Here is a 56,450-nt window from a genome sequence, read left to right as displayed (position 1 = left end):
TCGAGTCCTGTTCGGGGAGCCACTTGCTTCCATAGCTCAGTAGGTAGAGTGCATCCATGGTAAGGATGAGGTCACCGGTTCGATCCCGGTTGGAAGCTCCAGATTCGACTTGTTGAAATGGACATGCAGCATGATATTGTGGCCCGTTGGTCAAGGGGTTAAGACACCTCCCTTTCACGGAGGTAACAGGGGTTCGAATCCCCTACGGGTCACCACTTACTTAAAATGCTTCAGGGGATGAGAACCACCACGGTTCGTTGGAGCATCAACTTCGTAAGCTTAGACTTCGCAGTCTCGAACGAAGTGAGAGTATCCCCTACGGGTCACCACTTACTTTATCTTTAATCCAGATATGGAGGCTTAGCTCAGCTGGGAGAGCGCCTGCCTTACAAGCAGAGGGTCGGGGGTTCGATCCCCTCAGCCTCCACCATATAACTTAAGATTCCAACGGGAATCAATAAGTTGCAAGAATGTTCATCGATTTTGGGGATTAGCCAAGCGGTAAGGCAACGGACTTTGACTCCGTCATGCATAGGTTCGAATCCTATATCCCCAGCCACTTCATTCCCTAATAATGAAGTTAAGCTTGAAGGTAATCCGGTTATTTAACGGAGGCTCCTGAATGCGAGCCATTAGCTCAGTTGGTAGAGCACCTGACTTTTAATCAGGGTGTCGAAGGTTCGAGTCCTTCATGGCTCACCAGTGTTTTATCTTGTGCGCGTGTGGCGGAATTGGCAGACGCACTAGACTTAGGATCTAGCGTCTTTGACGTGGGGGTTCAAGTCCCTCCACGCGCACCATTTATTGCGGACGTGGCTCAGCGGTAGAGCATCGCCTTGCCAAGGCGAGGGTCGCGGGTTCGATTCCCGTCGTCCGCTCCATTATGCGCCCTTAGCTCAGCTGGATAGAGCGTTTGACTACGAATCAAAAGGTCGGGAGTTCGAATCTCTCAGGGCGTGCCATTCTTTACAAAAGTTTAATATCGGGATGTAGCTCAGCTTGGTAGAGCACCTGGTTTGGGACCAGGGGGTCGCATGTTCAAATCGTGTCATCCCGATTGTTACATCTGCGGGTGTAGTTCAATGGTAGAACTCCAGCCTTCCAAGCTGGTAGCGTGGGTTCGATTCCCATCACCCGCTCCATACATAAGCAGGACATCACCTTGTGTGATGTTTTTTTACATATTCACACGACTGTCCTGCGAAGAGTTAATGTGATAAAGAAACGGAGTCGTATCGATCGTTTGTATTACGAAAGCCATGATGACGGTAGGTGTCATGAGCTTGAGTTTTGTCAATTTGGCTAATTTTTTCGCCTGTAAAATGCAGATTTTCATGCACTTTTATTGTATGATATTAGGAAGGCATTAAGTCCTAGAGATAAACTGCTGAAACGGGTTGAGATGGGAGGAGTAGCATGACTGAACTTACTGTAACGGCAAAGAGCAATTCCAACAATCTGCTGCGGCGAGATGTACGGTTTCTCGGCAACATTCTCGGAGAAGTTCTTGTCCATCAAGGGGGCAATGAGCTTTTAGAAATAGTTGAGAAAATTCGCGAAACGAGTAAATCGTTGCGATCCGTATTCCTGCCAGAATTGTTTGCAGATTTCAAAAGGATCATCAGCACACTAGAACCCGACATTCGCCATCAGGTGATTCGCGCGTTTGCCATTTATTTTCAATTGGTTAACATTGCTGAGCAAAATCATCGCATACGCCGTAAACGTGATTACGAGCGTTCTGCAGGGGAGAGCGTTCAACCTGGATCCATTGAAAGTGCGGTTCAGGATCTGAAGGAACGTAATATTCCGTTTGAAGAAGTTCAAGAGATTCTGGGAAGCATGTCCCTTGAACTGGTGATGACAGCTCATCCGACAGAAGCGATGCGTCGGGCTATTCTGGACATCCATAAACGGATTGCAGACGATGTCATGCAATTGGACAACCCGACATTGACGTTCCGTGAGCGAGAGCAGCTTCGGGAGAAACTCCTGAATGAAGTGATCACCCTGTGGCAAACCGACGAGCTTCGTGACCGTAAGCCAACGGTTCTTGATGAGGTCAGAAACGGGATGTATTATTTTCACGAGACTCTGTTTCACATTCTGCCAGAAGTTTATCAAGAACTGGAGCGCTGCCTAAGCAAATATTATCCGGGTCATCATTGGCACGTTCCAACCTATTTACGTTTCGGCTCGTGGATTGGTGGCGATCGGGACGGAAATCCGTCAGTGACGGCGGACATCACATGGAAAACGCTTGAAATGCAGCGGAAGCTTGCGATACGTGAATATCAGCGGATTCTACGCGAATTCATGAAATACCTCAGCTTTAGCTCCTCTATTGTGAGTGTATCGGATGAATTGCTTCAATCCATTGAAAAAGACCGCGAGCATGTGACACTGAGGAAGATGGAAATTTGGCACAATGAGAAAGAGCCTTATCGTGTAAAACTGGTCTATATGTTAGCTAAAATGAATCATATTCTGGATGAGGATATGACAGGCAGCGAGCGTTACCAGTCGCCAGAGGAATTTATCGAGGACTTGAATATCATTGATCGAAGCTTACGTTTCCATTTTGCTGACTATGTAGCGGATACCTATATTCAGAAGCTAATCCGCCAGGCGGAGCTGTTTGGATTCCATACTGCAACGCTGGATATCAGACAGCACAGTAAAGAGCATGAGAATGCCATGACTGAAATTCTTCGTAAAATGAATGTGACGCAGGATTATTCGAAATTAAGTGAAGATGAGAAGATTGAACTCCTCAATAAATTGCTTAATGATCCTCGCCCTTTAACTACCCCATATCAAGAATACAGCGACAGTACAGAAGAATGTCTTGAAGTATTCAGAACGGTATTCCGCGCACAGCAGGAGTTTGGCGTGAAGTGTATTTCAAGTTATTTGATCAGTATGTCAGAGGGTGCAAGTGATATTCTGGAAGTGATGGTATTTGCCAAAGAGGTAGGACTCTTCCGCAAGGACAATGATGGCTCTGTTGTGGCTACACTGCAGGCTGCCCCGTTGTTTGAAACCATTGAAGATCTTCATGCAGCTCCTGAAATTATGAACAAAATCCTGAGTCTGCCGATTTATCGTGAAGCCATTACGGCGATGAACGAACTACAGGAGATCATGCTGGGCTACTCCGATAGTAATAAGGATGGCGGAGCCATTACAGCAAACTGGGAGCTTCAGGTAGCACTTAAGAAAATTACAGACGTAGGCAATAAATACGGAATTAGAGTGAAATACTTCCACGGTAGAGGCGGATCGCTTGGCCGCGGAGGCATGCCACTAAATCGCAGTATTTTAGCCCAACCAGCATCTACGATTGCAGGCGGTATCAAAATCACGGAGCAGGGCGAGGTTATTTCCTCACGTTACTCTTTGAAAGGTATTGCTTATCGCAGCCTGGAACAGGCAACTTCTGCGCTTATCACAGCCTCTCTTCATGCTCGCTATCCTGAAAAGGAATCGATCGAAAAGGATTGGGAAGAGATCGCAGCCAACATCTCTGCGGTATCACAGAAGAAATATCAGGATCTGATATTCCGTGATCCGGATTTCCTTAGCTTCTTCAAGGAATCCACGCCGCTTCCTGAGGTGGGAGAGCTTAATATCGGCTCCCGGCCATCCAAGCGTAAAAATAGTGACCGTTTTGAGGACCTCAGAGCAATTCCTTGGGTGTTTGCTTGGACTCAGAGCCGTTACCTGCTTCCAGCATGGTATGCAGCTGGTACGGGCTTACAGAGCTTCTACCAAGGCAATGAAGAGAATCTAAAGGTGCTCCAGAAGATGTATGAGAGTTATCCGTTCTTCACGTCATTGATCAACACGCTGCAGATGGCACTTGCTAAAGCAGATCTGATCATCGCTAAGGAATATTCCCTCATGACGAAGGATAATACCGCCCGTGAGCGAATCTTCGGAATGATTCAGGATGAATTCAAACTGACGAAAGAGCTAGTTCTCAAAATTACAGGACAACAGGATATTCTGGATAACCAGCCAGTCTTGCAGGAATCGATTCGACTCCGCAACCCTTATGTCGACCCGCTCAGCTATTTGCAGGTGCAATTGCTCAATGAGCTGCGGGAACTCAGAGAACAGGAGCAGGACGATCCGGATCTGCTGCGGGAAGTACTGCTGACCATCAACGGCATTGCCGCAGGGCTTCGCAATACCGGCTGATACCTTGCAAATGCCATGAGGTTTTGAAGGGCTAGTAATTAGGCGGGGCTCCCTAATGGGGTCCCGCTTTTTTATCGATCAGGCCGCTTGTTACCTTCGGAGGATAGAGATGGGAATATCCGCTTAAGGAGATTACCCGGAAACCGGGATTCTTTTTGAATTATTGTTGATTTTTAGAAACAGTTGAATTACCATTTGAATGATGCTTATTTTTACGTTACCCATCAGACCATTCTGGGGGAATTATGGTGGACAATTTAGATGTAAGACTGGCAAAGCTGGCTCGAAAAGGGGACCAGAGAGCATTTGCCGAAATTGTAGAACTGTACAAAGACAAAATTTTTCATTTGGCTTACCGGATGCTGAGCAATCGGCATGAAGCTGAAGATGTTGTGCAAGAAACATTTTTACGCGTCTATAAGAATCTTGACCGATACGATGAGAATCAGAAATTCTCTACGTGGATATACCGAATCGGTACGAATCTTAGCATTGATCGGCTGCGCAAACGTAAGCCTTCTTTCTCGCTGGACGCGGACCTGAACGAAAGTGAAGGCATGGACGGCTACTCCCTCATACCGAGTGATAACCGTACACCAGAAAGCGAAATGCTGTTGTCCGAGACGCAGCGCATTATTCACCAGGCGATAGACGGGCTTCCCGCCAAGTACAAGACCATTATGATTCTAAGATACATACAGGATCTATCACTGCAGGAGATCAGCGATATTGTGGACTTGCCGGTAACAACGATTAAAACACGAGTACATCGTGGACGTGAATTTTTACGAAAAAAACTGGAGTTTAAATTGTGAGGGGGAAATCGCCTATCGTCGTTCTCTGAGGAAGAGAGATCGCCTTGAATGGCGCTTTTTTCTTGCGATGGTAGGAAAATTACGTTTTCGTAACTTTTTTTGATAATTCCTCAAATAATTGAAACATCCTTGATTCCGGCGCGTATGAACAATTAAAGCAAGTCTTATGCCTCTACGGGGGGATAGACCCAGCAAAGAGATTGAACGAAAGGATTGGCTCACAAATGGATTGCAAATTTGCCATCTCTTTGATGCATGATTATCTGGATAATGACTTGTCCGACCCGCAGCAGTTGGAATTGCAGAAGCATTTGCTGGATTGTGCTGACTGTCGGAATTACTTCGAAAAGCTGGAGCATACCGATATGCTTCTTTATTCCCTAACTCATCATGCAACCAAGCCATCAGATGATTTAACAGAACGTATTATGGGCATGCTTCCGAAACCCAAGAAACAAAAAGTCTGGGTCCAATGGGTTAAGAATCACCCGGCACTTACGGCTGCTGCTCTGTTTTTGGTTGTCATGCTCTTTAGCACCATCAGTTTTTGGAGTCAGGATAATCAACTGGTTGTGAAGAGTGATGAGTTCGAGAAGCTGGTGATTGAAGGGGATACCGTCATTATTCCTCAAGATCAAATCATCACGGGAGATCTTACGGTTGAGAATGGAAAGGCGAAAGTCTACGGCCAGGTTAATGGCAATCTGACTGTGATTGACGGAGAATTATTTCAAGCATCCACCGCACATATAGCCGGTCAAGTGAAAGATATCGATAGGGCCATGGACTGGATATGGTACAAAATTTCCAATCTGTTTACAGATGCCGCTTACCGATAGGTGAAAATCGCAGCTTACTGATAAAAGCGCCTCTTTTCAGAGAAAAGATGGCGCTTCTTTTGTTGATTTTTCAGTTTTCACCGGGAAAGCGGGGCTGGTCCGCTTGCATCGGAAAGATTAACGTTATAACCTAGAGAGTGTAGAGTAAATACTACATATATAGTCGCTTTAATGAGAAGTATGTTTCTAAGAAGGTTCCTACGTGAATCATAAGGATGGTGGAGAGAAGGTTGTCGTATCGACCTTAACGATCATCATAGAATAACCGGACTTGTTTGAGTCCGCACTTAAAGGAAACGACGGGGGTTGCTGTATGGAGTATTTCACAGATATGACCTGGGGTGAAACCGTTAAAGATATCATCGATATCCTTATCGTTACTTATATTGTATACCATATGATTCTGCTCGTCCGTGGTACTCGTGCGGTCCAGCTGCTTAAGGGGATTTTCGTGCTGGTGGTCATCTGGGCGCTCAGCACCTGGTTTGATCTATACACGCTCAAGTGGCTGATGAATCAGATTTTTACGTATGGTGTATTCGCGATATTTATCATTTTCCAGCCAGAGCTAAGACGAGGTCTCGAGCAGCTTGGCCGAGGAAAGCTGTTTGGACGGATGTCGGATATCGATGAGGAAACCAATAAATTAATCAGCGAAACCATTAAGTCTGTTAATTACTTGTCGCGTCGGAAAATAGGGGCTCTTATTGTATTTGAGCGGAAGACGGGACTCAATGAATATGTAGAATCAGGAATCCGAATGCAGTCCATGATCAGCTCGGAGCTGTTAATTAATATCTTTATTCCTAACACACCGCTACATGATGGAGCGGTTATCATTCAGAATGGGCAAATCGCAGCTGCCGGATGTTATTTGCCGCTCTCGGAGAATCCTTTTATCAGTAAGGAATTGGGAACAAGGCATCGTGCCGCCATTGGAATTAGTGAAGTGGGAGATGCCATTTCGATTGTGGTATCTGAGGAGACCGGGCAAGTGTCTTTGGCCTTGAATGGACAAGTTGTTCGGGATATTAAAGAAGAATCTCTAATTTCAAAATTGTATGAGGAGCTTCGTCCTGCCGCATCCATAAAGGAAAAACGTTCTTTTTTCTGGAAACGGAAGGGGAAAAACAGCGATGGATAAATGGATTAAGAACAATACGGCCAGTAAATTAATCGCTTTGGCAGTCAGCATTCTATTGTGGGCCATTGTCCATATGGACAGCGGGGCTCCTGCGCCACCTACGGCTTTTTATGAAACAAGAGTCATTGAAGGGGTCGAGATCCAAACGTATGGATTTGATGACAGCCATTATGCGTTGACAGGCATTGATAAGGATCGTGTGAACCTCGAGGTACGAGGGAAAAAATCCAATATTGCGCTTTTGACAGATGAATACAAAGTGAAGCTCGATTTAAGTAAAGTCAAACAACCAGGTACGCATACGCTGCCGTTGACATATTCCATTCCGAGCGGGGTAGAAATGATATCGATGGAGCCCTCACATGTTACGGTAACGGTGGAACCAAGGGTATCGAAATCGGTTACGGTAAGTATTGGAACGAAAGGTGTGCCAGCTAAAGATTACCGCGCCGGTACCCCTGTGTTGATCGATTCTAGGCAAGTCACGGTGACGCTTCCTGAATCGTCGATGGCCGAGCTGGGACAAGTCAAAGGTATTGTGGATCTGGATGGTGCTAAAGAGAAGGTAACCGACAAACGCGTCAAGCTGGTTGCATATGATAAAGCAGGCGCTGAGATGAAGGATGCAGTTATAGAACCGGGAACGGTAGCGGCTGAGGTCCCGATTGAACCCGGGTTTGTTGTCCTACCTCTCGAATTGCAATATACCGGACGGATGCCCGAAGGGTTTGTATTGTCCAAGGTAGATACAAAGGTAAAAGAAGTGAAGCTCTTCGGCAGCAAAGAGGCGCTGGCAGGAGCAAAGACCTATATAGAAGCGACGATTGACTTGGGAAAAGTTAGAAATTCGGGAACAACAGTGCTTACGGCCGACTTGACGCCGCCCGAAGGTTTTGAGAAAATCGAGCCGAGCACTGTCAATGTCGATGTTACAGCAGTGTCGTCGAATGGCGAACGGGTCATTACGGGGATTCCTATAACGCTAACAGGAGTTGCCTCGGGTCTGGATGCCGTCATAACTGAACCGAGGGTACAGACCATTTCTTTAACGCTTACGGGTGCTCCTGATTTGCTGAATAGTCTGGAGCCCGCAGATATTGGGGTCACCGCCAACGCAGCAGGTTTGAAGGCAGGCGTGCATGAAATTCCATTACAGATCACGCTGCCTCATTTTATCAACCGTGCAGATTCGGATCGCCTTGTCATCAAGGTGGAGCTGAAGGATGACTCTAAGCCGGTGACTACGAAACCGGAGCAAGGCTCTAATCATGAAGATACGGATAAGGGCAAGCCAAGTACGCCAGAAACAGGATCAAGCAATGACCATACAGAGAATACGGAAACACCGCCAGCAAGTGAGAGTCCGGACCATACAGGTACCGGCGATAGCTCCGTCCATCCCCCAGAGGAAGAGACGGACGATGGGAGAAACGAAAGCGGAATCAACGAATGATGGATAATATCGAAGAGTAGATAAAGGAGTATATCAAACATGGGGAAATATTTTGGTACAGATGGAGTAAGAGGGGTTGCAAATCAGGAATTAACTGCGGAAATGGCTTACAGCATCGGCCGCTGCGGCGGCTATGTGCTTACAGGTGATAAAGAGAAGCCAACCGTCATCATTGGTATGGATACGCGTGTATCCGGGGCGATGCTCGAGTCGGCTTTGGTTGCTGGCTTGCTGTCCATCGGTGCTCATGTCATTCGCCTGGGTATCGTAAGCACACCAGCGGTGGCTTATATAACAAGACTGTTAAAAGCCGATGCCGGTGTCATGATCTCGGCTTCACACAACCCGGTACAGGATAACGGTATCAAGTTCTTCGGTGGCGACGGCTTCAAGCTGTCGGATGAGACAGAGCTTAAGATCGAAGAGTTGATGGATGCGGAAACGGACAATCTGCCGCGCCCGGTTGGAACGGAGTTAGGTGAAGTTCTGATTGATAATGAATCCAAATATAAATATTTGGATTATCTTAAAACAACGATTACGAACCGATTCGACGGCATGAAAATCGTTCTGGACTGTGCGAATGGGGCAGCATACGAGCTGGCTCCTAAGCTGTTCCGTGAATTAGGTGCTGATGTGGTAACTATCGGAGCTGAGCCGAATGGTTTGAACATCAATGATCATTGTGGATCGACTCACCCGGAGAAGCTGATCGAAGCTGTACTGGAGCATGGAGCTGATCTGGGGCTGGCTTTTGATGGAGATGCGGATCGCCTTATTGCGATTGACGGAAAGGGCGAGGAAGTAGACGGCGATTTCATCCTGTGTATCTGTGGTGATGCCATGAATCGCAGCGGTAAACTTAAAAAAGGCACCGTCGTTTCAACAGTAATGAGTAACATTGGTTTCTATAAAGCATGCGACAGCTTGAAACTAAAAACAGCAAAAACCGCCGTGGGCGACCGTTATGTCATGGAAGAAATGCGCCGTGGCGGGTACAATCTGGGTGGAGAGCAATCCGGACATGTTATTTTCCTGGATCATAACACGACCGGAGACGGCATCCTGACAGGGATTCAATTGGTTGATACGTTGGTATCTTCCGGCAAATCGCTGTATGAGCTGAAGAGCAGCATGCGCAAATATCCACAGGTACTGGTTAATGTTCGCGTAGGCGATAAGAGCAAATATCAAGGCAATGCAGTCATTGAGTCTGCCATCGCTGAGGTTGAAGGCATCTTGGGCGATAACGGCCGTGTCCTGGTTCGTCCATCGGGAACGGAATCCCTTATCCGCGTTATGGCGGAAGGTCCGGATAAAGAGGAACTGGATCGTTACGTGACACAAATTGCTGATGTCGTGGAGCGGGAATTGGCGTAAGTCTAAGGGTGGATTTTTCAAGGAAAGCAAACTAATATCTGTCAGGCCAGTGAACTATGTCGATCGGGTTCACTGGCCTGATGCTTTTTCTAAAAGCCTGTTGAATGAAAGCGCAACACCTCCTGTCCTGTCTGTAAAGTGTTCGGTTTTGGACAGTGTTTAAGAAGATAGGTCATTTGGAGTCATTTTTGGGGTTAATTGTACGCAGAGCTTGGGTACTGCTAAGAAACGGCCGAGTTGCCAAAGTGATAACGCATGAATATAATAAAGAATGTCATTCATAAACAGAAAGTGAGGATCGTGAGGTTGTATCAAGCTTCATAAGCGCCAGAGCTTGTACCTGCGCGGGATTGGTTATAGCTGCAAGTAGAATAACCAAACGGCAGAAAGCAAGTTGACGAGGTAGAGGTGTTCGATTATTCGGCGGGGACCTCTCGGTCTTGCACCAACCGTAAGCGGATCACGGAAAAGGAATGGGCGACCGTTCCCACAACGTATTCGCGGGTGCTAAACATTACTCTTACACAAAACATGAATATGCGATCTGGAATACGGCAGTGCGGTGGAAGAAGATTGCATTCATGTCTAATCAACTATATATTCTATTGTTTTTCCGAACGTTGATAATTGAATAGTCATTCTTCTTTCCGGATACCGCACAGAAGCTGCCGTGTTCTATTTCCGCCTAACTATTATAGGGAAATCGAACGGAGGAATTATACAATGTGTGGTATCGTCGGATATATTGGTAACCAGAAAACGCAAGCAGTGCTGATCGAGGGATTGAGAAAGCTGGAGTACCGCGGGTACGATTCAGCGGGGATTGCTGTTTTTACGAATGAGGGACTGCGTGTAGCGAAAGCGCAAGGTCGTCTTGCCAATCTCGAGGAACGTCTGGAAACTGCACCATTGTTAGGGACCGCAGGTATCGGTCATACCCGCTGGGCAACGCATGGTCGGCCATCGGACGTCAATTCCCATCCTCATACCGATGAGAGCCAGAAGTTCTCTGTTGTTCATAACGGGATCGTTGAGAACTATCTGGAGCTGAAGGAAGAGCTGATCAGCCAAGGACACCATTTTGCTTCGGAGACTGATACGGAAGTTATTTCCCATCTCATTGCCCGCGAATATGACGGAGATATCGTGAAGGCTGTGCAGAAGGCGATTTCTTACATGAGAGGCGCATTTGCCCTTGGCGTATTGACTGAATATGAGCCGGACCGATTGGTGGCTGTTCGTCAAGCTAGTCCGCTGATTATCGGCCTTGGCGAAGGAGAGAACTTTATCGGTTCTGATATCCCGGCTATTTTGAAATATACGCGTAACGTTTATATTCTCAACGATGGAGAGATGGCACTGCTGACGGCTGATGCTGTCGAATTAATGACCATTGAGGGGAACTTTATTTCTCGGGAAATGATTCGTGTCGACTGGGATGCTGTGACAGCAGAAAAAGGCGGATTCGATCACTTCATGCTGAAGGAGATCCATGAGCAGCCTAAGGCATACCGGGACACCATGCTGGGCCGTGTGGATGAGAGCGGACGAAGAGTGGTTCTGCCGGAGCTGAAGCTGTCACAGGAACAGATTAAGAATATCCGTAATGTGCAGATTGTGGCTTGCGGCACAGCTTACCATGCCGGGCTTGTGGGACGCAGCGTGATTGAAGAGTTGGTACGTATTCCGGTTGAAAATGACGTAGCTTCCGAGTACCGCTACCGTTCGCCCATCGTGACATCGGAGACGCTTGTGATTGTGGTCAGCCAATCTGGTGAGACCGCAGATACCTTGGCTGCGCTTCGTGAAGCGCAAAGCCATGGCGCACATGTCCTTGCTATTACGAACGTAGTAGGCAGCTCGATTGCCCGTGAGGCTAATAGTGTGCTTGGCACCCTGGCTGGTCCAGAGATTGCCGTAGCGTCCACGAAGGCGTACACCTCGCAGTTGATTGCGTTCTATCTGTTTGGTTTGTATCTGGCTCAAGTGCGCGGCATGATGACAGAGGATGCTGTTGCTAATGTCATTGCAGCAATGGAAGCACTGCCTGAACAGGTAGAGTCCATGCTGAATAGCGCAGAATCGATCAAGGAATATGCCGAGCAAATTGCGAAGCATGACCACCTGTTCTTTATCGGCCGCGGCCAAGACTACGCTGTAGCACAGGAAGGTTCCCTCAAGCTCAAGGAGATTTCCTACATTCACTCCGAGGCCTATGCTGCCGGCGAATTGAAGCATGGTACGCTTGCTCTGATTGAAGAGGGAATCCCAGTCATTGCCTTGGCAACCCAGGAATCTGTACTTGAGAAAACGGTGAGCAACATCAAGGAAGTGAAGGCACGCGGAGCCGAAGTGATGGCCATTACGCATGAAGAGCATGTGGCTGGCCTGCTGAAATCCGTCGACCAAGCCTTCGCTATTCCGAAGACGCTGCCAATCTTGACGGCAGCCTTGTCTGTCGTACCTCTACAATTGCTTGCCTACTATGCATCGCTTGCTCGCGGCAATGACGTGGATAAGCCACGGAATCTAGCGAAGAGTGTGACGGTGGAGTGAGGTAGGGAGCGGGAAGTTTCCGTTTTGTGGATTTAAAATAAAGTCGTACCGTTTTAAATAAAGTTATACCGTTTATAAAAAAGTTGCACCGTTTTACCCCTTTAGATATGGTTATCTAAAGGGGTATTTTAAATGAGATGCAAGTAAAATCTAGATAATATGGAGGATTTTTTGAATATGCAACAGACAAAGCAAAAAACACCTTGGCGACCTAGAGGTCTTATTCAGTGGTTACTGACAGTCCTCTCTGTGATAGTACTTCCTGTTTAAAATGATGAGTGGGCTTGCATGGGCTGCGACGCTATTTCCAGTGGTTCTATTAATCATAACAGTGGTCATAATAGTTCTATTAGTACTAGCTTTCTGGAAAAAAGCCCTAATCGCTCGGACGATTTTGATTCCTATATTGTTACTACTAATCTTTCTAATTGTACAGCCAACCGTTAGTATGTTGAGCTATGCTAAAAGTGAGAATACTTCAGTTTCTCTTAGTTCTCATTTTTTCAACAAGCAAGATATATCAACGGAACCGATGCAGAATATTGTATATGGAAAAGCTACGGATGGTGTTGAATTAAAGCTTGATGTGTGGCCAGCCAAAGAGAATTCAAAAAACACTCTGAAACCTGCCATTGTGCTAGTGCATGGAGGTGGATGGGTATCAGGCGATAAAGGTGAGGTTCCACACTGGAATCAATGGCTGAATGACCTAGGATATACAGTTTTTGATGTACGATATCGTATGCCTCCTCATGCAGGATGGAAAGATGAAGTTGGAGATATAAAATCAGCATTAGGCTGGGTATTAGAAAATGCGGATACCTACAAGATCAATCCTCAAAAAATAAACTTAATGGGTCAGTCGGCAGGAGGGAATTTGGCTATGCTTGCCGCATACAGCATGGGGAATACACAGTTACCTCCTTCCACCAATGTTCCTGAAGTGCATGTTAACTCTGTCATTAACCTATATGGACCAGCAGATATGACATTATTGTATAAGAATAGTACTAGTATTGACTATGTTCAAGGTGTTATGGAACAGTATATTGGAGACTCACCTTCTCAATTCTCTGATCGCTATAAAATACTCTCACCAATCAACTATATTCAGGGAAATACACCACCTACCATTACATTATTAGGAACAGGTGACCGTATAGTCCCAGTAGAACAAGGTGAAATTTTGGACAAAGAGCTGGCTGTGAAAGGCGTAGATCATGAATTCTACCTTCTTCCAAAAGTTGATCATGCATTCGATATAAACCCAGGTAGTTTGAGTACTCAGTTTGCAAGAGAAAAAGTTACAGCATTTCTTCAAAGATATAATAAATGATCATAGAAATAAGCAACCATGGAGACGAGAGAAAAAGAACAGAAAGACTGAGAGCAATTCAAGAGGTTTTATTCACATCATTACAAAACGCCCCCTTTGTAATGATGTGATATATTTATGTTTTAAAAGGGGTTTTTGATCAAACTTTTATATAAAATAATGATTAAATCGAATATTTTAAGAGCTTGTTTTGATCATTCTTTTTTCAAAACAAGCTCTTTTCTTTTGTTCTTTTATCACAAATTAATAGTATTAATTTGATCAAACTTTATTTAAAAACTACAGTTATGTCCATTGATATAAAAGTATGGAACGAGTAAAAGAAGACTGGAACCAACATGAAAGATGATGAATGCATATAGAGGGAGGCCCGAAGGAATTGGGGTCTCCCTCTTTTTCTGAATGAAAAAACACGTGCATTGGCAAACATAAAATCAACAAAATCGGTTCCAAGTATTTTTCACTTGCCAGTTAGTAGAAACTCACATCGTTCTAAACCAAATTTGTATCAAAGCAAACAAGATCGTATTACAGCTGAGCAGATCCAGGATAAATTTCTGGCATTTGCTCGGCTTTTTTGTATCAGGGAATTGGAGAAAGGGAAGGGAAGGGGAATGAGGATTTCTTTACCGAAAGGGCATGATGATAGGAAGGATCAATCACTCCTCCCGAATACCGTGTTCAACAGATAACGAATCCCATACGCTCATCAAATGAGTTATAGCAGCAGCAATTTCCTCGTAGGATACACCGTCCCGGGCTTGCGTAGACATACCTCGTAAGAATGTTTCAAATAACGTAACCACGATGGAGATATCTGTTGATTCTGGCAACTCCTCATTGGCTACGGCTCGTTCTATACAATCTTTGATCCACCCCCGAACTTTCTTTCTTTCCTTTGACAGAAGGTCTTGGATATGTTGTTGCTCAGGAGAACAGTTAACTGTGGACAAAACCAACAGACAACCTAAAGGGTGAGTATTCTCTGTCTGGAACCGAGCTGCTTCTAGCAGTCCCAATTCCATGGCTGCTCTAGATGTTATGTTTATATTTCTGAAAGTTTCCGAAGCATGTCCATACATCGATATGTACCGATCGATTACTTCGCGGAACAAATCTTCTTTTGACTTAAACGCTGCGTAAAAACTTGCGGATGATATATCTCCCATTGCGGCCTTTAATTGAGCCAGTGAAGTGGATTCAAAGCCATATTCCCAGAAAAGAATCATGGCAGCGGTAACCGCCTCATCACGATTAAATGTACGTGGACGTCCTGTTCGCGGCATAAGATGACCTCCTTTACTAATTTTATACTAATCGATCCAGAAGTCCTTGACAAGAATTGAGAGTTTGAACATAATATATGGAACGAATGATCTATAATTCGGATTGGCTGAGAGAGATAACTTACTTGTACACAATCTTATCTAAAAAGGAGGTGTCGACAGTTGATAAACTTTAGAGACAAAGAATATCGCTGCACCTCGGAAATTGTACTTGGCTTAATCAGTGGGAAGTGGAAGATATCCATTTTAAACCGCTTAGCAACAGCTCCAGTACGGTATAATGAGCTGCGACGGGAACTTCCTGAAGCAACCCAACGTATGCTTACGATGCAGCTAAGAATGCTAGAAAGCGACGGACTTATTATTCGCAAGGTTTATCCGGTTTCACCGCCAAAAGTGGAATATTGCTTATCTCAGCTAGGTGAACAACTTGCCCCTATGCTCACGATGTTATGCGATTTTGGAACCAACTATATCGAGAATTTTCCCGAAGAAGTATTGTACACCAACCACAAGAATGCATAAAAAGCTACAATCTGTCCATTTGCCATTAACCTTGCTTTGATCGGGCTGCTCTTGATACTCGAAATGCAGGAGGTACTTTACCTAAGTACCTCCTGCTTTATATGTCTTAATTATATATTTCCTTCGTATTGCTCACGCAGTGCATGATTTTCTTTAGTCGTACCGACGGTGCCTTTCTTCAAACGATAGTTGATCCATGCCAACACTGCCGCAAGTACAGCTACAATCCCCCCAGACCAGGAAAGATCAATGAGCTTCATGTTTGTAGTCACAAATCCACCTAAAGCGGATCCGATCGCAATGCCAACATTGTTGGCAACGGAAGTCAAAGATGCAGCCAAGTCTCTTGCCTCAGGAACATGCTCATCGGCAAAATCAATGAAGTACAACTGCATTGTCGAGTTCATAAGATAAACAACAAGAGCCATGAATGAGATGCTGATGAGTCCCCCAATAAGAGAACCGGAAGTAAAATAAAGTGACACTAAAATGACGGCTTGAGCCAGGAGTACATAGCGAATTTTTCTCATTCCGTCGCCGACAGCCAGCTTTCCTCCGATTAGCGTGCTGAAAATAGACACAACACCATACAGCAAAAAGATGAGGCTAATATAACGAGCCGGAACAAAAAGCACATCCTGAAGCAAAGGAGCTAAATACGTATAGATGCTATAAGTAGCTGCTATGCTTAACATCATAATGGCAAAAGCAAGTACAATTCTGGGGTAAGCGAGCAATCTGAGTTGCTTTGTGAGTGAACTGTGTTTTCCTTTTAGTCCTCTAGGAATGGTTGCGATGCTTGCTATCAAAGAAATGATTCCTAGTAATGTGGTAAACCAGTAGGCCAAATGCCACCCGCCCCATTGTCCGATAAAAGTGCCAAGGGGGACACCAAGGACGCTCGCCACAGTGAAACCAGTAAAGATGATGGAGATTACCGGTCCTCTTTTTTCCGGAGGCATGACTTCACTTGCCACTGACATCGCGAGTGCAATCAAGACGCCGGTAACTACGGCCGTGATTATTCTGGACACCAGAAGCAGGCCATACGATCCTGATAAAGCTGTGACGATATTCCCAACAGTAAATATGCTGAGCAAGACAAGGATGAGCGGGAATTTGGAAAATCGGCTGAATAATGCCGTGAAAATTGGGGTCCCTATAGCAAAGGTAAGCGCAAAAGCCGTCACCAGAAAGCCTGCAGTCGATATGGCGATTTTCATATCTGTGGCAACTTCAGATAATAATCCGACCATCAAAAACTCACTGGTCCCCAGAATAAAGGTCAATAAAAATAAATTCATTGTCAAAAACTTTTGTTGTCTGGTCAAAATAGGTTCTCCCTTTCTATCCAAAATGGACGGCGGATTTCATTTCACGACTTACAGCACTAGAAATTGTGTGCCGAAGCCTTTGCCGGAAACATAAGCCGCTTCCAGTTCCTCATGATCTCCTTTATCCAATAAAACTACATTTTCGGGATAGAGTTTACCTAGTAAAGCCCGTAGGACAAGTTCATTTTTGCCAGTCGGAATGAAATGGATGCCATCTACATTGGTGACTAATCCGGAGTGCGAGAGAATGTTTTCAGCAGGGTGCCAGTGGAGGTATTCGCGCTTTATAACTTCGCTCCCGGCATTGCTGTTTATCTGTGGCCGATATAAGAAGCGCTGCCCCCTAAAAAGCTGACCAAGATCTACTGCAAACTCACTGCCTTTTATCTCGATACTGAACTGTAGAGTCGTTCGATCTGTACTTGTATTTGGCAGCAACCGGGCAATCGATGGTTCATCGTAATCCTCCCCATACTCAGGAAGCAATTTATCGTCTGCCGGTGTTCCTTTTCCTGCCTCTGTACGGGGCGCGGAGTAATAGTCTTCATATTCATAATCGAAGGAGACCGCAGTCAAACCTTGTGTATCTTCTACCTGTATTGTTTGTACAGGATGCCATTTCAAGAGATAGCGGGATGCCGTACGAGCCGACTCACCCAAACCAGCCGGCAAAACGGTACCTAAACGATATTGGAAGCCGTAACCGACCTTTTCGAGCCCTGAGCTAACCACACTTTGTGCATATTGGATGATGGATTTATGTGTCAATTTTTTCTTGAACAGTTGCGTTAAGAATACTTCTCGAGATGGCTCCAGAAAGCGTAGTCCTTTGAATTCTCTATATTCCTTGACCTCAAACGGAACCTCTTCCCAATTAGCAAATGGCAACAAGGCATCCCGAAGTAAAACGAATTGGTGTAAGTATTCATTATAAATCTGCATGATCCTTGGTCCGCCGAATGGTCCCCAAACCTGAGCAGTGGCTTCCGGGGTCAGCGGATGACCATAACAGTGGCTTCGAAATTCCAGTTCACTAAGCGTTTCTGACCCATACTCAGCCAATGTCTTTTTCTCAGTATTGATCTCTCTGGCCCAGCTTACCAATTGTTCTCCGATGCGTACCGCTTGAGTTCTAATCTCTGTACCGGCATGATCTTCAAGTTCCAATGAGTTTAAGGGCAAAGAAGACAAGCGTCCGGAAATGTCCAAATTGGCTAGCAGGCTATCTAAGAGTACTGTCGGATCGCTGTTCACTGGTTCGCCCAGTTGAACCAGCATGGCCTCAAGCATTTTATCGAGTTCGATAACAATCTCCTTGGCTCGATATATGCCTGCAGGCAAATTCCAATCCATGTTCGAGTTTTCGCCCTGTCTGATGGAGTTGACTGGTTTGTTGTCAATGAACTGTTCAATATCTATAGTTTCTCCCCAAACGATTTTCTTCTCTTTCAAAATAAGTTGATATTCCTTCATTTCGTAGCACCTCACCTATGATTTTTTAACGACCGTGTGTCGCTAGTTAATTATGGATCGATCGTTCTATATGTAAGGTTATCACCCTTCCTAATTGGTGAAAAGTACGCACTTTTTTGTGTGAACGGAACATTTTTGTGGGGTAGGATACATTTTGATACTAGAAATGGACTAGATACAATGACCGGCTCAGCATGTACCCATGTTGTTTTAAGATGAAAGAAGAGAGGGAAAGGTTTTTGGCGATGATCGTTTTTAAGGGAGAGAGAAACATGGTTTTGCGAGTTCCACATCCGGGAGTTCGTCTGATTAACCGCTATATGTTATAATTGTGTAAACCTTTCGTCAGAGCGAAACCACAAGAAAGGAGCGAAGGTTTTCATGACTGAATTATCAGATCAGTTAACTAAATTATCAGATCATCAGTTCACGTTAATTTCCCGCGCTCTTGCCGAGCCGAGACGATACCAGATGCTTAAAGAAATCGGCGCTTCCCAAAATCCCCTTGCCTGCAGCACACTTCAAAGTACCCATAATGTGAGTGCACCGACCATGTCTCACCATATTAAGGAGCTAGAGACGGCAGGGTTAATCCATGTCATTCGAGACGGTAAGTTTAAAAATCTAGTTCTGAAATCCGATACGCTTCGTGCCTATCTGGATAAACTCTCAGAAATCCTTGCGAATTGAATGAGATACGCCGATTGAATTCAATTATGAATATTTAACTAAACCCTCATGAGACCATGAGGGTTTTTTTGTGTTTACTTGTGGAGATCTGCGACATTGGCGTGCAGTTTTACATTGTGAATCAAAAAAATGATAGAACAACAACTTGACAAAAATAATTCTCAATGAGATACTTTGACAAGTATCTAAGTGACAAACCGATTTGCATATTTCCAAGGGAGGAAATGAAATGACTGAACAACTAATATCGGCAGAAGCAGCAGGCAAATATAAAATTGGAAATGATCTTGAGGTCAATCGTTTAGGCTACGGGACCATGCAATTGACAGGCCCTGGAGTATGGGGAGATCCCGCCGATCCGGAAGGGGCTCTAAGCGTTTTGCAGCGAGCGGTAGAGCTTGGCGTAACATTTATCGATACCGCTGATTCCTATGGCCCCCACGTCACTGAACCATTGATCAAGCGAGCTCTTCATCCGTACAGGGAAGATCTCGTGATCGCTACAAAAGTGGGATTAACACGTTCCGGACCGGATGACTGGCGCCCGGTTGGACGTCCCGAATACTTACGTCAACAGGTTGAACTAAGCCTGCGGCATCTTGGTCTCGAGTATATCGACTTGATGCAGCTGCATCGAATCGATCCCAAAGTGCCGCTCGAAGAACAGCTTGGCGAGCTTGTATCTCTGAAGGAAGAGGGGAAAATACGGCATATTGGTCTTAGCGAAGTCACGGTGGAACAGTTGAAAGCAGCGGAGAAAATCACACCGATTGCTTCCGTGCAAAACTTGTATAACCTGGTGAAACGTGATGCGGAGCCCGTGCTCGAATACGCAGAAGCGAAGGGCATCGCCTTCATTCCTTGGTTTCCGCTGGCGACGGGCGCGCTTGCACGTGAGGGAAGTCCGCTTGAAGAAATGGCCGTACGACTGAACGCCAAGCCCGCTCAACTCGCGCTTGCCTGGCTGTTAAAACGATCACCGGTTATGCTGCCAATTCCGGGGACTTCGACCCTCTCGCATTTAGAGGAAAATATTGCGGCAGCCGGTATTACGCTCAGCAATGAAGATTTCCATACCCTTTCACAATTAAAGTAAAGGCTTCACTGAAAAAGAGGAGTGTGTTGTTCATGCTATTACCTACAGAAGTAGAAACAGAAAAAGTCTTCGCCAAGCGGGATCCCGCTGACGGCTCTCCTGCAGAAATTCCTTTATTCGTCGTCAGACCAGTAGGAGTTTCAAAATCGAGTCTCCCTGTCATTCTTTTAATTCAAGAAGCATTTGGCGTGAACAGCCACATTCAGGATGTTTGCCGTCGCTTTGCTGCACAAGGCTTTGTCGTCGTGGCGCCTGATTTATATTATCGTACGGGACTATGGCAAACCTTCGGTTATACGGAATATCCAGCAAGCGCCAGTGCCCGAGAGCCGCTGAATGAGGAGAGAACGATGGGTGACATTCAGGCATCTCTCGACTATATTGCCGATTTGGAAGGTGCAGACGAAACAAGAATCGGAGTCATCGGTTACTGTATAGGAGGCATGCTTTCCTACCTTACTGCCAGCCATTTCTCCGACAGAATTAAAACGTCTGTTGTCTATTACGGTGGAGGACTGACTGCTCAAACTCCTCAATTTCCGGTTGCTCCGGTGAAGAGAACGAATCAGATCAAGGTACCGGTACTAGGCTTCTTTGGAGGAATGGACCGGGGAATTCCCAAGGAAATCGTCGAGCAAGTGGATCAAGCACTGAATGCAGCTAACAACGATCATGCGATTGTTTACTATCCGGAAGCTGACCACGGTTTCTTCTGTAATGAGCGGCAGAGCTATCATCCCGCAGCAGCTCAGGATGCGTGGCATCGCACATTAATCTGGTTTGATGAAAAGCTGGATATGCATTCGATTTGATTTGTCTAGAGAAGCAATAATCTTATATAAATATTCGTTCTGAAAAAGTATTTAGGGGGAAGAAAATGAACACAAATGCAAATGCCGCCAAACGACTTCCCATAGCGGGATTACTAGCCTTGGCCATGACAGGTTTTCTCGCCTTGCTATCAGAGATCCTGCCGGCCGGTTTGCTGCCTCAATTAAGCCAAGGCCTCGGTGTTTCACAAAGTATGGCGGGTCAATTGACCACGGTTTATGCGATCGGTTCGGTATTAGGTGCTGTCCCGATCATCACAGCAACTCGAAATTGGAGACGTCGATCGCTTCTATTACTGACTGTTGGCACTTTCTTTGTTTTTAACACGATCACGGCCATATCATCCATCTATATATTAACACTGATTGCTCGCTTTTTTGCAGGTGTAGCGGCAGGTGTTGTATGGGGAATGCTTACAGGATATGCGAGACGTATGGTATCAGATGAACTAAAAGGTCGTGCCGTGTCTATCGCTATGATGGGGATTCCCATTGCATTGACCTTTGGCTTGCCTCTCGGAACATTTCTTAGTTCGCTTATTGGTTGGCGCAGTTTATTCGGGGTTGTATCCTTAGTAGCAGCTCTTTTAATAGGATGGATTATATGGAAATTACCTGATTTTCCAGGACAGTCTGCTAAAAGCTCAGTTTCAGTTATGAATGTATTAAGAACACCTGGAGTACGTCCGATATTGTTTGTCGTTCTGGCTTGGATGACAGCTCATAATATACTATACACGTATATTTCTCCATTACTTTCTTCATTTGGCATCAATAAAATAGAATTCATATTGCTCGTATATGGTATTGCTTCGATCATGAGTACATTTTTAATAGGCAGGTTAATTGATCGCTACTCACGTCCTTTAGTACTTGGGAGTTTACTGGCTTTTATTTTAGTTACCCTTTTATTCGCTCTCAGTAGCAGCCTTCCAGTTGGCATTTATATTGCTATTATTCTGTGGGGATTTGTATTTGGTGGTGCGGCATCACTGTTACAGACAGCAGTTGCCGAAGCCGTCAATGAAGAGGCCGTAGATATAGCATTGTCGTTAAGCTCAACGACATGGAATTTTGCAATTGCGTGTGGAGGTGCCGTAGGCGGAATATTATTGGATGCAGCAGGGGTGATTTCATTCCCGTGGGTAGGCTTTATTCTCTTGGTTTTGGCTCTGATTGTTGCATTTAAAGCAAAAAAATATGGTTTTGTATCAAAACGATAATAGAATATGATATCTAGCTTTTAGAATAGGAGAAAATAAAAATGTCTCAACTTTCATCATCCGCGGGTAAACTTCAATCTGCTGATACTTCTGATAAGCTTCCCTGGTTTGCTCTGCTGGCGCTAGCTATGACAGGATTTATCTGCATTCTTACTGAAACCATTCCCGCGGGGTTGCTCCCATTAATAGGAGAAGGGTTGAATATTTCTAAAGGGTTGGCTGGTCAACTGGTAACTTCTTATGCGATTGGTTCCATAGTGGCCGCAATTCCGTTTGCCATGTTTACCAGTGGGTTTAGGCGCCGTCCACTGTTGCTTGTCATCATAGCCGTATTCTTGATATTTAACACGGTCACTGCATTTTCGACCAGTTATATGTTGACTCTCATCGCTCGTTTCTTTGCCGGTATGGCTGCTGGTGCCGCATGGGGGATGATCGCTGGTTACGCACGGCGGATGGTCCCAGAGGCCTTAAAAGGACGTGCTTTGGCAGTTGCGATGGTGGGAACTCCAATCGCACTTACGTTCGGAGTACCGTTCGGTACCATGCTCGGTGATCAGATTGGATGGCGTGCCGTTTTTGGAGTGATGTCTCTACTTACGCTTGTCTTAATTGGTTGGGTCCTGTGGAAAGTTCCAGATTATCCAGGGCAACCTTCTAATCAAAGAATGACCGTTAGACAAGTGTTTGTTATGCCGGGTTTACGTTCGATCCTTATGGTGGTGTTTACCTGGATGTTGGCACACAATATTTTGTATACCTATATCGCACCCTTTCTTGAGCCCATCGGACTCTCAGAGCGTGTTGATCTCATCTTACTGATCTTCGGAATAGCTGCGCTTATCTCTATCTGGATTGTTGGAATGTTAATTGACCGTATGCTGCGTACGCTTGTATTAATCAGCTTAATTGGTTTTGCGATCGTGTCCATTGCCCTATGGGTGGGTGGTACATCATCACCGATTGTTTATACGGCAGTTGCGTTATGGGGACTGACCTTCGGCGGTGCTGCCACACTGCTGCAAACCGCGCAAGCCAATGCAAGCGGTGAAGAAGGCGTCGATATCGCCATGCCGATAAATACTACCGTATGGAATCTGGCCATTGCTGGCGGAGGAATCGTTGGTGGCGCGTTGCTAGAGCAGGTTGGCGTTCAATCCTTTCCAGGGACGCTATTGCTTCTGCTAATTATTGCTTTGATTATCGCTTGGAGTGCGAAGAGACACGGCTTTCCTAGCAAACAGTGAAGTCCCTTAACCCTAGTTAACGTATTTGTTTGAGGTGCAATCGACTAATTGTCGTTAATAATATAGCGGCAGTCTAGGACTTTATTTTTTCGTCCAAGGCTGCTGCTTTTTCTAATTCAATTAACTAGTTCTAGGATATAGACTTGAAGTCTGCAGCTATCCCGCAAAGTTTGCCACTAAGCCGAGTGAATTTCAGGCATATGCCCTGATTTTTCGCTCGACTTTTTTCCATTCCCTTTTTAGCGACAAGGAAATCTTGGTTCTTCTGCTTATTGGAACAATTCCCCCTTCACTAAACCCGCTTCGACTGACTTCGATAAGCACTTGGAGTTAACCCACAGGTTCGGCGGAAGCTTTGGGAGAAATAGCTTTGGGATGAGAAGCCGGTGGATTCGGCAATTTGAGAAATGGAAAGATCGGTGGTTTCAAGTAATTCCTTGCTCGCACGAAGTCGAACCTCATTTAAATAATTTATGGGTGACATCCCGTAATATTTGGCAAAGGTGTGCGACAGATAATATTTACTGATGTGCGCCTTATCTGCCAGTGAGTCGAGCGAGATATCTTCCGCATAATTGGAATCGATGTACCGTTTGATCCGGCTGCATACCTTATTAGCCCTTTGGGTAGCCACAACGGAGAAGGGGCTACTGGAGCTTCGCATTAAGCTAATGATGACAACTTCGAGTAAGTTTTGACAGATGGCCTCATAATTCTCTTCCTTGTTTTCCGTTTCCCGCAGCATCGCATTAAAATAGAACAATAGCTCATCTCTCTGATTCCAGTAATTGATGATCTTATGATTTAGGCTGCCGCTTCGATTCCCGAAATCAAAGCTCATTCCCTCAACCCCGAGCACCACATATTCCAGAGGATCACTGCTAACGGAAACCTCGGTATGCTCCACATTCGGATTCACGATGACAAGGTCATCCTGCTTTACCGGATAAATATCGTCCTCGACAATGAAATTCCCCTGACCGCTTCGGACATAGAACAGCTCGGCAAAACTATGGGTATGACGAATACTGAACCAATCTCCTTCATAAATGGAGGAGCTGACATAGATTAGCTTTGCGGGAATCTCCCCACGTCCTTTTCCAGGAAGCCAATAGCGTACATTTCCCATATGACCCTGTCCTTTCTAAATGATTTGCTATGAAAAATTTGATCGATTTTTATTTATAAACTTATTATAATAGCAAGATATCTAAAATCAACGGCAACATGTATGTAGATGGAAAACAGCCCGATAAGATAAGTTAGAAGGGTAAGAAGAATTTTGAAAGCGATTACTTGTTATCGCCAAAAAAGAAAATATCGAGGGGGAATGAATGTATGAAAAAGATTCTTAGCCTTGCAATTACGGCAGCATTAACTCTTAGCCTGGCAGCATGTGGCGGTTCTTCAGAAAGTGCTTCTGGTACGACTACGGATTCATCGGATACAAAAGCAAACTCCGGTGAAACGCGCACACTTAAGCTAGCTGCTTTGGAAACCGCTTACGGCGCTGATGTATGGAAAGAGATCACAGCCGCATTCGAGAAAGCCACTCCAGGTGTAAAAGTTGAAACGACCATCGATAAAAATATTGAAGATGTCATTGGACCCGGTATGAAATCCGGCGATTTTCCGGATGTTATTCATTTGGCCACAGGTCAGGTCAAAGGCTTGACCGAAACCTTCGTAAAAGATAATAACTTGACCGATCTGACGGATGTGCTGTCTATGACCGTTCCAGGTGAAGACGTTACCGTGAAAGATAAGCTGATCCCGGGCTTCATCGATACTACGATTACTAATCCTTACAACGACGGTAAAACGTATCTCATGCCGATGTTCTACAGCCCTACCGGCTTGTTCTATAACGCAGGTCTTTTTGAGCAAAAGGGCTGGGAAGTTCCAACGACTTGGGATGAGATGTGGGCTTTAGGCGATAAAGTCAAAGCGGAAGGCATTTCACTGTTCGCTTATCCGATGCCAGGTTATTTTGATTCCTTCTTTTATGCTTTGTTGAACGAAGTTGGCGGAGCGGAATTCTTCAATAAAGCAACAAGCTACACCGAAGGAATATGGGAAACGGCCGAAGCTCAGCAAGCATTTGATCTGATTTCTAAATTAACGACGACCTACACCGAAAAAACGGTTCCGGCAAATGCCAATAAAGACAATTTCACTAAAAACCAGCAGTTAATTTTGGACAACAAAGCGCTCTTTATGCCAAACGGTACTTGGGTCGTCGGCGAGATGAGCAAGGCTCCTCGCGCGGATGGCTTCAAATGGGGCTTCACGGCTTTGCCGGCCCTGAAAGATGGCGGCGACCGTTATTCTTACACCTTCTTTGAACAAATCTGGGTTCCTGCCAAAGCGGAAAACGCGGATCTGGCAAAACAATTCATCGCTTATCTGTACTCCGACGAAGCAGCAGCTATTTTCGCCAAAGTGGGCGCGGTTCAACCGATCAAAGGCATGTCCGACAAGTTGGACGGAGACAACAAGCTCTTCTACAGCATCTATGATAATGGCGCGAAAGCTGCTATGGGTGCATTTGCTACAACGGATCCCGTTGAAGGCGTGAATATTTCAGATACGGTATTCCGTTCCATTGATTCCTTGGTGACAGGTGCCAAGACGCAGCAAGAGTGGGTTGATGGAATTATTAAAGCTAGTGATGAACTTCGCGGAGCATTGAAATAAGTAAGAGGACGGAAGTCTTAAGAATAGCTCAGAATAAATGGTGGCAGCCTGTGCTGGCCACCATTATTCTGACCGTATGAAGGAGAGAGAAACTATGGATACGAAAAAAGGAAGAGGACGTTTCATCTTCTTCTGTCTAGCACCTGCCGTTCTCCTTTTCGTCATTTTTTTAATCATTCCTACAATTGATGTTTTTCGGATGTCTTTATATAAGTGGGGCGGCTACACCGATAACAAGACCTTTATAGGCTTTCAGAATTTTAGCAAGCTGTTTCACAGTGACAAGTTCTATCAGACCTTTCAGAACAGTGTGCTGCTCATTGTGATCGTTACGATCGTGACCTTTGCCTTTGCGCTCTTGTTTGCATCGATGCTCACTCGTGAAAAGCTAAAGGGGCAAAATTTCTTCCGCATCGTCTTCTATATTCCGAACATTCTCTCCGTGGTCGTTATCAGTGCGATCTTCTCTGCGATTTACGATCCGAACAGTGGGCTTTTGAACGCATTCCTGAACTTGTTTCGCGGACTTCAAGGGGAACCTGTTCTCTGGCTGGGAGATCACAAAATCGTTATTTTCAGCCTTGCAGGTGCTATGATCTGGCAGGCCATCGGCTATTACATGGTCATGTACATGGCAAGTATGGCTAATATTCCCGAGAGTCTATATGAATCTGCGGAGCTTGAGGGTGCAGGCAGGATGACTCAGTTTTTCCAAATTACGATCCCATTAATCTGGACGAATATCCGTACGACGCTCACCTTTTTCATCATCAGTACGATTAATATGAGTTTCCTGTTTGTCATGACAATGACAAGCGGAGGGCCCGATGGTGCCACCGAAGTATTCCTGAGCTATATGTACAAAGAAGCTTATACCAACTCCTCGTATGGCTATGGAATGGCCATCGGCGTAATTGTGTTCCTGTTCTCATTTGCACTTGCCGGCATCCTGAACGCAGTTACCAGACGAGAGCATTTGGAATATTGAGGAGGGAAAACGATGAAAACAGACAACCGCTCTCTCCAAGGCGTTAGCAACAAATTATATAAAGGCTTGATCTATGTTGTGCTGATAGCTTTAGCCATCATCATCCTTATCCCTGTTCTATGGGCATTCATGGCTTCCGTCAAACAGGACAGCGAGTTTTATGGCAACCCCTGGGCGCTCCCGGTTGGAATGCATCTACAGAACTTTGCCGATGCCTGGCTGAAAGCCAAGATGGGCTCTTTCATGCTTAACTCTGTGTTGGTGACGGTCTTGGCACTGGCAATTCTGTTGATTGTCGCGTTACCGGCCGCGTATGTGCTGTCACGATTTAAATTCAGAGGAAATGGAATTTGGACTACGATGTTTATGGCTGGCTTGTTTATTAATGTCAACTATATCGTCGTGCCTATCTTTCTCATGCTCAACAACGGTGACAAGGCACTTCGGAGTGTTGTAGGACATCCCTTCTTGCTGAACAACCTGTTTGTTCTGGCTATTGTTTATGCTGCAATGTCGCTGTCCTTTACGATCTACCTGATGTCGGGATACTTTAAATCCCTGCCTAAAGAATATGAAGAAGCCGCATCCGTGGATGGCGCTGGTTATTTCCGTACCATGGTGCAGATTATTATGCCGATGGCTAAACCCAGCATTGTAACGGTTATCCTGTTCAATTTCCTGTCTTTCTGGAATGAGTACATCATCTCCATGACCCTCCTGACCAAACCGGCCCTCAAAACATTGCCGGTCGGCTTGATGAACCTGATGGCAGCACAAAAATCCGCAGTGGAATACGGTCAGATGTATGCAGGTCTTGTACTAGTCATGCTGCCAACACTGATTATTTATATGCTGGTCCAGAAGAAGCTTACCCAGGGCATGACCATGGGTGGGCTGAAAGGATAAGGTGCTTACGATGAATGATTTCCTGAAGAATTATCTGCGTATGTTGTTGATGCTGATTGTTTTTATCGTCGGGGTCGGATTGGTTATTGTCGGGCAAAAGGACATCGGCGCTCCCGGACTAGGGCTTATGCTGCTGGGGCTCGCTATGCTGATCACGCTGCTGTGGCTATACAATCGTAAATATAAATAAAGGAGTCTTCCATCCATGAATACAAAACGAGGAAGTGTGACGATACCTACTGATATTGACGTCATTCCGCAAACGCTGGAGATCATGAAACGCTGGGGAGCGGACGCTGTCCGCGACTGCGATGGTACTGAATTTCCAGCCGAACTGCAGGATGTCGATGCCAAGGTCTACTCCACTTATTATACAACCCGGAAGGATAACGTATGGGCCAAGGCCAATCCGGACGAAATTCAACAAATGTATCTGATGACACCATTTTATACGGCAGAAGGTGAGAGCCTGTCCATTCACCTCATGAAGGGGCTTTATCCGGACATGCTCAAAGTAAACTGCCGCGATGATATTCAGCGCTGGTGGGAAGTCGTCGACCGTACGACCGGAGAGGTCGTTCCGATCGAACAATGGAGCTATGATGAACTAACCGGTGATGTGACCATTTCAACTCATCCGTTCCATGACTATACCGTTAGTTTTTTGGCTTATATTATGTGGGACCCGGTTCATATGTACAATGCGGTCACCAACGATTGGAAGGACTTCGAGCGTCAAATGACCTTTGATGTTCGCCAGCCGAAAACCCGTGAATTCACGATGCAGCGGATCCGTAAATTCATTGAAGATCATCCTTATGTCAATGTCATTCGATACACAACCTTCTTCCATCAATTCACACTAATATTTGATGAGCTTGCTCGGGAGAAATACGTAGACTGGTACGGTTATTCGGCTTCAGTCAGCCCCTATATCCTCGAGCAGTTTGAGGAAGAGGTCGGGTATAGATTCAGACCTGAATTTATTATCGATCAAGGTTATTACAACAACAACTATCGGATTCCCAGCAAGGAGTTTCGAGATTTCCAAGCATTTCAGCGCCGCGAAGTAGCGAAGCTGGCCAAGGAAATGGTCGATATTACACACGAATATGGTAAGGAAGCCATGATGTTCCTGGGCGATCATTGGATCGGTACCGAGCCGTTCATGGAGGAATTTGCTTCGATTGGTCTTGATGCCGTAGTCGGCAGTGTAGGCAACGGTTCGACGCTAAGATTGATCAGTGACATTCCCGGCGTTAAATATACGGAAGGCCGCTTCTTGCCTTACTTCTTTCCAGATACCTTCCATGAAGGTGGAGATCCCGTAAAAGAAGCTAAAGTGAATTGGGTTACCGCCAGACGTGCCATCCTTCGTAAACCGATTGACCGGATTGGTTACGGTGGATATCTGAAGCTTGCCCTTGATTTTCCGGAGTTTGTTGACTATGTAGAAAGCGTTACGGATGAGTTCCGTACCCTCTATGACAACGTACAGGGAACGACACCGTACTACGTTAAAACGGTAGCCGTGCTTAACTGTTGGGGCAAGATGCGGGCCTGGGGCAACCATATGGTCCATCACGCACTGTATTACAAGCAAAATTACAGTTATGCCGGCATTATTGAAACACTTTCCGGGGCGCCTTTCGATGTGAAATTCATCAGCTTTGACGATATCAAACAAGATCCTTCCGTTTTAGATGGAATTGATGTGATATTAAATGTTGGTGATGCGGATACAGCCTATACGGGCGGGGAGTGGTGGCTCGACACCGATATTGTTACCGCGGTAAAAAGCTTTGTTCATAAAGGCGGCGGATTGATCGGTGTTGGCGAGCCGACCGCGCATCAAGCCCAAGGACGCTTCTTCCAGTTGGCTAATGTTCTCGGCGTAGAAGAAGAACGCGGCTTTACCCTGGGATACGATAAGTATAACTGGGAGGAGCATGACCATTTCATTACAGCGGACTGCAAAACAAACCTGGACGGAAGCAAGGAAATCGACTTTGGCGAAGGCAAAAAGAATATTTTTGCCCTCGAAGGTACTACGATTCTCCGTCAAAAGGACAAGGAAGTTCAACTCGCGGTGAATGAATTCGGTGGGGGACGAAGCGTATATATAAGCGGTTTGCCGTACAGCTTTGAGAACAGCCGCCTGTTGTACCGTGCGATCCTGTGGAGCGCCAGCAGTGACCATGAGCTGAACCGCTGGTTCAGCGAGAATTACAATGTAGAAGTGCACGCTTATGTGAAGAACGGCAAATACTGCGTGGTGAACAATACGTATGAGCCGCAGGAAACGGTCGTTTATCGCGGTGACGGTTCCAGCTTCTCACTGAAACTGGAAGCGAACGAGATCAAGTGGTACGAGATTTAAACTTGACCCATTGTAAATAGAAGAGGTTGTCCCGGCACGAGGAACATGATCCTGGGACAACCTCTGCACTGAAAATGTAGATAAAAACCCAAAAGAGTTGGTGGCAAAGATTATTTGCAAGCGCTTACGTGATGTGTAAGATAATTTGAAACCATAGTAGGAGGGGCTAATACGTGCGGAAAAAAAGTAATAACAAGATGCCTAGATTTCTTATCTGGATGCTGGTTTTGTTAATGGCTTTTAGTCAGTTGATACTTATTCCGGGGAACTCTTCTTTTGCAGCAGAAGAAGGCGGGGGAGATTCTCCCACTGCGGCACAAGACAAAATAATAGTCAGTATTCCTAAAATTTCAGTTGAAACTTACGTAGGTGAGCAGCCGTTACTTCCTTCAGTAACGCAAGCAGTATACAGTGATACCACCACCACGGAAGTTACAGTGGTATGGGATTCGATCGAACCTTCGAGCTATGCGCAGGCGGGTACTTTTAGCGTAGAGGGAAGCGTACAGGATACGAGCGTTAAGGCCGAAGCTGAAGTCACGGTTATGGATAAGCCTGAGGTACTGACGGATAAGGTGGATCTGGAGGGCTTTCTTGACGAAATAAAGAACAACGTTCCTGAAGGTCAAGAAGTTGTATCTTATACGAACAATTATCAGTCTATGGAACCCGAGGCCATGACATTCGTTCATGGAAACGGATCGGCTTCTGTCAATAACGGTTTGACCGTAGCGATTAGCAATCTGGGAGGTAGCGGAGCTATAGCAACATGGGATAAAGCTCCTTGGCTTTCCGCAGGCATCATTGATACAACCATGCGTTATACCAGTTCAAATCAAGGAAATATCGGTTTTGTTCTGGGATCGAGCGACAATCAAAAAGGGTTGTCTATCCGTTATGACGCCGGCACTACCTGGGTCATTCAGAATCCGGACGGGACTGGCAAATGGGAAGCATTTAAAGGACCGGAATTAAAAATGGATAAAGATTATCACATTCAAATCGGCTTTAGCGGTACGAAGCTCTTGGTTATTGTGGACGGAGAGACGTATTACAATGAGAATACGGAATTAATGAGTCAGGTGTCCGGTTTAGGCCAGATTGGTCTGTACAAGCGCTTTGCAACAGGAGAAGTTGCCATTAAGGAATTGCGCATTGCAGGCGTAGGTACGAAGGATAAACCTTCAAACGTAATTAATTATGTTCAAGATTATGAAGATCCGAGTTATATCCCGAATTGGTCAGGGTTAAATGCCACCGTTGTGACTGATCTTACGGGCAATAGAGTGCTCTCCCTTAAAAAAGGGTCAAAAGAACGTGGCGTCGACTTGGATTCCCCGCAAATTCAACAAGGTACTCTCTCCTTAGACTTCAAATTAATTAATCCGGAGAAGCTGGGGAGTGGACAAGGGTTTGCTTTTGGATTCAGAATGAACGATGACGCGAGCATTTTCAGTGAAATTGGGGTAGATCCTAGTCAATGGATACCGGAATCCAGCAACGGTTGGGGAAGCAAGATGAATATCCCTTACCCGCTTCAAGGGCGCTGGAACAACCTCATGTTTAACTTTAACGAAAAAACAATAACGGTTTACATGAATAAAAAGCTCATAGGCGACATTACGTTCGATCAATTTACAGAAGCGGCTGGACGTTTCGGTCTACGTATCAGAAGCACTGTAGAGCTGCAGATCGACAATGTGCAGTATACGAACCAAACGATTGAACCCAAGCAAATCGTTCAATACAATAATGATTTTGAAGATGGAATTAAGGGAACCTGGAATGGTGCCGATGCTACGATTCTTACAGAAGGCAGCAACAAAGTATTAAAGCTTTCCGGGATCACAGACAAAGCAATCAATATGGATGCACCGTCCTTACAAAGTGCGACCTTTATGTTGGATGTAAAACCTACATCAAATGATCTCGGATTTGTGATCGGCGATGACGCAGTTGTTAAATATGAAGGCATGAAGTGGACATTGAAAAAGGGTGCCGACAGCATTGATTTTGTTGCATCCGATATTACCGATTTCACTCCTAAACCTTATAGCTGGAATAAAATCGGACTCCAATATTCCAATTCTGCCGTTACCTTAAGCATTAACGGTGCTGAATTGCATGCAAGCTTATCTGGAGGACAGCAATTCGGAGAAGGACGTTTTGGGGTGAGTGCCCAAGATTCCATTTATCTCGATAATATTCTCTTCACCGAAGAGTTCCCTGAAATGAATACATCTCTGGGTGCCGATAAAATGAGGTATGAAGAGTATTATGAAAGCGATTCCATTCTCGATTGGGAAGGTTTAAGTGGTACGCCGCAGATCTCGGGAGGATATCTGCACGGCACAATTGAAGCGGGATCAACTGCTGTTAATAAAGACGTATCCCCAGTGGCAAACGGGATATATCAAGTGAAAATGCAGGCGGATGGAGCTGCCGGCATTAAAGTAGGGAACATCTCGATTTATGAAGACTCTCCGGGGAATTGGAAATACAAGCAAGACGGCAGCAGTGATGTCATTGATATTGGCAGCGCTACAGCCCTTGTACCCGGCAAAGATTATACGCTGCGCGTAGAAATCATTGAGAACGAGTTAGGTCTCTATGTGAATGGAATTAAGGTTGGCAGTACGAATGTGATTGGATATGCGCAAGACTCCTTTGGCATTTATAATGCCGGCCACGAAGCGATCCAGATTCAGATTGACGCAATCACGGCTGAAGAAATTCGGGTGTACACACCGGATTATACGGTGCAGAACTGGGGCCCGCTTGATAGTAGTAAACCGGAAGTGCTCTCTCATGGTGTTAGTCAAGTTCAGTTGAGCATGCCTGGAGTGACACTCGCCGTGGATAAGGACAGTCCGAAATTCATGGATCAGCAGGTGAGTTTTGATTTCAAAACGAGTGTATCTGCAGGATCCGATGGCGGCCGGTATGGATTTGTATTAAGAGGGTCGGCTGCCGACCGTTATATATCGGTGGTTCACGATATTAACGGAAAGTGGAAAGTCACGGCAGACGGGAATGAGGTCTCCTTCCCGGGTACTTATCAGATGAAAGCAGATGCGTTCTATCACATCGAGCTTCGTTTGGTAGGAACGACGATTAGTTTGAAAATTACCGATTCCGAAGGCGTAACTACGGATTTGGGTACAGTAATGGAAGAAAAAATGACCGTAGAGCCAGGTTGGTTTGGTCTTCGTTCCTGGTATAGCGCCAAGACTCTGACCGTGAGTCAATTGAAGATGGTCGAACTAGAGTCACTGCCTAAGCTGCAGCTAACTTCAGAGACGGATACCATCGAGAAGGACGGCCTGAAGGTTACGGTATACAAGGATTTTCCGGGTATTGTAGATTATCAGCTCGATAATCACTCGCTACAGGCCGATGTGGAGCAATCAAACAGCTTGAAGATTAATAACAAGGACTATATGCCGCGCACAGTATCGAAGAAAGAGAGCGACAGTGTATATCAATATACGATGACGGTTGATGAGATTGGCGTTGTGATGGAGGGACATCTCGAGGTTAAGGCGAACCATGTAGTTCGTTTTGAAATGGATAAAATTACCGAGAACACGGACTTCTTAGTGCGTTCGATCCAATTGAACAATTCGCTGATCCACGTGAACAGCTCGATGGATCAGGCAACGTATGCGTGGAATAAATCGGATGGACAGTGGCACGGAATTACGGAAGAATTGGTGGATAACCTGTCTCTTATGAAGCAAAGCGGTACGAGCGGAGTTACGATGGCTATGGTAAGCGGAGACGGCCTCGGAGCATCGGTAGAGAACAACGTAATGAGCGGCGGTAATAAATTGATTATTGCCACCGAGAAGAAACCGCTTGTCAATAAAGTAACAGTGAAGCCGGGCAGTTGGACTTATCGTCACCTTCAAAGCAATGAGACGGAATCGCTGCCATGGTATGAAGTGGTTATCACCGGAGAACGGAATAACGATGGGATAACGGATTGGCAGGATGCGGCTGTCGCTTACCGGACAGAAATTTACAGAGAGCCGTTTGGCGCGCAGGACATGAAGAACAATTTGATGTACATTGCCTTCAACTTTGCAAGCCAAGCGAACGATCCGTTCTTGAACAGTTTGGATACAGGGAAAGTTCTGTACAACTATACGGATGGTTTTGGACAGATGGTCCTCCATAAGGGGTATCAAGCGGAAGGGCATGATGATGACATTCCTTCCTACTCCAATATTGGCGTAAGACAAGGCGGATTGGAAGAATTCAACTATTTGATCGACGAGGGAGATAAGTACAACCTCAGCGTCGGCGTTCATTTGAATGCAACAGAGTACCAACTGGATGCCAACGAATTGTATTACTCCAACCTTACCGGGGCGACAGCGAATGGGCCGAAAACAGATAGGCTCTCCAAAGGTTGGGATTGGATCGATACGGCCTATTATGTAGATCAAACGAAGGAAGTTTTGGGTGGGGAATTGAAATCACGATTTACAAATCTGTATAATCTCACGAAGGACCCTAACGACCCCAATGACCCTGCGCTGGATTTCTACTATATAGACGTGTATACAGGCAATGACTACAACGCTTATAAGTTGTTGCAATACGCCAATGAACTTGGAATCAAAATCGGAACAGAATTTGCCGGCCCGATGGAGCCGGGTGCAAGCTTTGTTCACTGGGGCCCGGATTTGGGATACCCGAATAAAGGAAATAACAGTATTCTTTCAAGAATGGTGAAGAATGATCTGGATATTTTTGTAGGTAATGCCTTGTTCAAAGGACAGAAAATTCCGGGCGTTACAACTTGGGGAGATTCCAAGCCGGATGTACAGCAAGGTGTAACGGTATTCTTCAACGAGGTATTACCGACGAAGTACATGCAACATTTCGGTGTCCTGAAATATGAGGAAGATCAAATCACTTTTGATAACGAAGTAATCTCTAAGCGGAATAAAGCCACCGGTCTGATTGAGCTTACCAAGAACGGAAAGCTGATCTCTTCTTGGAAAGATACGGGGACGACTACCGACGAATCGGTTCGTCATACAGGCGAGGCCAACTCTCTGATTCCATGGGTTTGGGATATTAAGACCAATCATACCCTGGGCGTCAACGATGGTGCAAAGCTGTACCACTGGAATACAACGGGTAAATCAACCACATGGGAATTGACGGACGACTTTAAAGCCGTGGGTCAGTTTAAAATGTACGAGTTAACTCAACAAGGTAAAGTGCTTGTCGATACGCTTACTGCTCGGAATGGATCGCTTACCATCGACAAGGCAAAGAAAAACACGCCATATGTACTGTATCCTGCATCCGCTGATGCTTTGACATTGGTGCCTAACGCGGGTAATTGGGGAGAAGGAAGCCTGATTAAGGATTTTGCCTTCAACTCAGAGCAGTTCAATGAACCGGGTTCATGGACAGTCGATGATCCGGCTAACATTACAATCGAAACTGTTCAAGGCGATGAAGAATACGACATCACCAAAGAAATGAACAATTCGAATTGGAATAGATATGCTCAGGTCGGCAGCAAAGCTGGCGTGTTATCCCAAGAAATTACCGGACTGCAACCGGGTCAGGATTACACAGTAGGGGTATGGACCCAGACGGAAAAGGGGAGAAAGTCCTCGCTTCAGGTTACGGTAAACGGTAAAGTCTATTCCAATGAAGTGACAGGGAAGGACGGCATTCATAAATCGTCTTTCAAATACGTGGATACAAAGTGGCAAAGAATGAGCGTGGAATTCAAAGTTCCTGAGGGGGTTACTACGGCAACCGTCAGGCTTGTAGCTGATGAGGGAGCGGGTACTGTACTATTTGACGATGCTCGCATTTGGAAACATACGACGGTAGAGAAGGACCCTACGAACAAGGGCTACGTGGTCTATGAAGATTTTGAAAATGTGTACGAAGGTTGGGGGCCGTTCGAGTATGGCGGCGGAAGCAGAAAAATCCATATTGCAACTGACCGAAGCAACCCTCATGACAATAATCCAATCGTTCAGGCATCTGAGAATAAAGTCGGTCCGGTTATGACCTGGGTTCTTGACGGAGAGAATTCGTTGAAATTGAATGAAACGGATGTTGGCAAATTAATTAAAACGAATGAATCCAGTGTCAAATTGAAACCAAATACGGAATATGAATTAGGTTTTATTTACACGCTGGAAGCGTATGCCGGTTATGAAGTCTCTGTACAGTCACGCTCCACGGGAGATGTAGTGCTCAAAGAAACACTTAGCACTTTAGCCAATAGTGGCAATAAATCCGGCGACTATAACCGATTCCAGGAGCAGTTCTCAACGGGTGATCGAGATGATTACCAGGTCATCTTCAAAATGGTGTCCAAAGGGGCGGGCAACCCCACATCCGACTACGCCTTTATTCTGGATAACTTCTATATTAAGGCAAATGATGTGGACACTTCGAAGGAGCTTCTGCAACAAGTGATCGATGAGGCTCTTATGTTGAAGAGTTCGGATTATACTTTTGAGACATGGGCCAATGTGGCTGCGGCTTTGGATAAAGCCGAGAAGCTCATTAAGAATCCTGCAGCGACGATCGCATTGTTAGACGAAGCACGGGCAGAACTGGAGAACGCGATAAAGGGTCTGGTATTAGCCTTGAATATTGTTTCTATTCATGAGATCAAGGTTGAAACGGTAGCTGGAACAGCTCCGGTGCTGCCTGCCCAAGTGACGGTGGTCTTGAGCAATCAGACGACACGGGAGACTGCTGTAGTCTGGGATTTAGTGAATCCTTCGAGTTATGCGCAGGAAGGAACATTCCAGGTCGAAGGTTCGGTCGATGGGACAGATATCAAAGCGATTTCGACTGTAAACGTTAAGGCAAAGGACAACAGCAATCCAGGTACGGATCCAGGAACAAATCCGGGTACAAACCCAGGAACAAATCCAGGAACTGGATCGAACCCAGATACAGGATCGAACCCAGATACAGGATCAGATCCAGGTACCGGACCGAACCCAGGCACAGGTACGAAACCGGAGACTCCTTCAAATCCGAACAATGGATCCGGTAAGGAGAATGAACCGGTAACGAAGCCAGATACCGATACCAATAAGCCTAAGGCATTCATGGACACCGTTGGTCACTGGGCGAACAAGGATATTGAGGCTCTTGTGAGCCGAGGCATTATCAGGGGCATAACGGAGCAGAAATTCGCTCCAAACCGGACCATTAACCGTTCGGAAATCGCAGCTATGTTAACCAGGGCACTTGATCTTAAGGCGAGTGGATCCGCCTCCTTTAAGGACGTATCCAATGACAAATGGTACAAAGAGGATGTTAGCGCTGCGACGGATGCAGGCTTGTTCAAGGGGTATGCAGGAGGTTTGTTCGAACCTACGAAACCTTTAAGCCGTGAAGAGATGGCTGTTATTATGGTAAGAGCCCTAGAATTGAAAGGCAAACTACCGGAAATGTCAGTTAATGCGGACAAGGTGCTGGTTAAATATAAAGATATGGATCGGGCAGGAAGCTGGTCGAAGCAGGCATTGGCCATTTGTATCGAGCTGGGCCTCATTCAAGGCACACCTGATTTTAAACTCAATCCGAAAAGTGATTTGTCCCGGGCTGAGGCAGCAGTTTTGTTCAACAGATTGTTAATGTATTTGGAGCAGTAATCGCAGCGATTATTTTAAGCTCTACGAAAAACGGGACTTGGGGAAATTACCCAAGTCCCGTTTTTTATAATTTATCGGTTGATTGCTTCCAAAGTCTCGATGATTCCATTGTAAATCGCCTTAACACACCATATCGGAAGCGAAGCCGCTTGTGTATGTACAAGAATAGGTGTTTGAATGAAACTCATTTTATATTAAGGTCCATTTGATTTCTGACCATTATCGCTGCACCGGTAACAACAGCTTCCTCCTTCAAGGTACCCAAAGAAAATTGAGGCCGGTATTCGGGATAACGATAAATATTGTTCTGTGCCACCTCTACGGCAGTACGGAAGAATAATTCGTGGGACTGAATTAGCGCGCCCCCCAGGATAATGGTTTCAGGATGGAAGAGGTTAATCACGTTGGCAAGACCAATTCCGAAATGGAATGCGGCATCGGTGAATAGTTTCAACGTATAGGGATTATCATCCCTGAGGGCTTTTAGCAATACATCGTAATTCACATTCTCTGCCGTTACTTTATAGGTGTCGAGAAATTGATCACGACTCATGCTCGCCTCAGAGCGTGCCCGCTGTTCTAAGGCCTGGAGAGAAACAAATGCCTCCAACGCACCGGAGTTTCCCTTATTGTTTAACCGGGGGCCATTCGTTTGGATAATCATTTCACCTATTGCATCCTCCATGTCCATCGTGCCGTGAACAATTTGTCCATGCGACATCATCGCATACCGTAGACCCGCTCCTGCATGTACATACAGCATATGCTGGATGTTTGCATGACGGATAGACCAGCGTTCCCCCAGCAGAGCTGTATTAGCCCCGTTGTCCAGAACGGCCTTGAACCCGAGCTGTTCCTCGACCAGTCGGCAGATCGGGAAATTGTTCCATCCGGCGGCAGGGAAATGCAGGGGGGTTAGAATCAATCCCTTCTCCCGATTCAGCGGACCGACCGCTCCGATCCCCATACCGATGATCTGACTTTCTTCAAGTTGATGGTCCCTCAGAAAAGCCCGGGTTTGAAGGCTGACATGCTCCACAAATCTCTCCGGCGTGAAGGTCTGATCCATCCGCCAATGCGTAATGGATTTTGGATTCATATGCATATCGAATAATCCAAGGGAGGAGTATACCCTGGAAATCTCTAAACCCAAGATATAACCGTAGGATGGATTAATTTGATATAAAATAGGTCTTCTGCCTCCGCTAGATTCTCCAAAACCGGATTCTATTAGCAAACCCTCGTTCGTCATTTCTTCCAATATGCGTGTCATCGTACTTTTCGTAAATGAAAATACATTTAAAAGATCCAGTTTGGATACGGTTCCTTGCTCTGCAATATAGTCATATAGTAGTTTTTTTTGCGATGGAATGGATGCCGGGCGTTTGTCCACGATATACCTCCGAGTAATCCTTAATTATTCCAATCAAGTATAACCCATTTTGAAATAAATGTATTTCCACGTTCATAAAAACTTAATTCCATTTCGGAAAAAAGTGTTATAATGAAAATACGACAGATACAACATAGAGGGATGAAGTTTATGAGAACAACGATAAAAAGAGGTTTTGAAACCCATACAATAACGAGAAGTAACATGAAGATAAGCCTTTTATTCCGGTTGTTTTGGGTATTCTTACGCATTGGTCCAGTCACCTTTGGTGGTGGATATGCGATGATCCCGATGATCGAGAGGGAAGTTTCCGAGAAACGGAATTGGCTTAGCGAAGAGGAAATGGATGATATTCTCTCATTGGCCGGGGCTGCCCCTGGAGGGGTAGGGGTCAACGCTGCGGCCTTTATCGGCTATCGGCTGGCAGGGGTTCTGGGTGCTATTACTGCCATTGTTGGTATCACGCTCCCCACGTTTGCAATCGTATGTTTACTTAGCACCATCTATGCGCAGCTTGCCGATCAGCCGAAAGTTGCTGCTGCAATGAAAGGCATTCACGCTGCTGTCATTGCATTAATCGTGGTTGCTGCTTATCGAATGGCCAAGAACGCTATTTTTGATAAAGCTACGGCAGCGACAGCTCTTATTGTGTTGGTTGTTCTGCTCTTCACTGGGGTCAATCCTCTATATGCTATTCTTGCAGGTCTAATTATTGGATTCATAATATTGCAAATTAAAGGATGGCTAGGGTTGGACCTAAGAATGGAGAAGGAGGGACAGAACACTTCTTCGGAAGAGTCGAACTACCCCGAATATTACATCTAGGGAGGGCATCATGTGATCTGGAATTTATTTTTTGTCTTTTTCAAGATTGGCCTGCTCTCCTTTGGAGGGGGGTACGCCATTATCCCGATGATTCAGCATGAAGCGCTCCAGGGCGGATGGTTATCGGAAACGGAATTTCAAGAGACGGTATCCATTGCTGGAATGGCGCCCGGCTCTGTAGCAACCAATAGTGCGACCTTGATTGGATATCGGGTTGCCGGTACATGGGGAGCTGTCGTATCAACCATCGGTATGATTTTGCCTTCCCTCATCATTGTGATCGTACTTTCGATTTTATTGTACCGGGCAAGGGATAATCAGTGGATAAAAAAGATGTTTTACGGTTTGCGGCCAGTCATTACGGGCTTGATCATTTTTGCGGCGATTCGCTTCGGGTTTATGGGAAAAGAACAAGTCTTTATGAGCTGGCAGACACTCGGCACCTTGATCATTGTCGTTTTGGGGTTATATGGCTTAATTAAGCATAAACTTCACCCGCTCAGTATTATCTTCGCTTCCGGGATTCTTGGTATTGCATTTTTTTAGTCAAGTAGGGGCGCCAGGATGTCTCGAACATGGTCCTGATTTCAGAAGGACACTTTCTCAACGGGTACTAATGATAAGAAAGGTTTCTATCCGGGTGGGAAGGGATAGGTTCGAGAGATAACGGTGTCCCCTTTTACATAGGCAACTACTCAAGTCGAGGAGGATATGAAGAATGACAACATCAACTAATGAACAACGACCCAACATTTTACTGATCACGGTCGATCAGATGCGGTATGACTGTTTGAGTCTGCTGGGGCATCCCGTTATAGAGACGCCCAATCTGGATGAACTTGCCCGAACTGGCGTCAGATTTGATCATGCTTACTCGGCAACGCCGACCTGCGTTCCCGCCCGCGCAGCCATTTTCACAGGCCAGAAACAAACCTCCCACGGAAGAGTCGGCTATCAGGACCGGGTACCTTGGAATTATGACAAGACCCTGCCGGGGGAACTTGCTAAATCCGGCTATCACACTCAATGTGTCGGCAAAATGCACGTCTATCCTGCAAGGAGTTTGCTGGGGTTCCATAATGTTATACTGCACGATGGCTATCTGCATCATAATCGGAACAAGCACAGCGTTCCGATGCAGGAGCATTTCGATGAAGTAGACGATTATTTGCCTTGGCTGCGCGCACAAGTTCCGGGAGCAGATCTTCTGGATTTGGGACTGGATTGCAACGCCTCTACCGTGGCCAGACCATGGGCTCTGCCGGAGCACCTGCATCCCACCAACTGGACCGTAAGCCAGTCGATTGATTTCCTGCGCAGGCGCGATCCGCGCAAGCCGTTTTTCCTGTGGATGTCTTTCGTTCGACCTCATTCTCCTCTGGATCCACCGCAGGCTTATTTCGACTTGTATAAGGATGCGGATTTACCCGACCCGGTAATCGGGGATTGGGCTTTGAAGGAAGACCCGCAAGGAATCGGTCTCAATCCCGTAACTTCGAAGGGACTGGTTCCCAAACGGCGATTAAGAAATGCAATGGCTGCTTATTATGCCTTGATCACCCATATCGATCATCAGATAGGACGTTTCCTGCAGGTGCTGGACGAATACGGCGAACGGAATAATACAATCATTATGTTTACCTCCGATCATGGGGAATTGATGGGTGATCATCACTTGTTTAGAAAGACGCTGCCATATGAAGGAAGCACCCATATTCCGTTTATCGTTAACGATCCGGGAGATCACCTGGGGTTGGACAAGGGGGCTGTCGTTTCCGAGATCATTGAATTGCGTGATATTATGCCTTCCTTATTGGAGGCGGCGTCAACTGAAATCCCTGACTCCGTGGAAGGGGATAGCATATGGGATTTGGCCCGGGCAAACGGGAAATCGCCTGAGCGGCCTTGGCGCGAACACCTGCATGGGGAGCATGCCCAAGGGATGGATTCCACACAGTGGATCACGGACGGATGGGAGAAATATATTTGGTATTCTCAAACCGGTGAAGAGCAATTCTTTAATTTGGCGGAAGATCCCGGCGAGCTGCATAACCTGATGGATAGTCCACAGGCTCAGGAACGGATTCATTACTGGCGCTCGGTGCTGATTCAAGAACTTGAAGGAAGGGAAGAAGGGTATGTGCAAGACGGCCGCCTTGTTGTCGGCCGTACGCCAGTCAACATTTTAGCCCATCTTAGATCAAACGAATAAACAGGTAGAGGCAGCTTTCCGCAGGCTAACCCAAACGGAAAGCTGTTTTCTTAATACCATCATGGAGGATTGAGCTCAATGAGCGCATGTGTACAAACTTCCCACCGGCAGCCACTTCAAGTCATGTGGAAGACGGTTTCCGAGGACTGCAATCTGGCCTGTGATTATTGTTATTACAGCACAGCCGGAGGGGTCCCTCATCATCCGGTTCAGGTGATGGAGCCGGCTCTTCTCGACCGCTTTATCTCCCAATATATGAAACGGTCCCATGGACAGGCGGCTTTCGCCTGGCAGGGAGGGGAGCCCTTGCTGGCCGGGCTTCCGTATTTTGAACAGGTGGTTTCACTGCAGGCCAAGTATGCGCCTCCGCACACATTGATCAGCAACTCGCTGCAAAGTAACGGAACGTTGATTAACGCGCGATGGGCGGCATTTTTTAAACGCTATAACTTTCTGATCGGAATCAGCCTGGATGGACCAGAGGAAATCCATAATACCCATCGCGTCACAGGCGCGGGGTCAGGCAGCTTTAGACAGGTAATGCGGGGAGTCCGTCATTTGGAGCAAGCGGGCGTGGATTACAACATTTTGACAGTGATCCATGAAGATAATGTAACGAAGCCTGATGAATTGATGGCCTTTTATAAAGAGCAGAAGTTTGAGTATATTCAATTCATCCCTTGCATGGATTTTGTCTCGCAAAAAAGCGGGATGCCCGGACGCTTCCACATCACGCCGGAGCAGTACGGAGAGTTTTTGTGCCGCACGTTTGATTTGTGGTACAACGATGGGGAGCCGGAAATTTCCGTCCGCATGTTTGAGAATATGCTGCTGACCCTGCTGGATCGCCCGGCACAGCTGTGCGTTCACAGCTCATGCTGCCCAAAGATGATGGTGCTCGAAACGAACGGAGATGCCTATCCCTGCGACTTTTTTATTGATGAGGAACATAAGCTGGGGAATATCGGACAAAACGATCTGGAAACCTTGCTTGCAAGTCCGGTTTATGATGACTTTTTGCAGATGAAGCCGAGGATGAATGAAGTTTGCAGTCATTGTGAATTCCTAAGCTTTTGTCATGGGGGATGCCCTCGCAACCGGAATTGGCTGGACGTAAACGACCGGTCTGAGGTGGATTATTTCTGCCGCAGTTACCAAATGTTTTATGCTCATGCATTGGAACCAATGAAGGCGCTTGGCAGCAGACTGAAGGAGGAACAGATTCAGCAGTACAAGCAAAGCGGCCAACCGCTGCCGGGCCGTAACGAACCCTGTCTCTGCGGAAGCGGCAAAAAGTTTAAACATTGCTGCCAGCAGCTCTAAAAGGAGGAGGGGTAAATTTGTCTGCAATCGTTCAAAGCCAATTTGGCATCACCGTGCTGGACGTTATAAAGTTCCAGTATAAAACACGGCTGCTGTTCGATTATGTCCAATCTGCTATACTATCGCTTACATTCAGAAAGGAGAGGTGAGTCTGTACCGCAGGGTTCTCGAATCCAAGTGCATCTGCATTTGATTAATGCCCATGAACTTTTTTGAACGCTTCGGGCGTGAGGCCTTCCATCCGTTTGAAGACGGTGCAGAAATAGCTGGGGTGATCAAAACCGGTACGCTTGGCGATCTCACCGATTTTTACTTCGGATTCAAGCAGCATAAGTTCTTTGCTCAGATTAATGCGTTCCCGGTTGACATATTCCATAGGTCTCACATTCAGCGTTTTCTTGAACAGCAGACACAAATATTGCGGAGTAATGCCTACTTGCTTCGCTAGGAGTTCAATCGTAAGCGGAAGATGGCAATGCTGCCGGATATAGCGGATGACCGGCTGCAGACGCTCCACCTGCTGGTGATAGTCGTGCTGACTTGTTTGTACATATCTAGGTAGATCCAATAAGAGGGAATATATGAGCTTCGAGCATTCCACCCCACTATAAGCGCCTTCCGAACGGGCCGCCGTCAGGATGTTGAACAGGCCGGAGCGCATGGCGAACAAGTCCGTGATCGGATAAACTCCCGATTTCATAATGCCCGCCTGTTCCAGGAGGGGGCCGCAAAGGCTGCCCGCCAACGAGACGAACATCAATCCCCAAGGTTCGCGAACGGCCTCATAACGGTGGGGCACGCCGGGAAAGAGGCAGATCACCTGACCTGTTTTGACAGGCAGCGTTTGGTCATCCACCTCAAGGACTCCTTCACCGGAAACAGCGAGCAGAAGCTGGTAGGAAAGGAAACCTCCCGGACGTTGGACTGGCTCCTGATGGCTCCATTCGCCGGCTGTAGTCACATATACCGGCAGCCGTTTGTCCGCATCGCTGAGCAGGCAGGAATAATAGACATCTCCCATTATCAATACACCTCGTACCTTAAATACTTTCAAATATTTAAATAAGACTTAAAATTGTTAAATAGCAAACAGAAATGAATAAAACTATAATGTGAATATAATTATATAACAAATTTCCGGTAGAATTGGAGAGAGCCTAAAATGAATAAAACCAAATTTGTTTATGAACCTCCTGAAAACGGTTACCCCGAGTGGAACAATAACCCGGATATTTATCACCTGAACCGGTTGGATGCCCATGCCACCTTAATGGCCTATGATTCGCTTGAAGAGGCGCTGGAGGGTAAACGCACGGAGTCACGCAGCTATCACAGCCTGAATGGCATGTGGAAATTTGCTTGGGCTGAAAACCCTGACAAGCGGATCGCCGATTTCTACAAGCAGGATCATGACTGCAGCGAGTGGGCGGAAATTCAAGTTCCTTCCCATTGGCAGCTGCAGGGGTATGACTACCCGCAGTACACGAATGTACGTTATCCTTGGGAGGAACAAGAGGAAGTAAAGGCGCCGTTTGCTCCGACCAAGTATAATCCGGTCGGTTCCTACGTGCGCAGCTTCAGCTTGTCTGAGGGCTGGCAAACCGAAAACCAACCGGTATATATCAGTTTCCAGGGGGTTGAGTCCGCGTTTTACCTCTGGCTTAACGGAGAATTCGTAGGGTACAGCGAAGACACGTTTACCCCAGCTGAATTTGACCTGACGCCTTATCTGGTTCCGGGCGAGAACAAACTGGCAGTTGAAGTTTACCGATGGTGCGATGCCAGTTGGCTTGAAGACCAGGATTTCTGGCGGATGAGCGGCATTTTCCGGGAGGTCTATCTCTACACGGCACCGGATACTCATATATATGATTTCAAAGCACTGCCCGAACTTGACGAAGGGCTTCAGAACGGAACATTGGGGATTCAAGCACGCATTTTGAATTACAGTGAAAGCAGCCAGGGGAGCATGACGCTGGAGGCGCTTCTTTTTGACGGGCAGCAAAGGCTGGTATGGGATCAGGCGATATCCGCCAAAGTGGCATTAAACTCCACGGCTGAGAAAATGGCGGAATTGACCGGCCAAGTGCCCACTCCAAAGAAGTGGAGCGCGGAATTTCCAAACTTGTATACGCTTGTTCTCACCCTGAAAGACTGTGATGGACAACCGATTCAGTATGTCAGCTGTAAGCTCGGTTTCCGCCGATTCGAAATCAAGGACGGACTCATGTTAATCAACGGCCAAACCATCGAATTCAAAGGCGTGAATCGCCATGAATTTTCTTCGACGAAAGGCCGGGCTATTGGAATGGAGGAAATGCTTCAGGACATCCTGTTGATGAAGGAACATAATGTCAACGCGGTCCGCACTTCCCATTACCCGAATCATCCTTTATGGTACGAGCTGTGTGACGAATATGGCCTATATGTCATTGATGAAATGAATCTGGAAACCCATGGAACATGGAGCTACGGACAACAGGAATTGGAGGATACGATTCCAGGCAGCAAGCCGGAGTGGCTGGGTAATGTGCTGGATCGCGCGAAATCAATGTATGAAAGGGACAAGAACCACGCATCTATTGTGATTTGGTCTACTGGTAATGAGTCCTTTGGGGGCGATAATTTTTTGCATCTTCATCGTTATTTCAAGGAAAACGATCCTTCGCGCCTTGTCCACTATGAAGGAGTCTTCCATTACCGACCGTCGAATGCGGCCTCCGATATCGAGAGTCAGATGTATACCCGAATCGATGCTATCGAACAATATGCCAACAGCAACCCTGCAAAGCCGTTTATCGTATGCGAGTACAGCCATGCCATGGGCAATTCCTGCGGGGGCTTAAGCAAATATTGGAACTTGTTTGACCGCTATCCAGTCCTGCAGGGCGGATTTATTTGGGACTGGATCGATCAGGCCATCATGACCCGCACTGAAGATGGTACGGAATACCTGGCGTATGGTGGTGATTTCGGCGAGTCGCCGCATGACGGGACATTCTGTGGAGACGGGTTGATTTTTGCTGATCGTTCGGTGTCGCCGAAACTCCATGAAGTGAAGAAATGTTACCAGAGCGTGCGGTTTGACGGAACCTGTCTATCGGAGGGCATACTTGGCCTGACCAACCGCTATCTTTTTACCGATCTTTCCGAATTCGACTTCGTGTGGAGTCTCACGGCTGATGGAGAGCTTTGCGGGGAAGGGCGGGCCAATGTTCAACTGAGCCCGGGAGAGAAGACGGAGATTTCAGTGCCTGAAATACTTAACCTGGCTGTGAGCGAAAAAGGCAATCAAGAGTTTATCGCTACATTCAGTCTTGTACTGAAGAAGGATGAAATCTGGGCGAAGCAAGGCCATGAGGTAGCATTCGGGCAGTTTGTGATTCCGGCACCGGCATCGGCCGAAATTGAAATTGCAGTTTCGCAATCCGGTAAGCGGATTGAAATGACAGAGGATGGCGAGCAGCTTGTTGTTCAGGGGGAAGATTACGCTATCCGTTTTGATAAGGAAACGGGTGAACTTATTTCCTATCTGTCTCAAGGAGTCGAATTGATCCAGTTGCCGCCGCGTCCCCATTTCTGGCGCGCATGGGTTGACAATGACCGGGGGAACAAGCTGGCGGAAGAATGCGCAGTATGGCGTCATGCCAGCGAATCAAGACGTTTTCTGGGGCTCGACCGCGTCACATCCGGTTCTTCAGCGGAAATATCGGTTCGCTATGCGCTTCCGACCGTTCCGGAATCTCTTGTCTTTATCACGTATCGAATCGACGGGAGGGGGGCGGTGGAAGTGTCCCAGACTTTGTCTCCGGGGGAAGGCCTTCCCGTCATTCCGGAGGTCGGCATGATGTTCGCGATGGATCAATCCTTTGACCGCCTCTCGTGGTACGGCAAAGGACCATTTGAAAATTATATCGACAGGAATACCGGAGCAAAGATCGGGAAATATGAAGGACTCGTACAGGATCAATGGGTTCCTTATCTTCGTCCGCAAGAATGCGGAAACAAGACGGAAGTACATGGGGCGGAAGTAGTGAACGCGAGTGGAATCGGCCTGTGCCTGAAAGGCCAGCCGAAATTTGAGCTTAACGTTCTCCCTTATACACCGGCGGAAGTGGAAGCCAGCGACCATGCTTATAAGCTCCCGGCTTCGGATAAAACCGTCATCCGCGTCCTAGCCGCTCAGATGGGCGTGGGAGGAGATGACAGCTGGGGCGCGAAGCCGCATCCGGAGCATCTGCTGCATGCAAATCGGGATTATCGGTTGACCTTTACTCTATCTCCACGGAAGTAAAAAGCGAAAAAATATGGTTTTAAATCCAAATGATGAAGTTAGTAACTTACTTAAAATCACATCTTAAACAGGGAGAGCCGATTGGGCCCTCCCTATACTTATTTCATGAGGTAAAACTAGTAAACCTAACTTATTGAGATTTGAGCGAATAGACTGAGAGACTAGAAAAAAATTGAATTTTTATCATATATAAAGTATATTTTAAGAGTTCTTAACTAACTTCGCAGTATCTCTAATCCGAACTTATTCCACTAATACTACAAGCCAAACGCTATTTCAGTTTACTTAATTATATCTCTATAAGTTATCCCTTCTGTATGCCCTCACTTTTTCCTATATATATTACTTTGCATAGTGCATGTCAAAATTTGTTGTTGAAACATGTTGAAATAAGCACTTATTAGCGATAAGGAGGACAAATCTTAATGGATATAACTGTTGATTCAAACGATTATTTTAAAATGAATGGACGACCAGATGACCTATGGAGATATTTAGACTGTTATCAGCTCTCGCTTTACTTTGCGCTTAAAGATCGAATGCAGTTGGAAGCAGAACCTTATGCGATTTTTTTAGAAAATCCCTCTTTCTATGTAGATATTGATGAAAAAGAAAAAAAACTAAAGGACATCATAATCCGGTTTCCTTGGAACCCGAGAACCCATCATATTTTTGATGTAGAAATGTATTCAGGTCTCGGGAATAAACTATTTAATGATTTCGCTATGGAGTTAAGCAAAGGACACTTAGTACCTTTCAGTACTTTCCCAAAAAGGGTCCCATTTTACAAAAACTTTGTTTCTGTTGAAAGTGAATTTAATATTTCAGAACACTATGACGTATTTGATCATATTTTTATGGCAATTAAAATTGAAAACAATAGATTAATATATATAGAAAACCCTTCGCTACTCAATAAAAGCCATGTTCCTTATAGCGGAAATAGAAGCTTTGGAATTATCGATCTAGCTGAAGTCGAGCCTGCTTTTAGCTGCTATCTTAAGTATTTCAAGATTTCGGTCGACATCAATAAAGTTAGTCTTTTCACCGAAGTGGATTATTTACTTGATTTTTGTAAGCAAACACTCGCTTTCAGTGATTCCCCGCCGCAAAGTAACGAAAATAATATACACCATCCAAATATTAAAGGACTCAAGAAACTAATCGAGCTCCTGCAAAATGATTTGATCAAATTAGAAGATAAAGCTCATTTTTATAACTGTAATTATTGCGAATTACTCGAATGGAGACTATCCATTATACAGCAAAAATCTTATATATTTCTGCAGTATCTGAAACAAAATCAATTTGAAATACAAGGCATAGACCAATTATTGTCTTCATTAGAACATGCAAATAAGATGTGGTTTGCTTTAATAACTATGCTGCGGTTAACGATATCTAGAGGGAATTACCAAGCAAACACGATCATTGACCATTTGAACAAGGTAATTAATGCAGAAGTTACTCTGTTGGCAGATATAAGGAACTTAGTTGAAAAATACGAGTCGTAATTCTGTATATATTTAGCTAATGAAAATATAAAAAGGCTTCGCTCCTGATGATAGGAGCGAAGCCTTTGTCATTATTAGCACATAGAGAAAGTCTATTCTTTACTCAATCATATACACATAAACCTGAGGAACTCTTAGAACCTGGGGAGCTCTATAGTTATTACTATTTCCGCTGTTGTCTTGCTCGCTGTCCTGTGGAGTAGTTTCTTCAGTGGCACCCAGATCGTCAAGGTCTTCTGTCTGATCGAGATCCATCGTGTCCTCCTCCACCTGGTTGGTCTCTGGCTCTATAGGGTCTGGAGCGGCAGGAGTCTGGCTTCCTGGTATCTCTACTTCCTGGTAGTCGTTTTCGAACGTTCCGATCAGAGTCAGGCTCCCCTCAGGGAAATTCATGACTCCATTTAAGAACACATAGTGGCCGCCACGCTCCGCAAGGGCTTGGCCATAGCCGCCTTTTAGGACATTGACAGTGAATCGTACTTTCTCATTCGGGTACTGCTCGATATTGGCAATATTGATGTCAGTATAATTGAGCTTATACTTTGTGAATCCGTATTGGTCCCCCTGGCGCTCGAAGATAGCCATCTCCTCAGGGCTCGCTCCATCCAGATTGTTGACAAGCAAGGTTTTATCCGGCTGCACTTGATAGCCCTCGGCTGTGAACTCGAAGAGCTGTGTCAGATTAGAGTTGCGGACTTCATAGGCTGAATACAATACCAGGCTCCCCATATCGCCTTCCACCAGAATGACGGGGGTGTTCTGTGTGCTAAGTGATTCTTCTATGGAAACCTGCTGGATCGCGATTCCGGATGGAAAGTCACGGTTTTGGAATACCTGAACAGTTTCATCCTTATTCATGACAGCAAAATACAGGGTATTCGCCTCCGCGATTCCAACGGCATAAGCCAATCCTCCAAAACGGTTGCCGCCTCCGCTAACAAAACTGAAGTTGCCGTTCATACCTGCTGTATGGAACAGGCGGACTGGATCGTGGATGGTCCAGGCTAGATGGGCAGCCTGCAATTTCTTCGTCATATCCTCGTATCCGGACAGTATCTCATAGAGAGCTATAGCATCTTCGTAATTATCCGCTTTTAGCATTGAATCAGCGGAGGCGATCCATTGTTTAATCTGATGCTGAATATATTTCAGTATATCGGTGTTCTCCCGCTCGCTGCGGCTCAAATAGTCTTTGTAACCCAATGCATGAGATATAAAATCGGCCGGCCGGTCCCGCTCTGCATCCTTTTGCAGCATGATGTGTACAAGCCCATCAGTTTTGTCCTTTATCCATGCAGCGGACAGTGAGCGGCTGGCATATTCGGAACTCATGGCATGTGACCAATTTAGCAGCTCGGTATACTGACCGCCACCCGCCAAACGTGTCATAACTGACTCGTCGTATCGTTGAAACAGGCTAAGCAGCTTCTCATTCTTCTGCTTCTCGCCGCCGTAGAAGGAGTCCGGAATCTTAAGCAGATTCCATTTAAAACTGTTGTCGTCATATTGCTGTTTATCAAGATGCTCGTCGGCCTCACCACTAAACAGGCTGATGAACTGCAGAAATATCCGTTTCACATCATCAGGGATGCCATAATGTGCAGCAATTTCATCATAGTATGAAGCGTAAGGGCCTTGATTTCCTGCCATCGTTGATTCTGTATCCAGCAGCTCGGCATAAATATTCATGAACCCGGAGAAATCGCCTGCTTCCCCCACTTCGTTCAATCGATAATCCAGAGAGGAGAGGCTCTGCTTCATGGAAGTAATAGGTTCAAGCTCTTGCAATCTTGCAGCAAGCAGATCTTCTTTATATAGAAGAGATCGGTTATTCCGGGCCTTTTGATATGCAGCTTCTGCCTGGACCAGCTTCTTCTCGGCATACCAACGTTCAGCTTGATCCATCATCTCGATTTTCTGATAGATATGAATTCCCTTATATCCGATCAGCAGCAGAAGGACTATACATATAAAAAAATACAAATTACGCAGGGTTAGCGTGTTTTTCATCGTCATATCGGTGTAGCCCCTCTAATCCCATTTTTGAAAATCAGGGTCCGAGCGGTAATGTTCATTGTAAATAGCAGATACCCGGTCCCGCAGGCCGTTCCACGATAAACCGGGATTGCGGCGTACGATTTGATACAAGCGGAGGAAGCGAGCCTTCGGTAGTCCATCCGCATAGCGGCTAATAAAATCAGGAAATGCATCGATATAATTTTTCTTCCGTACCGCTGCTCCGGCGGCGTCAATCATAATCTGTCTTCCTTGCTTCAGATGCAAAATTTCCGCCTCATGCGTAAGCAGGTAGCTGATAGCTTTGCTATTAATCAATTCGCGCTTGAGCTTGGCAATCTCGCCGATGTAGGCGGCCAAATCAGGATTAAACTCATCCAGCAGCAGAGGTTCCAGCTCCAGCTCCATATCCTTGCGCAGACTGAATCCTTGAAGGAGGACGATTTGTTGTAAACGTATTGAGTCATTCTGGACGAGCGAGGCAATCTCCCGGACGATTTCATAGCCTAGCTGAGCATCCTCCTGTATGGCTGCTGAGGCTGTCGACTGGTTCAGATCAAGTCCATGAATAATCTGTTTTTTGTGAGTCCGCAGCAGCTTGTTGAGTGCGTGCAGAGTCTCGGAATGCAGCATGTTGCGCTGGACCATCAATAAGAGAACGAGCAGAACAGCCATACATGCAAAGGAAATTACGATCTGCCAGAAAGTCTGGCCAACAAGTACGGCAGAAAGGCCTATAATATAGAAAAGAAGCCGGTCGCTCTGCATGGATCGCTTGGCCATTTTCTCTGCCTGTTCCATAACCGGAACGAGAGCATGGCGTTTACAGAACGCGCAGCTATCTTCCCAAAGGATCGTAAAATTGTGGCAATGTTTGCAAACTCTTAACTTTTGGTAGTTGTATCTCGTTTTATGATAGGGACGAAGTTGTACCGGTTTTTTTTTATCCATGTTGTTCCCTCTGTGTGTTGGCAATTTCAAGCAACGTCTGATGCAGATGCTCTGGTGTTGGAGCATTCTTCTTACGTTTGAAATAGGCCGAAATTTTGATGATGACAAAAAGAAACAAAATCCCGAGACATCCGTATGTAATCATGTATATATTCCTTTCCTATATTGTAATGTGTACAAATCAATAGACAGTCAGGGTGACTTTAGTCAGGGAATACCACTGCTTATGTTGAACTTTGGCAGGTATAATTATATCATATTGACATAACGCTGGGAGATTTTAGTGACGACCATGGTATTTTTTGTGTGATTTCACCGAGGTTATGCAATTATCGAAGATGGTTTTAAGTTCTTCTTAATATTTTCTTAAGACTTATGGCCTATAGTTAGATTATTTAGATGAGAGTAACGGGAGAAGCGACAAACAAAATGCTGGCATCCCCTGATGCTTAACTATATCAATGAAGGAGTAATTCAATGCTACGTACAAATAAATGGCTGTTCTGTTTGATGGCCACAGCACTGTTGATCTTAACCTGGGGCGGAGGCAGCTTGCCTCATGCAATGGCTGCTCCGCAAGGATCCAGCATTGATGCCGTACTGGTGATGGATGCCAGTAACTCAATGAAAAATAGTGATCCGGAGAGGATCAGCGGCGAGGCGATGAAGATGTTCATCGACATGCTGGCCACGACCGGTGACAAGGTAGGCATCGTATCATATACCGACAAGATTCAGCGAGAGAAGGCACTGCTAGAAATTCAGTCAGAAGCGGACAAAACCGCATTGAAGGAGTTTATCGATCAACTGGATCGCGGCCCGTACACCGACATTTCCATAGGTCTTGATGAAGCGGTGAAGGTGCTCCAGCAGGGAGCAGACCCGGCTCATGCACCCATGATTGTGGTGCTGGCTGACGGTAACAATGATCTGCCGAAGGCAGGGAAGTCGAGTCAGGAAGCGACAGATGATTTAAACCAGGCCGTTCAGGAAGCCAAAGGGAGCGGCATTCCGATTTATACGATAGGGCTCAATGCCGACGGGAAGTTGAACAAGGAAACATTGGCGGACTTGGCGGACCAAACGGGGGGCAAGTCTTTCATTACCAGTTCAGCCGATGATCTTCCACAAATATTAAGTGAGATTTTTGCCAGCCATCAGCAGCTGAAGATTGTACCGGTTCAATCGATTACCGGTAACGGCAGCTACCAGGAAGTCGTAATCCATGTGCCAAACGCTAATGTGCTGGAGGCGAACGTTTCGATTATGTCCTCAAGCCCCGTGGACCTTAAGCTGATGGATCCTGCCGGTGTTGAGCAGAGCATTCCTTCGGCGAACGTCATGCGATCCACCTCTAATTCCTACTCGCTGCTGAAGCTGCTTAAGCCGCAGCAGGGCGACTGGAAGCTGCAGGTGAAGGGTGTATCCAAGGACAAAATCGATATTAACCTTGTGTTCAACTATGATCTGGAGCTGACGATGGATCCGCCGCCATCTTCCGTAAAGGCAGGAGATACCATCGATATTAAGGCTTATCTCGTCAGCAATGGACAGAAGCTACAGGATCAGGAATTATACGGCAACATGACTGCGAAGCTGCTGGTTAAGGATTTGGATACGGGAGACGAGTCAGAGGTTGAGCTTGAGAATAAAGGTGGCAGCTTTGAAGGAGAATTTAAGATTCCTCAGAAGCACGACTACGAGCTTAAGGTACGGGCGGAGGAGCAAAGCTTCTATCGCGAGAGCGCACCAGCGAAAGTCAGCGCCAAGGCTGCAGCCTCAGGCTCCGGAAACAGTGGAAATGCGTTGTCGCCAGGCGAGGATGCGAAACCTTTTCCATTATGGCCCGTAATCATAGGCATCGCTGCGCTGCTCACTGTTGGAGTGGCTGCTTATTTCATACTTCGTGCGATCAAGCAAGCGAATAAAGGCTTTGTCGGTCAGATCGTGATTGAGATCAGGGATGAGAATACCGGCGAGAAGACCTCTCCGCAATATAAGAAGCTGACTTCATTCAAAGGGAAGTTTAAGCTGCATCAGCTTCTGCAGCTTGCCCCGGAGCTCAAGGAAACGGAGAAAATTCTGTTCATGCCGGGCAAGAATGACCGCATAATACTGAAGAACCAATCTTCTGCAGTGGTCGAGAAGTCCGGACGGGCTCAGGATGCAACGAATGGGATGGAGCTGAAGAATGGGGATCGGCTGAGAGTTTCTCTTCAGCAGGCGGACAAAACGATACTGTTTGAATATTTGGTTTAATACCATGACTTATCAGGAGGGGAAGCTATGAAACCGGTAGTTAGAGAACATATACAACAGCTTGACGTTTCACTCGGAGGCGGGATTGTCAGTGAGAAGATTCGAGTGGATACCATTGACAATCCGATCCTTATTATCGGACTTGGAGGTACGGGAATCGATGCGCTTCTGCGCCTGAAATATCAGATTAACCGCCGCTTCAAGCTGCCGGAAGATCCATTGTCCAAGAAAAGAATGGACAAACCGAATAATGTAGAGTTTCTCGCTTTTGAGACCAATGAACAGGATAAGAACAAACGCTATAAGGGCATCGGGCTTGATCCGATCAATGAATTTGTGCTTCTATCCAACGCCGAGATCGGAGGTTTGCTTCAGAACCGCAGCATCCTGGAGCCGTACATTACGGATTGGCTGTCGCCAGAGCTGAGTATTACGGACGGTATGAACGGGGCGGCAGGCGTACGCCAAGCAGGCCGCTTGCTTCTGTTCACGAAGATTACCCAAGTCGTTCAGGCCATCGACAAGAAAATCAAGACACTGTCGGTTGGTACGAACAAGAAGCTGATGGTATTCTTGCTGACTGGACTGTCAGGCGGCACAGGCAGCGGCTGCTTCTTGGACATTGCCTATATTGTCCGCGGAATTATTGAACGGGATCATGGCTCTGCCGGTATCGACCGTGTGAACACGCTCGGCTATCTGTTTACACCGGATATTAATTTGGCGAACAAAAGCTTGAGCGAGCATACACGGGAATACATCAAGAAGAACGGTTACGCTGCCCTTAAAGAGCTCGATTACTGGATGAACGTGGATTCCAGGGGTGAGCGATTCAAACAGCAATACGGCAATATATTGACCGTGAACTCACCGCTGCCTCCGTTTAATCTATGCCATCTGATCTCGGCGACGAACACGGAAGGCAAGCTGCTGGAAAATGCTTATGATTACTGCATGAACGTCACTGCAGAGAATATCACGAACTTCATGGCCAGTGAGGAAAAACAGTCTGGAGAAGAATTCGCGATCCATGACTATATCAGCAACATTCGGACGAATATCGCGCAGATGAATAAGGCATATCCTGCGAACTATGACTACAACATTATCGGTGCTTCCTCGGCCGTGCTGCCGATTGAAGAGATGACAACTTATCTGGCATACCGTGTATTCGGCAAAATGCAAACCATGTTTGAGAAAGCGCCAAGCCAGGAGGATGTTGAGAAATTCGCAAGCAAACTGGGTATTGATCTGGACTCGATGACGAAGAATTTCGAATCCCGCGTACCGGAGCCGCTGCCTGGATACCAGAACAGTGAACGACTCAGCTACGCGAATGTTGTAAAGAATCAGGTCATTAATATGGACACGGAATTGGAGCAGAATTTCCTGGCGAGGGCCCGAGAGGAATACATCAAAGCGAAGAAGCAGCTTCCCGGTGAAATCGTAGGTCAATTCAGCGAGCAAATTCGCCGGATGTTCCTGCATCCACAGCAAGGACCATTCTACGTATCTCGTCTGATTTATACGGAGAAGGGCTTCAGCCTGCTGAAGATGCTGTTGTCTTACATCGAAACGCTGCGCGAGAATCTGACTCGCATCCC

Annotated in this window: 37 protein-coding genes and 10 tRNA genes (1 of these 47 running past the window's edge); 39 read left to right on the top strand and 8 right to left on the bottom strand. The window is 46.1% G+C overall.

Annotated elements, in window-relative coordinates:
* The first annotated feature begins 25 nt into the window (after positions 1 to 25).
* The 18 genes from ABEQ74_RS26025 (at position 26) to ABEQ74_RS25940 (ending at position 13,726) form a co-directional block, all read left to right on the top strand.
* A tRNA-Thr gene (locus ABEQ74_RS26025) sits at positions 26 to 101 on the top strand.
* Positions 102 to 140: 39 nt separating this feature from the next.
* Positions 141 to 215, top strand: a tRNA-Glu gene (locus ABEQ74_RS26020).
* A 139-nt stretch (positions 216 to 354) separates the two neighbouring features.
* A tRNA-Val gene (locus ABEQ74_RS26015) sits at positions 355 to 430 on the top strand.
* A 54-nt stretch (positions 431 to 484) separates the two neighbouring features.
* Positions 485 to 559: transfer RNA gene (locus ABEQ74_RS26010), tRNA-Gln, on the top strand.
* Positions 560 to 626: 67 nt separating this feature from the next.
* Positions 627 to 702 (top strand) — tRNA-Lys (locus ABEQ74_RS26005).
* Positions 703 to 716: 14 nt separating this feature from the next.
* Positions 717 to 800 (top strand) — tRNA-Leu (locus ABEQ74_RS26000).
* 6 nt (positions 801 to 806) lie between these two features.
* Positions 807 to 881: transfer RNA gene (locus tag ABEQ74_RS25995), tRNA-Gly, on the top strand.
* Positions 882 to 885: 4 nt separating this feature from the next.
* Positions 886 to 962, top strand: a tRNA-Arg gene (locus tag ABEQ74_RS25990).
* A gap of 21 nt (positions 963 to 983) precedes the next feature.
* Positions 984 to 1,057: transfer RNA gene (locus ABEQ74_RS25985), tRNA-Pro, on the top strand.
* Positions 1,058 to 1,068: 11 nt separating this feature from the next.
* Positions 1,069 to 1,142 (top strand) — tRNA-Gly (locus tag ABEQ74_RS25980).
* A gap of 274 nt (positions 1,143 to 1,416) precedes the next feature.
* Entirely contained in the window at positions 1,417 to 4,203 is a 2,787-nt protein-coding gene (ppc, locus tag ABEQ74_RS25975; protein ID WP_430125130.1) for a phosphoenolpyruvate carboxylase, read from the top strand.
* A gap of 245 nt (positions 4,204 to 4,448) precedes the next feature.
* Complete coding sequence (sigW, locus tag ABEQ74_RS25970; protein ID WP_430125129.1) at positions 4,449 to 5,018, top strand: RNA polymerase sigma factor SigW; 570 nt, start codon at positions 4,449 to 4,451, stop codon at positions 5,016 to 5,018.
* A 224-nt stretch (positions 5,019 to 5,242) separates the two neighbouring features.
* Complete coding sequence (locus tag ABEQ74_RS25965) at positions 5,243 to 5,857, top strand: zf-HC2 domain-containing protein (RefSeq protein WP_430125128.1); 615 nt, start codon at positions 5,243 to 5,245, stop codon at positions 5,855 to 5,857.
* Between the two features lie 313 nt (positions 5,858 to 6,170).
* The gene (cdaA, locus tag ABEQ74_RS25960) at positions 6,171 to 7,001 is read left to right on the top strand and encodes a diadenylate cyclase CdaA (protein ID WP_430125127.1); all 831 of its coding nucleotides are present in this window, start codon (positions 6,171 to 6,173) and stop codon (positions 6,999 to 7,001) included.
* On the top strand, positions 6,994 to 8,454 hold the full coding sequence (locus tag ABEQ74_RS25955) for a CdaR family protein (protein WP_430125126.1): 1,461 nt from the start codon (positions 6,994 to 6,996) through the stop codon (positions 8,452 to 8,454). Before cdaA ends, ABEQ74_RS25955 begins: the two co-directional genes overlap by 8 nt.
* Positions 8,455 to 8,493: 39 nt before the next feature.
* On the top strand, positions 8,494 to 9,834 hold the full coding sequence (gene glmM, locus ABEQ74_RS25950; protein ID WP_430125125.1) for a phosphoglucosamine mutase: 1,341 nt from the start codon (positions 8,494 to 8,496) through the stop codon (positions 9,832 to 9,834).
* Between the two features lie 723 nt (positions 9,835 to 10,557).
* Complete coding sequence (gene glmS, locus ABEQ74_RS25945) at positions 10,558 to 12,390, top strand: glutamine--fructose-6-phosphate transaminase (isomerizing) (RefSeq protein WP_430125124.1); 1,833 nt, start codon at positions 10,558 to 10,560, stop codon at positions 12,388 to 12,390.
* Between the two features lie 448 nt (positions 12,391 to 12,838).
* The gene (locus tag ABEQ74_RS25940; RefSeq protein WP_430125123.1) at positions 12,839 to 13,726 is read left to right on the top strand and encodes an alpha/beta hydrolase fold domain-containing protein; all 888 of its coding nucleotides are present in this window, start codon (positions 12,839 to 12,841) and stop codon (positions 13,724 to 13,726) included.
* A 659-nt stretch (positions 13,727 to 14,385) separates the two neighbouring features.
* On the opposite strand, the gene ABEQ74_RS25935 is transcribed toward ABEQ74_RS25940, so the two are convergent.
* Complete coding sequence (locus tag ABEQ74_RS25935; RefSeq protein WP_430125122.1) at positions 14,386 to 15,012, bottom strand: TetR/AcrR family transcriptional regulator; 627 nt, start codon at positions 15,010 to 15,012, stop codon at positions 14,386 to 14,388.
* A 162-nt stretch (positions 15,013 to 15,174) separates the two neighbouring features.
* On the opposite strand from ABEQ74_RS25935, the gene ABEQ74_RS25930 reads away from it, so the two are divergent.
* Complete coding sequence (locus ABEQ74_RS25930; protein WP_430125121.1) at positions 15,175 to 15,537, top strand: winged helix-turn-helix transcriptional regulator; 363 nt, start codon at positions 15,175 to 15,177, stop codon at positions 15,535 to 15,537.
* Positions 15,538 to 15,647: 110 nt separating this feature from the next.
* On the opposite strand, the gene ABEQ74_RS25925 is transcribed toward ABEQ74_RS25930, so the two are convergent.
* Both ABEQ74_RS25925 and ABEQ74_RS25920 read right to left on the bottom strand, forming a co-directional pair.
* Positions 15,648 to 16,868 (bottom strand): MFS transporter, encoded by a 1,221-nt coding sequence (locus tag ABEQ74_RS25925; RefSeq protein ID WP_430125120.1) that lies wholly within the window; start codon positions 16,866 to 16,868, stop codon positions 15,648 to 15,650.
* Positions 16,869 to 16,919: 51 nt separating this feature from the next.
* Positions 16,920 to 18,344 carry a hypothetical protein gene (locus ABEQ74_RS25920; protein ID WP_430125119.1) on the bottom strand — a complete coding sequence of 475 codons (1,425 nt, stop codon included), beginning with the start codon at positions 18,342 to 18,344 and terminating at the stop codon, positions 16,920 to 16,922.
* Positions 18,345 to 18,725: 381 nt separating this feature from the next.
* On the opposite strand from ABEQ74_RS25920, the gene ABEQ74_RS25915 reads away from it, so the two are divergent.
* The 5 genes from ABEQ74_RS25915 to ABEQ74_RS25895 all read left to right on the top strand — a co-directional run bounded on the left by ABEQ74_RS25915 (position 18,726) and on the right by ABEQ74_RS25895 (position 23,430).
* On the top strand, positions 18,726 to 19,034 hold the full coding sequence (locus tag ABEQ74_RS25915) for an ArsR/SmtB family transcription factor (protein ID WP_430125118.1): 309 nt from the start codon (positions 18,726 to 18,728) through the stop codon (positions 19,032 to 19,034).
* 229 nt (positions 19,035 to 19,263) lie between these two features.
* Positions 19,264 to 20,130: an aldo/keto reductase gene (locus tag ABEQ74_RS25910; RefSeq protein ID WP_430125117.1), complete on the top strand. Its 867-nt coding sequence runs from the start codon at positions 19,264 to 19,266 to the stop codon at positions 20,128 to 20,130.
* Positions 20,131 to 20,162: 32 nt separating this feature from the next.
* On the top strand, positions 20,163 to 20,942 hold the full coding sequence (locus ABEQ74_RS25905; protein WP_430125116.1) for a dienelactone hydrolase family protein: 780 nt from the start codon (positions 20,163 to 20,165) through the stop codon (positions 20,940 to 20,942).
* 65 nt (positions 20,943 to 21,007) lie between these two features.
* A complete protein-coding gene (locus ABEQ74_RS25900) occupies positions 21,008 to 22,183 on the top strand; it encodes an MFS transporter (protein ID WP_430125115.1) in 1,176 nt (391 codons plus the stop codon).
* Between the two features lie 41 nt (positions 22,184 to 22,224).
* Entirely contained in the window at positions 22,225 to 23,430 is a 1,206-nt protein-coding gene (locus tag ABEQ74_RS25895; protein ID WP_430125114.1) for an MFS transporter, read from the top strand.
* A 292-nt stretch (positions 23,431 to 23,722) separates the two neighbouring features.
* Here ABEQ74_RS25895 and ABEQ74_RS25890 read toward each other — a convergent pair whose 3' ends face one another.
* The gene (locus tag ABEQ74_RS25890; protein WP_430125113.1) at positions 23,723 to 24,559 is read right to left on the bottom strand and encodes an AraC family transcriptional regulator; all 837 of its coding nucleotides are present in this window, start codon (positions 24,557 to 24,559) and stop codon (positions 23,723 to 23,725) included.
* A gap of 209 nt (positions 24,560 to 24,768) precedes the next feature.
* Between ABEQ74_RS25890 and ABEQ74_RS25885 the strand changes: the two genes are divergently transcribed.
* The 6 genes from ABEQ74_RS25885 to ABEQ74_RS25860 all read left to right on the top strand — a co-directional run bounded on the left by ABEQ74_RS25885 (position 24,769) and on the right by ABEQ74_RS25860 (position 38,059).
* Complete coding sequence (locus ABEQ74_RS25885) at positions 24,769 to 26,127, top strand: carbohydrate ABC transporter substrate-binding protein (protein ID WP_430125112.1); 1,359 nt, start codon at positions 24,769 to 24,771, stop codon at positions 26,125 to 26,127.
* Between the two features lie 94 nt (positions 26,128 to 26,221).
* Positions 26,222 to 27,115 carry a carbohydrate ABC transporter permease gene (locus ABEQ74_RS25880; RefSeq protein ID WP_430125111.1) on the top strand — a complete coding sequence of 298 codons (894 nt, stop codon included), beginning with the start codon at positions 26,222 to 26,224 and terminating at the stop codon, positions 27,113 to 27,115.
* 12 nt (positions 27,116 to 27,127) lie between these two features.
* Entirely contained in the window at positions 27,128 to 28,021 is an 894-nt protein-coding gene (locus ABEQ74_RS25875) for a carbohydrate ABC transporter permease (RefSeq protein ID WP_430125110.1), read from the top strand.
* Positions 28,022 to 28,031: 10 nt separating this feature from the next.
* Positions 28,032 to 28,211: a DUF6903 family protein gene (locus ABEQ74_RS25870; RefSeq protein WP_430125109.1), complete on the top strand. Its 180-nt coding sequence runs from the start codon at positions 28,032 to 28,034 to the stop codon at positions 28,209 to 28,211.
* A 15-nt stretch (positions 28,212 to 28,226) separates the two neighbouring features.
* Positions 28,227 to 30,401, top strand: coding sequence for a 1,3-beta-galactosyl-N-acetylhexosamine phosphorylase (gene gnpA, locus ABEQ74_RS25865; RefSeq protein WP_430125108.1), 2,175 nt, complete (start codon positions 28,227 to 28,229; stop codon positions 30,399 to 30,401).
* A gap of 173 nt (positions 30,402 to 30,574) precedes the next feature.
* Positions 30,575 to 38,059: an endo-alpha-N-acetylgalactosaminidase family protein gene (locus tag ABEQ74_RS25860; protein ID WP_430125107.1), complete on the top strand. Its 7,485-nt coding sequence runs from the start codon at positions 30,575 to 30,577 to the stop codon at positions 38,057 to 38,059.
* A 184-nt stretch (positions 38,060 to 38,243) separates the two neighbouring features.
* Here ABEQ74_RS25860 and ABEQ74_RS25855 read toward each other — a convergent pair whose 3' ends face one another.
* Entirely contained in the window at positions 38,244 to 39,452 is a 1,209-nt protein-coding gene (locus ABEQ74_RS25855; protein WP_430125106.1) for an ROK family protein, read from the bottom strand.
* A gap of 204 nt (positions 39,453 to 39,656) precedes the next feature.
* Between ABEQ74_RS25855 and ABEQ74_RS25850 the strand changes: the two genes are divergently transcribed.
* The 5 genes from ABEQ74_RS25850 (at position 39,657) to ABEQ74_RS25830 (ending at position 43,961) form a co-directional block, all read left to right on the top strand.
* On the top strand, positions 39,657 to 40,277 hold the full coding sequence (locus ABEQ74_RS25850; protein ID WP_430125105.1) for a chromate transporter: 621 nt from the start codon (positions 39,657 to 39,659) through the stop codon (positions 40,275 to 40,277).
* A 12-nt stretch (positions 40,278 to 40,289) separates the two neighbouring features.
* Positions 40,290 to 40,823: a chromate transporter gene (locus ABEQ74_RS25845; RefSeq protein ID WP_430125104.1), complete on the top strand. Its 534-nt coding sequence runs from the start codon at positions 40,290 to 40,292 to the stop codon at positions 40,821 to 40,823.
* 172 nt (positions 40,824 to 40,995) lie between these two features.
* Entirely contained in the window at positions 40,996 to 42,489 is a 1,494-nt protein-coding gene (locus tag ABEQ74_RS25840) for an arylsulfatase (RefSeq protein ID WP_430125103.1), read from the top strand.
* A 78-nt stretch (positions 42,490 to 42,567) separates the two neighbouring features.
* Positions 42,568 to 43,812, top strand: a complete 1,245-nt coding sequence (locus ABEQ74_RS25835) for an anaerobic sulfatase maturase (RefSeq protein ID WP_430125102.1) — start codon at positions 42,568 to 42,570, stop codon at positions 43,810 to 43,812.
* Positions 43,813 to 43,829: 17 nt separating this feature from the next.
* The gene (locus tag ABEQ74_RS25830; RefSeq protein ID WP_430125101.1) at positions 43,830 to 43,961 is read left to right on the top strand and encodes a hypothetical protein; all 132 of its coding nucleotides are present in this window, start codon (positions 43,830 to 43,832) and stop codon (positions 43,959 to 43,961) included.
* Between the two features lie 44 nt (positions 43,962 to 44,005).
* Here ABEQ74_RS25830 and ABEQ74_RS25825 read toward each other — a convergent pair whose 3' ends face one another.
* Entirely contained in the window at positions 44,006 to 44,833 is an 828-nt protein-coding gene (locus ABEQ74_RS25825) for an AraC family transcriptional regulator (RefSeq protein WP_430125100.1), read from the bottom strand.
* A gap of 141 nt (positions 44,834 to 44,974) precedes the next feature.
* Here ABEQ74_RS25825 and ABEQ74_RS25820 point away from each other — a divergent pair, with 141 nt between their 5' ends.
* Both ABEQ74_RS25820 and ABEQ74_RS25815 read left to right on the top strand, forming a co-directional pair.
* Positions 44,975 to 48,106 (top strand): glycoside hydrolase family 2 TIM barrel-domain containing protein, encoded by a 3,132-nt coding sequence (locus tag ABEQ74_RS25820; RefSeq protein ID WP_430125099.1) that lies wholly within the window; start codon positions 44,975 to 44,977, stop codon positions 48,104 to 48,106.
* 425 nt (positions 48,107 to 48,531) lie between these two features.
* A complete protein-coding gene (locus tag ABEQ74_RS25815; protein WP_430125098.1) occupies positions 48,532 to 49,620 on the top strand; it encodes a hypothetical protein in 1,089 nt (362 codons plus the stop codon).
* Between the two features lie 99 nt (positions 49,621 to 49,719).
* On the opposite strand, the gene ABEQ74_RS25810 is transcribed toward ABEQ74_RS25815, so the two are convergent.
* Both ABEQ74_RS25810 and ABEQ74_RS25805 read right to left on the bottom strand, forming a co-directional pair.
* Positions 49,720 to 51,636, bottom strand: a complete 1,917-nt coding sequence (locus ABEQ74_RS25810; RefSeq protein ID WP_430125097.1) for a hypothetical protein — start codon at positions 51,634 to 51,636, stop codon at positions 49,720 to 49,722.
* A 15-nt stretch (positions 51,637 to 51,651) separates the two neighbouring features.
* Complete coding sequence (locus ABEQ74_RS25805) at positions 51,652 to 52,587, bottom strand: hypothetical protein (protein WP_430125096.1); 936 nt, start codon at positions 52,585 to 52,587, stop codon at positions 51,652 to 51,654.
* Between the two features lie 477 nt (positions 52,588 to 53,064).
* Between ABEQ74_RS25805 and ABEQ74_RS25800 the strand changes: the two genes are divergently transcribed.
* Positions 53,065 to 54,846 (top strand): vWA domain-containing protein, encoded by a 1,782-nt coding sequence (locus tag ABEQ74_RS25800; protein ID WP_430125095.1) that lies wholly within the window; start codon positions 53,065 to 53,067, stop codon positions 54,844 to 54,846.
* Between the two features lie 27 nt (positions 54,847 to 54,873).
* On the top strand, positions 54,874 to 56,450 hold the 5' end (the start) of the coding sequence (locus tag ABEQ74_RS25795) for a tubulin-like doman-containing protein (RefSeq protein ID WP_430125094.1). 1,813 nt of this gene lie beyond the right edge of the window; only the first 1,577 of its 3,390 coding nucleotides appear in the window; it begins with the start codon at positions 54,874 to 54,876; the stop codon falls past the right edge of the window.

Source organism: Paenibacillus solani, from assembly GCF_050475945.1.
GTDB lineage: Bacteria > Bacillota > Bacilli > Paenibacillales > Paenibacillaceae > Paenibacillus_AQ > Paenibacillus_AQ solani_A.
This window is presented reverse-complemented; position numbering and strand designations above follow the sequence as displayed.

Excerpts from the sequence above, each read along its gene's own strand:
- ABEQ74_RS25840 (WP_430125103.1), top strand. The coding sequence starts at position 40,996 with ATGACAACATCAACTAATGAACAACGACCCAACATTTTACTGATCACG.
- ABEQ74_RS25870 (WP_430125109.1), top strand. The coding sequence starts at position 28,032 with ATGAATGATTTCCTGAAGAATTATCTGCGTATGTTGTTGATGCTGATT.
- cdaA (WP_430125127.1), top strand. The coding sequence starts at position 6,171 with ATGGAGTATTTCACAGATATGACCTGGGGTGAAACCGTTAAAGATATC.
- ABEQ74_RS25910 (WP_430125117.1), top strand. The coding sequence starts at position 19,264 with ATGACTGAACAACTAATATCGGCAGAAGCAGCAGGCAAATATAAAATT.
- gnpA (WP_430125108.1), top strand. The coding sequence starts at position 28,227 with ATGAATACAAAACGAGGAAGTGTGACGATACCTACTGATATTGACGTC.
- ABEQ74_RS25955 (WP_430125126.1), top strand. The coding sequence starts at position 6,994 with ATGGATAAATGGATTAAGAACAATACGGCCAGTAAATTAATCGCTTTG.
- ppc (WP_430125130.1), top strand. The coding sequence starts at position 1,417 with ATGACTGAACTTACTGTAACGGCAAAGAGCAATTCCAACAATCTGCTG.
- ABEQ74_RS25820 (WP_430125099.1), top strand. The coding sequence starts at position 44,975 with ATGAATAAAACCAAATTTGTTTATGAACCTCCTGAAAACGGTTACCCC.
- ABEQ74_RS25900 (WP_430125115.1), top strand. The coding sequence starts at position 21,008 with ATGAACACAAATGCAAATGCCGCCAAACGACTTCCCATAGCGGGATTA.
- ABEQ74_RS25885 (WP_430125112.1), top strand. The coding sequence starts at position 24,769 with ATGAAAAAGATTCTTAGCCTTGCAATTACGGCAGCATTAACTCTTAGC.
- glmS (WP_430125124.1), top strand. The coding sequence starts at position 10,558 with ATGTGTGGTATCGTCGGATATATTGGTAACCAGAAAACGCAAGCAGTG.
- glmM (WP_430125125.1), top strand. The coding sequence starts at position 8,494 with ATGGGGAAATATTTTGGTACAGATGGAGTAAGAGGGGTTGCAAATCAG.
- ABEQ74_RS25895 (WP_430125114.1), top strand. The coding sequence starts at position 22,225 with ATGTCTCAACTTTCATCATCCGCGGGTAAACTTCAATCTGCTGATACT.
- ABEQ74_RS25815 (WP_430125098.1), top strand. The coding sequence starts at position 48,532 with ATGGATATAACTGTTGATTCAAACGATTATTTTAAAATGAATGGACGA.
- ABEQ74_RS25875 (WP_430125110.1), top strand. The coding sequence starts at position 27,128 with ATGAAAACAGACAACCGCTCTCTCCAAGGCGTTAGCAACAAATTATAT.
- ABEQ74_RS25915 (WP_430125118.1), top strand. The coding sequence starts at position 18,726 with ATGACTGAATTATCAGATCAGTTAACTAAATTATCAGATCATCAGTTC.
- ABEQ74_RS25965 (WP_430125128.1), top strand. The coding sequence starts at position 5,243 with ATGGATTGCAAATTTGCCATCTCTTTGATGCATGATTATCTGGATAAT.
- sigW (WP_430125129.1), top strand. The coding sequence starts at position 4,449 with ATGGTGGACAATTTAGATGTAAGACTGGCAAAGCTGGCTCGAAAAGGG.
- ABEQ74_RS25835 (WP_430125102.1), top strand. The coding sequence starts at position 42,568 with ATGAGCGCATGTGTACAAACTTCCCACCGGCAGCCACTTCAAGTCATG.
- ABEQ74_RS25905 (WP_430125116.1), top strand. The coding sequence starts at position 20,163 with ATGCTATTACCTACAGAAGTAGAAACAGAAAAAGTCTTCGCCAAGCGG.
- ABEQ74_RS25825 (WP_430125100.1), bottom strand. The coding sequence starts at position 44,833 with ATGGGAGATGTCTATTATTCCTGCCTGCTCAGCGATGCGGACAAACGG.
- ABEQ74_RS25890 (WP_430125113.1), bottom strand. The coding sequence starts at position 24,559 with ATGGGAAATGTACGCTATTGGCTTCCTGGAAAAGGACGTGGGGAGATT.
- ABEQ74_RS25850 (WP_430125105.1), top strand. The coding sequence starts at position 39,657 with ATGAAGATAAGCCTTTTATTCCGGTTGTTTTGGGTATTCTTACGCATT.
- ABEQ74_RS25800 (WP_430125095.1), top strand. The coding sequence starts at position 53,065 with ATGCTACGTACAAATAAATGGCTGTTCTGTTTGATGGCCACAGCACTG.
- ABEQ74_RS25810 (WP_430125097.1), bottom strand. The coding sequence starts at position 51,636 with ATGACGATGAAAAACACGCTAACCCTGCGTAATTTGTATTTTTTTATA.
- ABEQ74_RS25805 (WP_430125096.1), bottom strand. The coding sequence starts at position 52,587 with ATGGATAAAAAAAAACCGGTACAACTTCGTCCCTATCATAAAACGAGA.
- ABEQ74_RS25935 (WP_430125122.1), bottom strand. The coding sequence starts at position 15,012 with ATGCCGCGAACAGGACGTCCACGTACATTTAATCGTGATGAGGCGGTT.
- ABEQ74_RS25940 (WP_430125123.1), top strand. The coding sequence starts at position 12,839 with ATGTTGAGCTATGCTAAAAGTGAGAATACTTCAGTTTCTCTTAGTTCT.
- ABEQ74_RS25880 (WP_430125111.1), top strand. The coding sequence starts at position 26,222 with ATGGATACGAAAAAAGGAAGAGGACGTTTCATCTTCTTCTGTCTAGCA.
- ABEQ74_RS25920 (WP_430125119.1), bottom strand. The coding sequence starts at position 18,344 with ATGAAGGAATATCAACTTATTTTGAAAGAGAAGAAAATCGTTTGGGGA.